The organism is Microbacterium oleivorans NBRC 103075 (genome assembly GCF_001552475.1).
GTDB classification, from domain to species: Bacteria; Actinomycetota; Actinomycetes; order Actinomycetales; family Microbacteriaceae; genus Microbacterium; species Microbacterium oleivorans.
The window spans coordinates 222,731-280,401 of record NZ_BCRG01000003.1; the positions used below are offsets into that span (position 1 = coordinate 222,731).

General features: G+C 70.7%; 45 protein-coding genes and 1 tRNA gene (2 of these 46 running past the window's edge). 25 read left to right on the forward strand and 21 right to left on the reverse strand.

Going from position 1 to position 57,671, the window contains the following annotated elements; translation table 11 throughout:
- On the forward strand, positions 1-256 hold the end of the coding sequence (locus MO1_RS05500) for a M20/M25/M40 family metallo-hydrolase (protein WP_060915431.1). Its footprint begins 1,088 nt before the window's first position; only the last 256 of its 1,344 coding nucleotides appear in the window; its start codon lies off the left edge, out of view; its stop codon occupies positions 254-256.
- 1 nt (position 257) lies between these two features.
- Here the strand turns inward: MO1_RS05500 and hrpA are convergent, their stop codons facing one another.
- The 12 genes from hrpA to MO1_RS05560 form a co-directional block, all read right to left on the reverse strand.
- On the reverse strand, positions 258-4,130 hold the full coding sequence (gene hrpA, locus MO1_RS05505; protein ID WP_060915432.1) for an ATP-dependent RNA helicase HrpA: 3,873 nt from the start codon (positions 4,128-4,130) through the stop codon (positions 258-260).
- A 61-nt stretch (positions 4,131-4,191) separates the two neighbouring features.
- On the reverse strand, positions 4,192-4,938 hold the full coding sequence (locus MO1_RS05510; RefSeq protein ID WP_235186122.1) for an FHA domain-containing protein: 747 nt from the start codon (positions 4,936-4,938) through the stop codon (positions 4,192-4,194).
- Positions 4,938-5,393, reverse strand: coding sequence for a hypothetical protein (locus MO1_RS05515; protein ID WP_036312165.1), 456 nt, complete (start codon positions 5,391-5,393; stop codon positions 4,938-4,940). The genes MO1_RS05510 and MO1_RS05515 overlap by 1 nt, the downstream gene beginning before the upstream one ends.
- On the reverse strand, positions 5,386-6,234 hold the full coding sequence (locus MO1_RS05520) for a PP2C family protein-serine/threonine phosphatase (RefSeq protein WP_036312167.1): 849 nt from the start codon (positions 6,232-6,234) through the stop codon (positions 5,386-5,388). Before MO1_RS05520 ends, MO1_RS05515 begins: the two co-directional genes overlap by 8 nt.
- A complete protein-coding gene (locus MO1_RS05525) occupies positions 6,231-7,511 on the reverse strand; it encodes a DUF5684 domain-containing protein (protein ID WP_060915433.1) in 1,281 nt (426 codons plus the stop codon). Before MO1_RS05525 ends, MO1_RS05520 begins: the two co-directional genes overlap by 4 nt.
- A 48-nt stretch (positions 7,512-7,559) precedes the next feature.
- On the reverse strand, positions 7,560-10,070 hold the full coding sequence (locus MO1_RS05530) for a transglutaminase domain-containing protein (protein ID WP_060915434.1): 2,511 nt from the start codon (positions 10,068-10,070) through the stop codon (positions 7,560-7,562).
- The gene (locus MO1_RS05535; protein ID WP_060915435.1) at positions 10,067-11,425 is read right to left on the reverse strand and encodes a DUF58 domain-containing protein; all 1,359 of its coding nucleotides are present in this window, start codon (positions 11,423-11,425) and stop codon (positions 10,067-10,069) included. The genes MO1_RS05530 and MO1_RS05535 overlap by 4 nt, the downstream gene beginning before the upstream one ends.
- Complete coding sequence (locus tag MO1_RS05540; protein WP_036312176.1) at positions 11,422-12,414, reverse strand: AAA family ATPase; 993 nt, start codon at positions 12,412-12,414, stop codon at positions 11,422-11,424. The genes MO1_RS05535 and MO1_RS05540 overlap by 4 nt, the downstream gene beginning before the upstream one ends.
- A 44-nt stretch (positions 12,415-12,458) precedes the next feature.
- Positions 12,459-18,392: an Ig-like domain-containing protein gene (locus MO1_RS05545; protein ID WP_060915436.1), complete on the reverse strand. Its 5,934-nt coding sequence runs from the start codon at positions 18,390-18,392 to the stop codon at positions 12,459-12,461.
- Positions 18,393-19,550, reverse strand: a complete 1,158-nt coding sequence (locus MO1_RS05550; protein ID WP_060915437.1) for a serine/threonine-protein kinase — start codon at positions 19,548-19,550, stop codon at positions 18,393-18,395.
- Positions 19,547-20,650 carry an FHA domain-containing protein gene (locus tag MO1_RS05555; RefSeq protein ID WP_036312180.1) on the reverse strand — a complete coding sequence of 368 codons (1,104 nt, stop codon included), beginning with the start codon at positions 20,648-20,650 and terminating at the stop codon, positions 19,547-19,549. Before MO1_RS05555 ends, MO1_RS05550 begins: the two co-directional genes overlap by 4 nt.
- A 26-nt stretch (positions 20,651-20,676) precedes the next feature.
- Complete coding sequence (locus tag MO1_RS05560; protein ID WP_060915438.1) at positions 20,677-22,269, reverse strand: dolichyl-phosphate-mannose--protein mannosyltransferase; 1,593 nt, start codon at positions 22,267-22,269, stop codon at positions 20,677-20,679.
- A gap of 23 nt (positions 22,270-22,292) precedes the next feature.
- On the opposite strand from MO1_RS05560, the gene rsmI reads away from it, so the two are divergent.
- Positions 22,293-23,123, forward strand: a complete 831-nt coding sequence (gene rsmI / locus MO1_RS05565) for a 16S rRNA (cytidine(1402)-2'-O)-methyltransferase (RefSeq protein ID WP_060915439.1) — start codon at positions 22,293-22,295, stop codon at positions 23,121-23,123.
- Here the strand turns inward: rsmI and MO1_RS05570 are convergent.
- The 4 genes from MO1_RS05570 to MO1_RS05585 form a co-directional block, all read right to left on the reverse strand.
- A complete protein-coding gene (locus MO1_RS05570) occupies positions 23,113-24,042 on the reverse strand; it encodes a sugar ABC transporter permease (RefSeq protein ID WP_036312186.1) in 930 nt (309 codons plus the stop codon). The two genes, rsmI and MO1_RS05570, sit on opposite strands and share 11 nt — an antisense overlap.
- Positions 24,042-25,649, reverse strand: coding sequence for an ABC transporter permease subunit (locus tag MO1_RS05575; RefSeq protein WP_036312188.1), 1,608 nt, complete (start codon positions 25,647-25,649; stop codon positions 24,042-24,044). The genes MO1_RS05570 and MO1_RS05575 overlap by 1 nt, the downstream gene beginning before the upstream one ends.
- Before the next feature lie 67 nt (positions 25,650-25,716).
- Positions 25,717-26,964: a sugar ABC transporter substrate-binding protein gene (locus tag MO1_RS05580; RefSeq protein WP_060915440.1), complete on the reverse strand. Its 1,248-nt coding sequence runs from the start codon at positions 26,962-26,964 to the stop codon at positions 25,717-25,719.
- 141 nt (positions 26,965-27,105) lie between these two features.
- The gene (locus MO1_RS05585) at positions 27,106-29,127 is read right to left on the reverse strand and encodes a beta-galactosidase (RefSeq protein ID WP_060915441.1); all 2,022 of its coding nucleotides are present in this window, start codon (positions 29,125-29,127) and stop codon (positions 27,106-27,108) included.
- 179 nt (positions 29,128-29,306) lie between these two features.
- Here MO1_RS05585 and MO1_RS05590 point away from each other — a divergent pair, with 179 nt between their 5' ends.
- Genes MO1_RS05590 through MO1_RS05600 form a run of 3 tightly spaced genes read left to right on the forward strand, consistent with a single transcriptional unit; the run spans position 29,307 to position 32,829 of the window.
- Entirely contained in the window at positions 29,307-30,320 is a 1,014-nt protein-coding gene (locus MO1_RS05590) for a LacI family DNA-binding transcriptional regulator (protein ID WP_036312194.1), read from the forward strand.
- A gap of 50 nt (positions 30,321-30,370) precedes the next feature.
- Positions 30,371-31,939 (forward strand): methionine--tRNA ligase, encoded by a 1,569-nt coding sequence (gene metG, locus MO1_RS05595; RefSeq protein WP_060915442.1) that lies wholly within the window; start codon positions 30,371-30,373, stop codon positions 31,937-31,939.
- Complete coding sequence (locus MO1_RS05600; protein ID WP_036312199.1) at positions 31,936-32,829, forward strand: TatD family hydrolase; 894 nt, start codon at positions 31,936-31,938, stop codon at positions 32,827-32,829. Before metG ends, MO1_RS05600 begins: the two co-directional genes overlap by 4 nt.
- On the opposite strand, the gene MO1_RS05605 is transcribed toward MO1_RS05600, so the two are convergent.
- Positions 32,808-33,845 (reverse strand): LacI family DNA-binding transcriptional regulator, encoded by a 1,038-nt coding sequence (locus tag MO1_RS05605; protein ID WP_036312202.1) that lies wholly within the window; start codon positions 33,843-33,845, stop codon positions 32,808-32,810. The two genes, MO1_RS05600 and MO1_RS05605, sit on opposite strands and share 22 nt — an antisense overlap.
- Complete coding sequence (locus MO1_RS05610) at positions 33,842-35,113, reverse strand: glutamyl-tRNA reductase (RefSeq protein ID WP_060915443.1); 1,272 nt, start codon at positions 35,111-35,113, stop codon at positions 33,842-33,844. Before MO1_RS05610 ends, MO1_RS05605 begins: the two co-directional genes overlap by 4 nt.
- A 59-nt stretch (positions 35,114-35,172) precedes the next feature.
- On the opposite strand from MO1_RS05610, the gene hemE reads away from it, so the two are divergent.
- The 11 genes from hemE (at position 35,173) to MO1_RS05665 (ending at position 46,295) form a co-directional block, all read left to right on the forward strand.
- Entirely contained in the window at positions 35,173-36,294 is a 1,122-nt protein-coding gene (gene hemE, locus MO1_RS05615; RefSeq protein ID WP_370670636.1) for a uroporphyrinogen decarboxylase, read from the forward strand.
- Positions 36,279-37,640: a protoporphyrinogen/coproporphyrinogen oxidase gene (locus MO1_RS05620; RefSeq protein ID WP_060915444.1), complete on the forward strand. Its 1,362-nt coding sequence runs from the start codon at positions 36,279-36,281 to the stop codon at positions 37,638-37,640. The genes hemE and MO1_RS05620 overlap by 16 nt, the downstream gene beginning before the upstream one ends.
- The gene (hemQ, locus tag MO1_RS05625; protein ID WP_060915445.1) at positions 37,630-38,313 is read left to right on the forward strand and encodes a hydrogen peroxide-dependent heme synthase; all 684 of its coding nucleotides are present in this window, start codon (positions 37,630-37,632) and stop codon (positions 38,311-38,313) included. The genes MO1_RS05620 and hemQ overlap by 11 nt, the downstream gene beginning before the upstream one ends.
- The gene (locus tag MO1_RS05630) at positions 38,310-39,548 is read left to right on the forward strand and encodes a ferrochelatase (RefSeq protein WP_060915446.1); all 1,239 of its coding nucleotides are present in this window, start codon (positions 38,310-38,312) and stop codon (positions 39,546-39,548) included. The genes hemQ and MO1_RS05630 overlap by 4 nt, the downstream gene beginning before the upstream one ends.
- On the forward strand, positions 39,545-40,459 hold the full coding sequence (gene hemC / locus MO1_RS05635) for a hydroxymethylbilane synthase (protein WP_157526360.1): 915 nt from the start codon (positions 39,545-39,547) through the stop codon (positions 40,457-40,459). Before MO1_RS05630 ends, hemC begins: the two co-directional genes overlap by 4 nt.
- 62 nt (positions 40,460-40,521) lie before the next feature.
- On the forward strand, positions 40,522-41,229 hold the full coding sequence (locus MO1_RS05640; RefSeq protein ID WP_236081002.1) for a uroporphyrinogen-III synthase: 708 nt from the start codon (positions 40,522-40,524) through the stop codon (positions 41,227-41,229).
- Positions 41,226-42,221, forward strand: coding sequence for a porphobilinogen synthase (gene hemB, locus MO1_RS05645; RefSeq protein WP_036312222.1), 996 nt, complete (start codon positions 41,226-41,228; stop codon positions 42,219-42,221). The genes MO1_RS05640 and hemB overlap by 4 nt, the downstream gene beginning before the upstream one ends.
- Entirely contained in the window at positions 42,218-43,522 is a 1,305-nt protein-coding gene (hemL, locus tag MO1_RS05650) for a glutamate-1-semialdehyde 2,1-aminomutase (protein ID WP_036312223.1), read from the forward strand. Before hemB ends, hemL begins: the two co-directional genes overlap by 4 nt.
- A gap of 25 nt (positions 43,523-43,547) precedes the next feature.
- Positions 43,548-44,159 (forward strand): hypothetical protein, encoded by a 612-nt coding sequence (locus MO1_RS05655; protein ID WP_060915448.1) that lies wholly within the window; start codon positions 43,548-43,550, stop codon positions 44,157-44,159.
- A 130-nt stretch (positions 44,160-44,289) separates the two neighbouring features.
- Complete coding sequence (gene rsmA, locus MO1_RS05660; protein ID WP_060915449.1) at positions 44,290-45,129, forward strand: 16S rRNA (adenine(1518)-N(6)/adenine(1519)-N(6))-dimethyltransferase RsmA; 840 nt, start codon at positions 44,290-44,292, stop codon at positions 45,127-45,129.
- A gap of 251 nt (positions 45,130-45,380) precedes the next feature.
- Positions 45,381-46,295: a phosphodiesterase gene (locus tag MO1_RS05665; RefSeq protein WP_060915450.1), complete on the forward strand. Its 915-nt coding sequence runs from the start codon at positions 45,381-45,383 to the stop codon at positions 46,293-46,295.
- Here the strand turns inward: MO1_RS05665 and MO1_RS05670 are convergent.
- Positions 46,255-47,823, reverse strand: a complete 1,569-nt coding sequence (locus MO1_RS05670) for a stealth family protein (RefSeq protein ID WP_060915451.1) — start codon at positions 47,821-47,823, stop codon at positions 46,255-46,257. The genes MO1_RS05665 and MO1_RS05670 overlap by 41 nt on opposite strands.
- Positions 47,824-47,917: 94 nt before the next feature.
- Here MO1_RS05670 and mgrA point away from each other — a divergent pair, with 94 nt between their 5' ends.
- Genes mgrA through MO1_RS05695 form a run of 5 tightly spaced genes read left to right on the forward strand, consistent with a single transcriptional unit; the run spans position 47,918 to position 53,398 of the window.
- A complete protein-coding gene (gene mgrA / locus MO1_RS05675) occupies positions 47,918-48,991 on the forward strand; it encodes an L-glyceraldehyde 3-phosphate reductase (protein ID WP_060915452.1) in 1,074 nt (357 codons plus the stop codon).
- 26 nt (positions 48,992-49,017) lie between these two features.
- Entirely contained in the window at positions 49,018-49,914 is an 897-nt protein-coding gene (locus MO1_RS05680) for a 4-(cytidine 5'-diphospho)-2-C-methyl-D-erythritol kinase (protein ID WP_235186124.1), read from the forward strand.
- A gap of 38 nt (positions 49,915-49,952) precedes the next feature.
- The gene (locus MO1_RS05685) at positions 49,953-51,263 is read left to right on the forward strand and encodes a GNAT family N-acetyltransferase (RefSeq protein WP_060915453.1); all 1,311 of its coding nucleotides are present in this window, start codon (positions 49,953-49,955) and stop codon (positions 51,261-51,263) included.
- Between the two features lie 2 nt (positions 51,264-51,265).
- Positions 51,266-51,565, forward strand: a complete 300-nt coding sequence (locus tag MO1_RS05690; protein WP_060915454.1) for a hypothetical protein — start codon at positions 51,266-51,268, stop codon at positions 51,563-51,565.
- Positions 51,566-51,589: 24 nt separating this feature from the next.
- Complete coding sequence (locus tag MO1_RS05695; RefSeq protein ID WP_060915455.1) at positions 51,590-53,398, forward strand: ABC-F family ATP-binding cassette domain-containing protein; 1,809 nt, start codon at positions 51,590-51,592, stop codon at positions 53,396-53,398.
- On the opposite strand, the gene MO1_RS05700 is transcribed toward MO1_RS05695, so the two are convergent.
- Positions 53,399-54,319, reverse strand: a complete 921-nt coding sequence (locus MO1_RS05700; protein WP_174520550.1) for a pseudouridine synthase — start codon at positions 54,317-54,319, stop codon at positions 53,399-53,401. It lies immediately after the preceding gene.
- 7 nt (positions 54,320-54,326) lie between these two features.
- Complete coding sequence (locus tag MO1_RS05705; RefSeq protein WP_036312241.1) at positions 54,327-54,824, reverse strand: MarR family winged helix-turn-helix transcriptional regulator; 498 nt, start codon at positions 54,822-54,824, stop codon at positions 54,327-54,329.
- Positions 54,825-54,906: 82 nt separating this feature from the next.
- Here MO1_RS05705 and MO1_RS05710 point away from each other — a divergent pair.
- The 4 genes from MO1_RS05710 to MO1_RS05725 all read left to right on the forward strand — a co-directional run.
- Positions 54,907-54,978, forward strand: a tRNA-Gln gene (locus MO1_RS05710).
- 1 nt (position 54,979) lies between these two features.
- On the forward strand, positions 54,980-56,455 hold the full coding sequence (gene glmU, locus MO1_RS05715) for a bifunctional UDP-N-acetylglucosamine diphosphorylase/glucosamine-1-phosphate N-acetyltransferase GlmU (RefSeq protein ID WP_036312480.1): 1,476 nt from the start codon (positions 54,980-54,982) through the stop codon (positions 56,453-56,455).
- Positions 56,427-57,464, forward strand: coding sequence for a ribose-phosphate diphosphokinase (locus tag MO1_RS05720; RefSeq protein WP_060915456.1), 1,038 nt, complete (start codon positions 56,427-56,429; stop codon positions 57,462-57,464). Before glmU ends, MO1_RS05720 begins: the two co-directional genes overlap by 29 nt.
- Positions 57,465-57,612: 148 nt before the next feature.
- Positions 57,613-57,671 carry the beginning of an FMN-binding protein gene (locus tag MO1_RS05725; protein WP_036312246.1) on the forward strand. The gene runs 418 nt beyond the window's last position, so the window shows 59 of its 477 coding nt (coding positions 1-59); it begins with the start codon at positions 57,613-57,615; the stop codon falls past the right edge of the window.

The window sequence follows — 57,671 nt, forward strand, 5'->3', positions numbered from 1 at the left end:
GGGTGCGGCGTGGGAACGGCTCGTGGCGGCGACGCGGTCGGCGCTGGGACCGGACGTCCTCCCGACGCCGTACATCCAGCTCGGAGCGAGTGACAGCCGGTGGTTCACCGAGATCAGCGATCACGTCTACCGCTTCACGCCGTTCCACCTCACCCGGGGCGAGCGCGAGGCCCTCCATTCGCACAACGAGCGGATCCGCGTCGGATCCTGGCTCCGGGGCATCGAGTTCTACCGCGACCTCGTTCGCGCGAGCTGATTCAGCCCGCGAGGGCCTTCGAGATCCGCTGGAGCGAGACCGGCTCCGCCGTGCCGAACCGCTGCGCGAACAGGCTAATGCGGAACTCCTCGAGGAGCCAGCGCGCGTGGACCAGGCGCGCCGGAGCGTCCGCGGCGAGCGGGAGAGTGCCCCCGGCATCCGTGAACAGCGCGGCAGCGCGCTCGTACTCGGTCATCCGCTGCCGGTCTCGGCCGGGGTTGTCGGAGAGGCCGTCGACGCGCTCCTTCGCCCCCTGGAGGTAGCGGGGAAGGTGCGCGAGGCGAGCCGTGCCGGTCCGCGAGAGGAAGCCGGGATGGACGAGCGACGCGAGCTGGCCCTTCACGTCGCCGAGCGCGGCGAGCAGCGTCATGGAGTTCTGCTTCTTCACCGCGCGCTCGACGTCGCGCTGCAGGGTGAGGATCCGGGCGGCGAGAGACACCGTCTGGAACAGCTCGTCGACAACCCGGGCGCTGAACGCGTCGCGAGCGGCCGTGAAGGCCGCCTCGGTGCGGATGACGGCGTCACCCATGACGGCGTCGGCGACCGCGACGCGTGCGTCCTCGATGAGGGCTTTCGCGGACGGGTACGGCGAGGCCGCGAGAGCGAGCTTCTCGGGCGCCGTCAGGTGGTCCATGACGTAGGCGGTGGGGGAGGCGACGGCGAGGAGCAGCAGCCGCCGGGCACCCGCGCGGCTGAGCTCCGCAGCGCGCTCGGGGGTCGCCTCGATCCGAAGGGTGACGGCGTCCTTCGTGTCGGCGAGGGCGGGGTAGCCGCGGACGACGCCGCCGGCGACCTTCGTGTCGACGACCTCGGGCAGATCTCCCACGTCCCACGTCGTGATGCCGGTGCGCTCGAGGGGAGCGCTCGCCGCGGCGACGGTTCGGGCGGCGGATGCCGTCGGCGTCGCCTCGCGCCGCGGCGCCAGTGAGCGGGCCACCGATTCCCGCGCCCGGCCGGCGAGGCGGTCCTGCAACTCGCGGAGGTCGCGGGACGACCCCACGGTGCGTCCCCGTTGGTCGACGGCGCGGAACGAGACGGTGAGGTGGGCCGGGACGCGCTCGAGGTCGAAGTCGCGCTCCGTGACCGGCTGATGCGCGACGCGCTGGATGCGGGCGGCCAGAGCCGCGCGGAGAGTGGATGCCGGGAGCCCGTCGGTGTCTTCCGGACCCGACCCGCGGATCTCGTCCCCGAGGGTCGTCGCCCAGTCGGCGGCGGGCACGACGTGACGACGGATCGCCTTGGGGAGCGCTTTGATGAGACCCGTGACGAGCTCGTCCCGCATCCCCGGCACCTGCCAGTCGAAACCGTCGGGGCGGAGCTGGGCGAGCAGGGCCAGCGGCACGACGACGCTGACGCCGTCGTCAGGGGCGCCGGGCTCGAAACGGTAGGCGAGGGAGAGGACCTGGTCGCCCTGGCGCCAGCGCGCCGGGAAGTCCCGCTCGTCGGTGCGGGCGGACTCGCCGAGGAGGTCGGCCTCGGTCATGTCGAGGAGCTTCGGGGCGGCGGGCTGCGTCTCTCGCCACCACGTCTCGAACGAACGCACGTCGAAGACGTCGTGCGGCACACGGGCGTCGTAGAAGGCGTACACGGCCTCGTCGCCGACGAGGATGTCGCGGCGACGCTCGCGCTCCTCGATGCGCTCGAGGTGACGCCGGAGTTCGCCGTTGCGGCGCTCGAAGGCGGTGAGACGCTTGTCGAGGTGCTGGCTGTTCCACTCGCCCTCGACGAGCGCGTGACGCAGGAACAGCTCACGCGCCAGGTCGCGGTCGCGGCGGGCGAGCTGCACGCGGCGGCGCGGGATGATCTCGACGCCGAAAAGCGTCACCTTCTCGGCCGCGACGGCAGCGCCGGCATCCTTCGACCAGTGCGGGTCGCTCAGACTCCGGTTCGCGAGGTCGCCGGCGAGGTCTTCCGCCCACGCCGGATCGATCGCGGCGACGGTGCGACCGAACAGGCGCGAGGTCTCGACGAGCTCGGCGGCCATGACCGCGTCGGGGGAGGCTTTGCGCAGTCCGGAGCCGGGGAAGACCGCGAACGACGCGCCGCGAGCGCCGCGGTAGTGCGGCAGGGGCTTGCGCGCATTCTTCTTCGCGGGATCGGTCGTGACCGAGCGGGTGTCGAGGATGCCGATGTGCGACAGGAGTCCTGACAGGATGGCGCGGTGCAGCGCATCCGGCTCGGCCGCCCCGGCTGCCTGACGAGGGGCATCCTTCGGCGCCCCCGAGCGTGACAGCGTCGAGAGCTGACGGTGCACGTCGAACCACTCGCGGACGCGGACGTAGTTGAGGTGCTCGCTGCGGCAGAGGCGGCGGAATGCGCTCGAGCCGAGCTCGCGCTGCTGCTCGCGGAGATGGTTCCAGAGGTTCAGCAGGGTGAGGAAGTCGCTCGTCGGGTCGACGAACCGTGCGTGCAGGCGGTCGGCTTCCTCGCGTCGCTCCTCAGGACGTTCGCGGACGTCCTGAATCGACAGGCCCGCCACGATCGCGAGCACGTCGCGCGACACGCCGAGCTTTTCCGCCTCGAGCAGCATCCGCGCGAACCGCGGGTCGATCGGCAGGCGCGCGATGCGACGGCCGAGGCTCGTGAGGCGGAGGGCACCGGTGCGACCGCCCACGGCGCGAAGCTCGGTGAGGAGCTCGACGGCGGCCTTCACCCCGCGGCTGTCGGGCTTCGTGAGGAACGGGAACTCGGTGACGTCGCCGAACCCCAGCGACAGCATCTGCAGGATGACTGATGCCAGCGAGGTGCGGAGGATCTCGGGTTCGGTGAACTCGGGACGCGCCGTGAAGTCGTCCTCGGCGTAGAGCCGGATCGCGATGCCCGCCGACGTACGGCCGGCGCGCCCGGAGCGCTGCTGCGCCGATGCCTGCGAGATCGCCTCGATCGGCAGGCGCTGGATTTTCGACCGCACGCTGTAGCGGGAGATACGCGCCGTGCCCGTGTCGACGACGTACCGGATGCCGGGGACCGTGAGGCTCGTCTCCGCGACGTTCGTGGCCAGGATGATCCGGCGGCGCACTCCCGCCACGTTCGAGGGCTCGAACACGCGGTGCTGCTCAGCGGACGACAGTCGACCGAACAGGGGCAGCACCTCCGTGGGACGGGCGTCCTTCGCGTACAAGCCGCGGACGGCGTCCATCGCATCGCGGATCTCGGCCTCGCCGGGGAGGAAGACGAGCACGTCGCCGTCGGGCTCGCGGTCGAGCTCACGCAGCGCGGCGAGCAGACCGTCGACGTCGTCCTCGGACTCGTCCTCGTGCGCGCGGTAGCGGATCTCGACGGGGTAGGTGCGTCCCGACACCTCGATGACCGGCGCGGGTACGCGCTCGCCGTCGGGCGCCGTGGCGGCGAAGTGGGCGGCGAAGCTCTGCGGGTCGATCGTCGCCGAGGTGATGATCACCTTGAGATCGGGACGCTCGGGGAGGATGCGGGCGAGGTACCCGAGCAGGAAGTCCACGTTGAGAGAGCGCTCGTGAGCCTCGTCGACGATGATCGTGTCGTAGCGGCGGAGGAGCCGGTCGCGGTGAATCTCGTTCAGAAGGATGCCGTCGGTCATCAGCGTGACCTGCGTGGCCTCCGTCACCTCGTCGGTGAAGCGGACCTTGTAGCCGATCGCGCCGCCGAGGGGCACCTGCACCTCGTGCGCGAGTCGCTCGGCGATGGAGCGGGCAGCGATCCGTCGCGGCTGCGTGTGCGCGATGCGGGTGCGCCCCAGTTCGAGGCACATCTTGGGCAGCTGCGTCGTCTTGCCCGAGCCGGTCGCACCGGCGACGATGACGACCTGGTTCTCCGCGATGGCGCGCGAGATCTCCTCCCGAGCGGCGCTGACGGGCAGCTCCGGGGGGTACGAGATGACAGGGGCGGGTGCGGACACAGCCTTCGATGGTATCGCGCGGGCGGATGCCGGCGGTCGCCCGCCCGTCAGATGCTGCGCGTCAGCGGTCGGCGGGCTGCGCGTCATCCAGCAGCGGAAGGTCCGCCGCGGTCACGAGGCGTGACAGCACCGCGTGCTCGACGAGCCGAGCGCGACGGTTCGTCGCGAGCTTGCCCGCCCCGCCGCGGAGGCCCTGCACACCTTCGCGGTCGAACTTGTCGCACACGTTGTCGAGCTTGCGGTTGAAGGTCGTCAGCGGCCAGCCGAGACGCTCCGCGGCCTTCGCCGACGTCGGGATCTGGCTCGATCCCATCATGCCGCCGCGGAGGATCGGCTCGCAGAGCGCGATGAGCAGCAGCCGCTGGGTGGCCGTCAGCGGTACCGCGCCGATCGTCGTGCCACCGTCGGTGCTGTCGCCGTCGAGCGCCGACCCGCGTCCGGTGAACCGGGCGGCGCCGTTTCGGATCGTGAATTCGTACGTGTACGCCCCGGCGGTGAACATGACGACGAGCTCGGGGAAGACGAGCGGCACGCGGGTCCCCGGACCCAGCATCGCCTGGTAAGCGCCGTCGGCGGTGGCGAGAGCGACGGAGATGGAGCGCCCGGTATTGGTGAGCCACCACATGCCCTGGGCCGATTCGATCTCCAGCAACCGTCGGTGCAGGTAGGGGTTCGTGTCGATGACGAGGTCGGCGTCACGGCCGATCGAGTACGTCTCGCCCGGCGTCGGGTGGAACCATTCGCCGCAGAACTCGATGCCGAGCTCCGCCGCGTCGGTCTCCGCTGTCAGTTCGATGCTCTCAGTCATCACAAGCCCCCTTGAATGATCACGATGATGCCCCACACGGCGCCCGCGACGACGAGGACGCCGCCGAGCGTGACGGCGACGATCCCACCGCGACGCGAACGGCCACCCGGTGCATCCGCCGCCGCCGCGTGAGCGCGCGGAGGTGAGACGGGCGTCCGGACGACCGGCGGCGAGGGCTCCGCGTGCCGCGGGCCGTATACGGCGCGGGGGACGCGTGTGCCGGACGCCGACGCGGTGCGCGGTGTGTCCGCTCGACCGTGCGCGATCGCGGGAGCGGCGGCATCCTTCGTGACGCGCCGTTCGGTCACTCGGGTGCCCTCGTCGGTGTGACGTTCGGCCAGGAGGGTCTCGTCGGGCGTCTCGTCGTCGGGAAGACGACGTGCCGCGATGCGGGTGGTGTCGTCGGGTTCGTTCCGCGTCGCTCGGCGGGTGAGATCGTCGACCGGGTCAGTCATGGCGTCTCCGCCGCGACGGCACGGTCTCGACCTCGATCGTGCCGGTGGCCGGTTCGCTCGTGACGAGACCGCCCGTGGTGTCTTCGAGGCGGGGGTGGATGCCGCCGCCCACGACATCGACGACGATCGCCGTCACGTTGTCGCGTCCACCGTGGTGGAGTGCCTGTGCGATGAGCGCTCCCGTCGTCTGCGACGGCGACGCCCCCGACAGCAGGCCCGCACGGATCGCCTCGTCGGTGATCTCTCCCGACAGTCCGTCGGAGCAGATGAGGAGGCGCTCGCCGGTGACGACGGGAAGCAACCAGAAGTCGGCGGGGCTCTGCTCGCCGCCGACCGCGCGCGTGATGACATTGCGCCCCTCGAACGTGGACATGTCCTCGCGGGCGAGACGCCCGGCATCCACCATCTCCTGAGCGATGGAGTGGTCGACGGTGAGCTGTTCGAGGCGCTCGGAAAGCAGGCGGTAGACGCGCGAGTCGCCCACGTTGACGACGATCCAGCGGTTCTCGCCGTTCTGCTGCACGGCCACGACACCGGTGAGGGTCGAGCCTGCGCCCCGCGTCGTGCCGCGGGAGATGGCCCCCACGGCTGCGTGCGCTGCGCGGACCGCCTCGGCGACCTCCTCGGGGGTGACGTCACTGCGACCGACGAATCGCCGGAACGCGTCGATGACCGCGGCGGACGCCAGGTCGCCGGCCTCGTGGCCGCCCATGCCGTCGGCCACGACGAAGACGGGGAAGCTCGCCAGGTGCGAGTCCTCGTTCACGCGACGGCGGAGCCCCGTGTCGGTGAGGGCGCCGCTGATGACGTCGAAGGGGTGGAGCGGTTCGAAAGGCGTCATCGCGCTCCTGGGTCGAGGGTGAGCTCCGCGTCACCGAGGAGGAACCGGCCCGTCAGCGGGGCGGGCGTGCCGACAGCGATCTCGTCATCGCCGTCACCCACGATGACACCGTTGGTCGACGACAGGTCGGTGATCGTCCACCCCTCGTCGGTGCGGCGCAGGAGGGCGTGCGTCTTCGAGACGGTGCGCGTCGCATCGTCGATGGCGATGGGTTGCGCATCGGGTGCGTCGGACGGAGGAACGGGGTTGCGGCCGAGGACGGCCGCATCAGCCGAAAGCGCAACCGTCTGGCCCGTTGGGAGGTGAAGGGACGCCGAGGGGCGGCGGTGCGCCGCGAGCATCGTGTGCTCGTCGACCTCGGGCTCCGGCGCGGGTGCGGAAGCAGCAGGCGCAGGAGCGACCGCGGGGGGAGCAGCGGGAGCTGCGGGAGCTGCCGCGGGAGCGACGGGAGCGACGGGTGCCACCGGCGGCGGCGACCACGCGGCGACGGGCGAGGCCGCGGGAGCCGGAGCGGGGAACGGAGCAGGCGCAGGCGCGGGAGTGGGCGCGGCCGCGGGGCTCGAGAACGGAGCGACGTTGGGGAAGGGCGCGGGGGCTGCGAACGGGGCTGATGACGGCGGGGCGAACGACGTCGTGTCGGCGGGAATCGTCGACGATTCCGGGGCCACCGCCTCGACGGCGAACGGAGTGGGGGGGAGGCCACCGCGGGGGACGCCCTGCCACCGAGCGGAACCCCACCCGATGATCGACGCCCACACCGGGAGCAGGAGCGTCCCGAGGACGATGAACCCGCCGCCGCGCCCGAAGCCACGGTTGAGCGGCCCCATCATCCGCGCGGTCAGGATGATGGCGCCCGCGGCGAAGGCCAGGAAGAGCAGTAGCGGAACGATCGTGGCGGCCAGCAGCGCGGCCGAGGCGTCGCCACCTCCGCCGAAAGCGGCGTTCTGAGCCGACTGCACGAACAGGGCGCCTGTGACCGACGCGACGATGGTGGTCAGGATGCCGCCGCCCACCAGAACGGCAGCCCACCACCCCTTCATCCCCGCCAGCTCGAACAGGGTCCAGAGGTTCAGGACCGGCACCCACGCGCGCCCCGCGGGACGATCCGTCTTCCGGAAAACGGCGGCGAGCGCCATCGCGGTCCACACGTACACCGCGGCGAGCAGGATGAGCTGAACGAAGACGGTGATCAGCGACAACGCCGCGACACCGGCCATCGCTCCCGCCGCATCACCGGTCGAGGTCAGGAGAGCGTTCTCCGTCGTCACGATCTGCATCAGTCGTCGTCCTTCATCATCGGTTCCGTCCGTCCTGCATCGCACACACTATCTGCGCCGGGCACGTCTGCGCGGCAGCAACGACCGCAGCGACAGGCGCGCCCGAAAACGTGCCCACGCGCCCTTCTCGGCGGCGAACCGCGCCCGCTCCGCTGCGACGATCCGCCAGAACTCCTCGTTCTCGGCTGCAGTGGGCGGGGTGACATCGAAGACGGACCTGTCCGCCCAGGTCGCCAGTCGCGTTCCTGCCCCCTCTGTTCCCGTCTCTTCGGTACCTGCACCGGCACCGGCCCCGTCCTCACCGGCGAACAGGCGGGCGAGCTCCTGGCGGGTGAGGTGGACGGGGGCGGGGTAGCCGTGGTCGACGGCCGTGTCGACGTACTCCTCCCACCCGCCGGTGAACCGCTCCGCGACGGAATCGCGCCGCCGCCGTCCGCGCCGGCGGAGAGCCTTCACGCCGAGGATCGTGACGAGGGGTCCGACCAGGACGATCACGGCGAGCAGCGAGATGCCGCCGGCCCGTACCGCCGTCCAGAGGGCCGTGAGGTCGGCCTCCTGATCGGCGGCATCCTCGGTCGGACGATCTCCGTCGGCCGGCGACGCCCCCGCGGGCAGCACCGGTTCGGCCTCGTCGCGGCGGACGTCGGTCGGGTTCTCCGGGTCGCGGCGCTGCTCGAGGTCGGGTGAGGGGAAGCTCTCGTGCTGCGGGGTCACATCGACGGGGACCCAGCGGCCCGCGGCGTCCTGCACCTCGATCCACGCCGCCAGGTCTCCGCCGCGGCACGCGCCCTCGTCGCAGACCGGCAGGTCCTCGTCCGACGCGAGACGGGCACCGACGACGACCCGGGAGTCGAATCCGAGCTGGTCGGCGATGAGCATTCCGGCGACGGCGAACTGCTCGTCGTCGCCGACGGCGGCGACGAGGTCGGTGTCGGTCCCTCCGGGGGCGTCCGCCTCGCGGTCGAGCAGCTGGGTGAACAGCGCGCCGATCCGGTCGGCGGAGTGGCCGGCGCGCGAGGACTGGAACCCGTCCCCGCCGAGCTCGCGCAGCCAGGCCGGCGTTTCGCCCGCCGTCAGCTGCAGCGCATGGCTGAGGTACCCGCGGGAGCGGAGCCGGTCGAGAAGGGTCTCGAGTGCCGCACCCCCGGAGCCCGCCTCCTGCTTCTCGATCCACTCCGAGAGGGACGCAGGGACGACTTCCGCGGGCAGCGACGGTCCGCTCCGGGCGGGGGTGAGGGACGAGACCGACTCGGTGGTCCCCTCCGGGAGTGTGGCGAGTTCGTAGGTGTCTTCCTCGCGCAGGCCGCCGTCGGCCAGCTCGATCGCGGCTCCCGTGGCGGCGTTGTGGAAGAAGCCGTCGGAGAGGTCTGCGGCACGAGCGCCCTCGAACGAGACTGCTCGGAGCGCGCCCACGGTGGGCACCCAGATCCCCGCGCCCGCTCCCATCCGGACCGTGACGACTGCGGCATTCGCGTCGCCGTCTGTGAGGCTGGACGGTACACGGGTGAAAGCCGTCGTCGGATCGGTGGGACCGGAGTCCGGATCGATCGCGCGTACCGTGCGACCGTCGTAGAACGGCAGGGTCGACAGGCGTACCCGGTCGATCCCCGCGGGAGCCGAGACGGTGAAGAGAACCTCGTCGTACCGCTCGTCTGTGAAGGAGGCGCGGTAGGCGGCAAGTGGGCTGGGAGCACGTTCGAGCTCGAGCACCGGGTCGACGACGCTCCGCGCGACGTCGCGCGGCTGACCGGCGAGCGCCCACGGTCCCCAGGCGGCGGCGGCAGCGGTGGCGACGACGACCATCCCCGCCGCGGTGGCCGTGCGGGCGACGGTCCCGCGGCTCCGGCCACCCCGGACGACGCCCGTCGCGGCCGCGGCGGTCGCGAGGGCGCGGCGCCGGTCGTGCGCCGTCCGCCAGATCACCGCGACGAGTGCAGTGGCGATGGCCAACGCCCCCACGAGGGTCTCGGGCTGCAGGGACACGGGGCCGAGACGAAGCGGTGGGGCGAGCGAGCGCGCACCGAAGACGACTCCGAAGGCGGTGGGGACGAGGGCGACGGCGATCGCCGGCATCCACCATCTCGTGCTGCGCCACGCGATCGAGAGCGCAGCCGCGGCGCAGGCGAGCACGAGCAGGAACGCGGGCGCGAGCGTCGCCTGGTAGCTGCCGAGGGGAAGCTCGAGGGTGAGGAGGTCCTTCCACCCGGTCACCGGCGCCGTGGCGACGCTCACCAGGGCGCGGACGGCCGCGTCGGGGGACATGAGTGAGCCGGGGGCGGCGACGGGGACGCCGACGACGAGATAGGCGCCGAGCGCGGCGAGAGCGACCCACCACCCCGACCACCGCCACCGGACGCCCGCCGCGGCGACGATGTGGCCAGCGGTGATCCCCACGCACACCGCGATCACGAACGCCGCACTCCGGTAGATGGGCCACGCGGCGACCGCGCCGACGGCGAGGATGAGATCGACGGCGATCGCCTGACCGACGAAGAAGCCCACCCGGGACGGGGCGGCTCGGCGTCGGCGGGCGTCACGACGAGACGTCGGGGACGTCACGATTTGCCGCCCTTCGCGAGAAGTTGCCGGAGGTCGTCGAGCAGCCCGATCGAGACGACGGTCATCCCGCCGAGGCGTCGGATGCCGGGGGTCGCGGTCGGCGCGCACACGAGGGCGATGACGGCGACCTCGCTGCCGAAGGCGAGCGCCGCGCTCTGCAGCTGCGCGGGTGTCAGCGTCGACCCGCAGACGAGGAAGGCGATGGAGGCATCCGGATGCCGGCCCGAGGCGAGCGTGGCCACGTCACGGAGCGGACTCGGGTTCTCGCCGCGGTCGATGCCGGCGAGGTCGTCGAGGAGGGTGCGGGAGGAGATCGTCGTGAGCGTGCGGAATGTCCGCATCCGGTTCCGCGCGAACTCGGGGATCTCCGCGCCCGCCACGACGTCGACGTCGCGCCCGTCGCGGATCCCACGGACGCCGATGGAGGCCGTGGCGCTGACCGCGAGCTCGAACTCGTCATCGTCGGCGTACTCGTCGCCACCGAGACCGAGCACGAGGATCATGCGGGAGCGGCGAGTCTCCTCGTACTGGCGCACCATCATCGCGCCCGTCTTGGCCGTCGACTTCCAATGGATCTGGCGCGGGGAGTCGCCCGGCACGTAAGGGCGGAGGGCGTGGAACGAGAAGTCGGCGTCGACGATCCGTCGGGACGGGCTCCCCTCGAGATCCCGGATGAGGCCGGTCGCCGTACTCCGAAGCGCTGTCGTCACGGGGTGGACGTAGAGGGTGTGGGTCTCCTGCCAGGTCGCCTCCCGGGTGAGGATGCCGAGGGGGTCTCCGCGGACCGTCCGCGCCGGCCCGATGGTGATGACGCCGCGGCGGAGCGTCGGAATCACGACGGTCTCGGAGATGTCGTGTCCCGGGCGGAGGAGCGGAACGTGGACGTCGACGAGTCCCTCGCCCACGGGGAGGTCCACCCGGCCCGGGAGCGCCGTGCGGCGACCGACGTTCGAGACGACGAGGGCCCCCTCGACGGGCGTGCCGGCGACGACCCGATCGTGGGCGAGTCGCAGGGTGACCTCGTACGCCCGGGCGCCGAAGAGGAACGGCACCGAGAGGGCGAGCAGGAGCAGAGCCGCGCCGCCGGCGACGGCGAACTCCAGCCAGCCGAAGCCGAGTCCGCAGACCAGTCCCGCGAGGGCGACGCCGACGACGACCCATCCCGCGGGCGAGACCGTGTCGGCCACCGCCCGCGCGACTCGGGCGGCGGTGCGACGCAGTCGCCGCCATCCCTGCACCCCGCGAACGGCGAGGTCCGTCGTGGACCGCGTCGAACGCGTCGAGCCGAAGCCCGTGCGGGTGTAGGCCGTCGCCGCAGACGTGCGGGTGAGGCGGGACTCGGTCGGGGAGCTCACACGTTCTCTCGCTGACTGCGGTCGCTGAGACGCTCCTGCTGCGAGGGGGGCACGACGTCCAGGAGCACCTGCCCGATGACCGCCTCGGCGGTGACACCGTCGAACTCGGCCTCCGGGTCGAGGATCAACCTGTGCGCGAGGACGGGCACCGCAAGCGCCTTCACATCGTCGGGCGTGACGTAGGTGCGCCCGTGCGCGAGCGCCCACGTGCGCGCAGCCTTCGTGAGGGCGAGCGCACCGCGGACGCTCACCCCGAGGCGCACTTCGCGGGCCAGGCGCGTCGCCTCGACGAGACGGGCGATGTAGTCGAGCACGAGCGGATGCAGGTAGCCGCCGCGCGCGATGTCAGCGAGGCTGACGACGCCCTGCGGCGTGATGACGGGGTCGACCTCCTTCGCCGCGTCACCGGACCCCTCCAGGATCCGGATCGTGGCGGCGTGGTCCGGGTAGCCGAGCGAGGTCTTCAGCAGGAAGCGGTCGAGCTGGGCTTCGGGGAGTCGGTAGGTGCCGGCCTGTTCAACCGGGTTCTGGGTCGCGACGACGAGGAACGGGACCCCGACATCCCGCGTGATGCCGTCGACCGTGACGTGGCCCTCTTCCATCACTTCGAGCAGCGCCGACTGGGTCTTCGGCGACGCGCGGTTGATCTCATCGGCGAGCACGATGTTCGCGAAGATCGGCCCCTGGTGGAACTCGAACTCTCCACGGCGCTGGTCGTAGACGGTGATGCCGGTGACGTCGCCGGGGAGGAGATCGGGGGTGAACTGGATGCGCGAGCTCGTCCCCTGGACCGATCGCCCCATGGCCCGCGCGAGAGAGGTCTTGCCGGTACCCGGGTAGTCCTCCAGCAGCAGATGACCCTCGGACACCATTGTGGTGAAGGCCAGCTCGATGACGTGGCGCTTGCCGAGCACGACCTGCTCCACGTTGTCGACGAGCGTGGTGAAGGTCTCGGCGAACCAGGCGCTCTGCTCCTGGGTGATCGTCATCGTGTTCCTCTCGGGGGTGCGGGTGCTCCGTGCGTGCGAGACGCTCACGGCGCCGGCGGCGTGGTGTCGGGGGCCTCGGGCTCGGGATCCGGCTCGGGCACGATCTGCTCGCAGTCGACTCCGACCGTCACGGACTGGAGTTCTTTCAGCGCGCCCCGCCAGCTGAGCGTGTAGTCGACGCGCAGCGGACCGAGTTCTCCGTCGGTCACATCCTTGCGGACGCCCGCGACGTCGGCGCCGATTCCGCGCGGGAACCAGTCCCGGACGGCCTCGTCGGACCGGCACGACGGCACGTCGTCGGTGGCGACGTAGACCGGCCAGTCGGCACTGCCGCGTGCCGCCACGATCGGAGTGGGGTCGGAGCATTCGCTGTCGAAACCGAGGAAGGTGTCGCACCACACGGCGCTCCACCGGTCGCCCGGTGCGTTGACGCGGGGGACGAAGGAGTCGGCGGGGGACCCGTTGAGCCGGTATCGCAGACGTGCGCCGTCGAACGGTGGCGCGCCCGGATCGCTGTGACCGCTGGCGGCGTAGGTGAACCCGGAGCCCTGGTCGCCGACGGGGGTGGATGCCACGGAGTAGGTGAGCTCTCCGGGCGCCGCGACGTTGCCGGTCGGGCGCGCGGTGATCTGGTCCGACGTGACCCCGAAGCCTGCTGCGCCGCTGTAGGTGCTCGTGACGCAGACGAACACGGTCTTCTGCAGGAACGCGGCGGCGGGGAAGGTCCGGCGCGACTCCCGGGTGTCGGGCGTGCACGTGGCCGCCGACGTCTCGCTGTAGCCGTAGAGCGTTTCGGTTCCGGAGCTCTCGCCCGTCACCCGCACCGCCACCGTCATCGTGTCCGACGTGGTCGAAGCGGAGAGCTCGACGGCCGGAGCGCCCACGCCGTGCGCGCGGAGATCGATCGATCGGCCCTCCGTGGAGCCACCCGCGATCGGGGGGAGCTCGAACTCGGTGAGCGGCGTCGCGGTCAGCACCGTGGGCTCGTTCGCCCCGACGCGGTATCCCGGGAAGGTCGCGGTACCCCCGCTGACCGGCTGGGTCGCGCTGCCGGCGACACCGCCGGAGAGCCGGACGCTCCCGGTCGTGTCGTCGAGCCCGGTCACGGTGACCGTCGCGACTCCGCCGTCGCGCCCGTTCGGGACAGGGACGAAATCCGCACCGGCGGGACGGGAGGGCGGACGGTACGCCCACGCCTCGGTGCGGACCGCGCCGCGCGAGGTGCCGACGTCGTTGAGCGCGCGCGCTTCGTACACGCGCTGCTCGCCTACCGGGGCGGTGATCGGTGCGCACACACCCGACGCGGGACACGTCGCGATCTCGCGCCCGCCCGTCGTGATCCGGTACCCCTGGACCGTCGGGTACGAACGGGCATCCGACATCACGCGGAGCGACACGGAGCTGTCCGTGTAAGAGGTCCATTCGAGGCGCGTCGGGTTGGCGGGGAGCCCGCGCAGGTCGAGGACGATCGACCCATTGCGGTCGCCGCTGGACTGCCGACCCTGGGCGTCCTCGACGACGAATGTTCCCGCGCAGCGCGCAGCACCTTCCGAGTCAGCGCTCCAGCTGGCGCGTACGGCGCTGTCGCCCGCCGGGGAGAAGCGGACGCCCTCGCAGTTGCCGGCGCTCGCCGCTGCAACGACGCGCAGCGCCGTGCTGGGGAGCGGATTGACCTCGCCCTCCACTCCGACGACGTCGATCGTGCAGGAGGACTGACCGTCGGACTGCGAACACGTCTTCACCGCCGAGCCGCCGCGGGGAAGCGTCGACGGGGAGGGACCCACCGTGAGGACGAGGGACGCCGCCGACGCGTCGGGATGGCTCGGGAGCGATATGGTCACCTCGTCCTCGCGTCCCGGCCGAGCGGCATCCCGCGCGGTCACCGTCACGACGGAGCCCTTCGCGGTCACGTCGAACTGATCGCCGGAGTACGCGACGTCGAAGCGGAGGGCGCCCTCGTCGGCGACGCCCGCCCAGCGGACCATGCGTGTCAGGTCGTAGGTCTGTGTCTGCCCCGGACGGACGCCGAGAGAGGCGCTCCGGAGGGACGGCTGCGGGGTTTCGGCCTCGACCTGGACGGGGAGGGTGAGGATCGTGGGGGCGTCCTGTCCGGCGAGCCGCGCGGCGACGATGCATGCATCGCTCCAAGGTGCGCCGCGCCCCGCCGTATAGCGGATGACGGTGCCCGACACGACGCGGCAGGAGGCATCCTCTCGCGCACCGCCCGCCTTGGTGCCGGTGCCGTCGAGGACGAGCACAGCGCCCGCGGGGAGGACCACGAGGTTGCCGAGGTCCGCCTCCACGGCCTCGCCCTCCTTCACGCGGAGCGGCTCGATGCCGGCGCGGAGGGTGAGGCGGGTCTCCTGCGTCCCCGGGACGCGGAGGAACCCGTACGTCGTCACCTCGGCGCCGTCGTAGCCGGTACCGGTCACTTCGAACGGGATCAGCCGGCTCTGCTCGGGGAGAGCGCCGGCGATCTTCCATCCCGAGACTCGAAGCCCGTCGGGGTCGCCCCACAGGCGGAGCGTGAGTGTCGACGGGTCGCCGCCGTTCCACGCGACCCGGCCGCTCAGCACGTCGACGCCGCTCGGGAACCGGTCGCGGTCCTCGAGGGTCAGGACGGTGTCGGAGACCACGGGGTGGTCGGGCACGGGATCGCGGACGACCTTGACGACGAGGAGGCCGATCGCGGTGTCGCCGTCCTCGTTGGCGACGGCGTACGAGTACGAGAACGTGCCGAGCGCGGTACCCGCCACGACCCTCACCGCGCCGTCGTCGACGGTGATGCGGTCCGCGAGCGCCGCGTACTCGGGACTGTCCTCGGGGGCGTTCGGGGTGACGTCGGTGAGCTCCAGAGGGCTGCCGAACGGGTCGACGTCGTTGTCGGCGGGCCGGACGACGACGGTGCTGTCGACGCCGGCCTGCACCTGCACGTAGTCGCTGAACGTCACCGGGCTCGGGTCGCTCTGTCGGGCGATGACGCCGATGCGCACCTCGCCGGCGCCCGTCCGGCCGCGGGCATCCTTCACCTGATACCCGAAGCGCACCTGACCGGACGTGCCCTCGCTGCTGGAGTAGACGATCGACTGGCCGTCCGCCGAGATCGTCGCCGACCCCTGGGCGGGTTGCGACGTGATGGTGTCGAGCGTGACGTCGTCGCCATCGGGGTCTACGGCGAAACGGTCGAAGCCGATCGTGATGGCCTGACCTGCGACGACGCGTCCGACGAGCGTGCGGGGGACCGGGTCGCGGTTGTCGTCGCCGCTCGTGACGGTCACGCTCACGCGCGCGGTGTCGACCACCTCGGGGAAGCCCAACCGGTAGATCGTGTACGTCAGGGCGTACGTGCCCGCGTCGCGCGGGGCCAGGTAGCGGAGCGTCCGGCCCGAGGCGAACGCGAGCCCGCCGCCCGTCTCGTTCACGATCGAGGACGGATCGATGGCGATGAGCGCTCCCGCGGGGGCGTGATCGTTGTCGAGGACCGGGATGTCGACCTGAGTGCCGCCGCGGACGGTCACCGCGTCGTCGACCGCGATGGGCTGCTCCGCCGAGCCGGCCGGAAGAAGGATGACGGTGAGCTCACCCTCCGCCGTCGGGCCGTCCTGCCCGCCGTCGGTCAGCCGGTAGCGCACGACCCCGAGGCGCCCTGGGGCGCCGTCGTCTGTCGTCCCGCTCACGCGCAGCAGGCTCTGCCCGACGAGGTCGACACTCAGCGACGCGGTCGGGTCGCTGTCGGGTCGGATGTCCTCGAGGAGCAGCACGACCCCGGCGGGGTTCGCGGCGGCCGAGGCGACGTCGATCGTCGCATCCTCGCCGGGGCGGACGAACGCGGTCAGGGGCGGGGTGGTCACGACCGTGTCGGCCGGTTCGCGGACGGTCACGCGCGCGATGGCGGATGCCTCGGCGACCCCGTCGCGCACCGAATACTGCACGACGTACGAGCCGGCCTCCCGTGCCTCGAAGCTCATCCGGAGTGCCGAGGCGTTGGGGGTGACGGTGGCGCGGTCGGCGTCGAGCGCGACGAGGGAGCCGAGGGTGAGTGGTCCCGCCGCTCCCGTGACGTAGGGGGTGAGGTCGACGTCGAGCGGCTCGCCGGCCACGCCCGTCACGGCGAAGGACTCGGCTTGGAGGTCGGGCGCGGGTGTGACCTGCACCGTCACGGCCTGCGTCGTCGTCTTGCCCCGCGCATCGGACACCACGACGGAGATCGGGACGCTGGCAGCCTCGGTCGCACTCGGATCGGGATGCTGGTAGCTGAACTCACCCTCGGGCGAGGTCGTCGCGGTCCCGATCGAGGGGGCGCCGTCGATGCCTGCGAGATAGACGGGGTCACCGTCGGGGTCGACCCAGCCGCGCAGGAGGTCCGCCGACACCGTGCCGCCGGGGGCGACCGAGAGCGTGGGCCACGTGGCGAGGCATCCGGGGACGCCGCACCATACCGGGGCCGAGTTGTCCTCCTCCGGGACGACGCGGACGGTCACGGTCGCGTGCTCCGAGAGGCGGCCGCCGGTAGACGTGCCGTCGGTGACGCGATAGCGGAACGTCGTTGTGCCCGTCGCATCGGGGGCGACGTTCACGGCGATCTGCTGCTCGGCGCCGGTCACGGTCGCGGTTCCGAAGGCGGCATCCACCCCGTCGAAACCGGCGACGTCGATGCTGAGGACGTCCTCGTTCGGGTCGTAGTCGTTGAGGAGGACGGGCAGGAGCGCCACGGAACCGGCACGCACCCCGAACTCGTCGTCGACGGCGACGGGAGGCTTCGGGTCGAGTACCCGTTCGACGACGTCGTCGTCGTTGGGCGCGGCCTCGCTCGTGTCCTCGAGGCGCCACTGCTGCGACGACGGGATGAGCGCGCCGTCGGGAACGCGCCACACCCAGCCCGACCCTCGGTCGTTGAGCGCGAGGCGCGAGCCGTTGCCGACGAAGACCGGATCGACGCCGTCGCCGATGTCCGCGCCCGCGTAGTCCAGCGGGGTCTGTTCAGTCGGTCGGCTACTCGACCAGAGGGCGCCGCCACCGGTGCCGTCACCGAGCCAGGCAGCGTGAACGGTGCCGCCCTCCGCCACGGGCACGGCGGGCGCGCCGAGACCGGGGGAGTCGAGCGGTCGTTCGGCGCCGCCGGAATCGAGGGGAACCCGGGTGATGCCCGCGGGATCGGCGATGACCACACCGTCGCCTCCCGTCGCGGCGCGCTGGAGGAGCGCGCCCGTCACGGGTGTCGTCGGCACGATGTCGTCGCGGCCCTGGATCGCGATGTCGCCCGTCGTGACGTCGTAGAGGACCCACCGACCGGCGACCGCACTGAGCTGCGCGTCTGCCGGTCCGATGGGGGTCTCCTCCCGATCGAGGACGCGACCCGTGGCGGCTTCGGCTCGGACGACCACCTTCTCGACGGCGGAGTAGGCGTAGGCGATGCCGTTCGCATCGACGGCGACGGCCGAAGCCACGAACCGCGGGGCCTCCTCGTCGGCGGCGCGGTCGATCTCGGCGTAGGGATCGATGGGTGAGGCGGCGCCGCCGCTGGAGAGGGTGGCGCCGAAGACCCCGCCACCCTCGGTGCGGTAGACGATCGCGTCGCCGGCCGTGACGATCTCGACGGTTCCCGCCGGAGTGGGAGCCGAGGAGTCCTCTTCCTCACCGGTGAGGTCAGCAGGCTGGGCGAGGTCGACATCGGAGAAGGCCGAGCCGCCTTCGCTGAACACGAACAACCTGTCGGAGGTCTGCGCGACCTGGGTGCCGTTGACGACCTGCTTGACGGTGTCGATCTCGCCGAGATCCAGGTTGACGCGGGCGTAGCCGCTTCCCGCGCCGGTCTGCAGCGCCCACACGGTCGGGTCCTCGACGGGCGTCTGCTGCGCGTCGTACCCCGGCCAGACGACGGCCAGGGTCGCGACGACGGCGATGACCGCGGTCACCGCGCCGGCACCGATCCATGTCGACCGTCGCACCCGTGGTCGCTCCCCGGTCGTGCGCGCCATTCAGTTCGCCCCGCCGAGAAGGAAGAACGTCGTCGCCGCTCCGGCGAGGGCGACCAGGACGCTCGCTCCCGCGATCAGTGCGATGGCGGTGCTGCGCCGCAACCCGGATGCCGGTTGTGCACCCGCGAGGATCGTTCCCTCGTCGGGGCGTCGAAGCGGTGTCGCCCGGCGACGCTCGGGCCGGGCCGACTCGTAGGCGACCGCGGGGCGGACGGGACCGCGCGGACGGTCATCGCCGAAATCGACGGCCGCACCGGCGGCGGCCCACTCGTCGACCGCGACTTCGAGGGGCGTGTGAGGGACGCCCATACGGTGCTGGATCATCTGCAGATCGTGCGCGAACGCGGCAGCGGAGGGGTGGCGGGCGGACGGATCGCGGCTGAGTGCGCGGGCGAGGACGGCATCCAGCTCCGCCGGCACGTCGGGGCGGCCGATGGGGGTGTACACGGCCTTGCGGATGCGGGCCTTGAGCTGATCGCGGGTGTTCTGCCCGCGACCGGGTCGCTCGAAGGGACTGCGGCCGGCGAGGAGGGAGTAGACCGTGGCGCCCAGGCTCCACACTTCGGCCGCGATCGATCCCGAGATCCGTTCGTCGACGATCTCCGGGGCTGACCAGGGCACCGACATCGCGAAGACCTCTTCGGTGTCGGGGCGCGCCTCGACGGCGGTGGCGATGCCGAAGTCCGACAGGACGGGGGATCCGAAGGCGGTGACCAGGATGTTGGAGGGTTTGATGTCGCGGTGCAGGAGCCCGGCCCGGTGGGCGGTCTCAAGGGCTGACCCGATCTTGACCCCGAGTTGCAGCACCTCGGCGACGGGGATCTCCTCGCGCCGGTACCGGTGGGTGAACGACGTCGGACAGTGTTCCATCACGAGATACGGCCGGCCGTCGGCGGAGACCGACGCCTCGTGGATCGTGATGATCGAGGGGTGCGCACTCAGGCGGGCCATGACATCGGCCTCGGCGTTGAACATGCGGAGCACGTTCTCGTCGACGACGTCTTCCAGGAGCACCTTCACGGCCACGGGGCGGCGGGGCAGGTTCTGTTCGAAGAGGAACACGTCGGCGAAGCCACCCGCGCCGAGCGGGCGGACGTAGGTGAACCCCGAGAGGCCGGGCGGAGTGGAGGGGAGCCGGTTGGACACGGGGTCGGTCACCCCGCCGTCGAGGAGTCGAGCGTGTCGAACACCGCGGTCACGCCGTCACCGAGATCGAGCTCCGTGCCGAGCGGCACGCGCGACGCCGCGCCGCCGCGGAGGAGCGCGGCTGCGCCGGACGGCGGACGGACGATCGTGCCGTTGGTCGAGTCGAGGTCGCGGACGACGAGCGTCTCGCCGTCGAGCGTGGCCTCGAGGTGCGTTCCCGAGATCTCCTTGTGCGGTGAGGAGACCTGCTCGATCCGGGCGCCGGGGTGCTTCCCGGCCCGCGGCCCACGGCCGAGGACCACGGGTCGGTCGAGGGGTACGGTGCGCCCCCCGGGGAGGCGCAGGGCGTAGCTCCTCACGGGCGTCGATCGACGCGACCCGAACAGGGTGCGGTCGTCGGGCACGTCGTGACTCTCGTCCTCGCGGAGGAAGTCGGGCAGTTCGAGCTCATCGTCGTCGTCGAACGGACGGGCGAACAGGCTGCGGTCGACGGAGATGGTCTGGAGGACGTCGATCTCCTCGCCCCGGATGGGCGGAGTCGGCGGGGCGGCGGCGACGGTCGACACGATGGTCGGGACGGCGACCGTCACGGGCGCGAGCGTTCCCGGAGGCTCCTCGCCCTCGGCAGCCGGGGTCACCTCGGCATCGGGTTCTCGTCCCGCCGGGAAGGGGCGTCCCCACGACAGTTCGTCGGCCCGCGTGGCTCCGAGTCCGAGGGGGAGCAGATCGCCGCCGGGGCGACCCGTCCCGAGGAGCAGGCGGATGCCGACGGCCCCCGCGAGCGCGGTCTCGATCCATGTCCGCGCGTCGGCGCCCGACACGCGCGTGCGATCGGACGTCTCGACGATGGCCGCGCCGCGGACAGCCACCCGCACCGGCTGCGTCTCATCGTCGGGGAACTCCGCGACAGCGAAGTCGGGAAGGTCGTGGATGCCGCCCGCCACCAGCACGCTGAGGACGTCTTCGAGCACCGCGGTCTCGGTCGCGGCGGCGTTCCACAGGCGCGCGATCACGCCTTCGGCGACACTCGGTCCGAGCAGGATGGCGAACCGATCGCCGGCGATGGCATACCCCGCCTCGGCGGCGAGCGTCGGGGTGGGGTAGCGGAACACGTGCTCAGCCTAGTGAGCGGTGGTGCTCACACCCATCCGGGCAGCCAGTTGTGCGTCCAGTAGAACTCGTAGGGCACGCTGATGGCGGACCACAGGGGGTACCAGAACACCGAGACGGCGACGATCAGCGCGAGGGCGGCGAGGAGGCTGCGACGTGCCGCGAGGCGGCGGAAAGAGTCGCGGCGACCGGCATCCCACAGCATGCGCAGCGCGAACGTCAGTGCAAGCAGCATGAAGGGGAGGATCAGCACGGTATAAAACTGGAAGATCGTCCGGCTGGGGTAGAACAGCCACGGCACGTAGGTCGAGACCACGGCGACGAGGATGATCGCGGCCCGCCAGTCGCGCGTGCGCACACTCTGCACGGCCAGCCACAGCACGGCGAGGACCCCGAGCCACCACAGGAGCGGATTCGGCATCGAGTAGAGGATCTCGATGCAGCCTCGCACGCTCGCGCAGCCGTCGGTGCCGTCGGCGGTGTTCCCCACGTACATCGAGGTCGGGCGGAGCAGGAGGGGCCACTGCCACGCGGGGCTCGCGTACGGGTGAGACGAGGTGATCTCGGCCGTCGCGGTGTAGATCGTCTCGTGATAGTGCCAGAGGTTCTGAAGCGGGAGCGGAACCCATGACCAGAATCCCTGCGCCGGAGTGCCGTCGACGGCGTGTCGGCCGTATCCACCGTCGCTCGTCAACCAGCCGATCCAGGTCGACAGGTAGACGAGGACGGCGCCAGGCACGAGGAGGACGAATGCGGCCGCGCCTTGACGGACGGCATCCGCCGGCCAGAAGAAAACACCGAGTCGTCGACGCGCGAGGGCGTCGCTGACGACGGCGTACAGGCCGAGAGCGGCGAGCACCCAGGCGCCGGACCACTTCACACCGCACGCCGCGCCGCCCGCGATCCCCGCCGCGAACAGCCACGGCCGGCCCCACAGCACCGGCCCCCACCACGGAGCGCGGCCCGCGGCATCCCGCCGCAGCATCGCCTGCGCGAGGCGGTCGAGGTGTCGCCGTCGATCGAGGAGCGCGAACCACACGGCCAGGAGGACGAAGAAGGTGAGCAGGATGTCGAGGATCGCGACACGGCTCATGACGATCGCGAGGCCGTCGACGGCCATGAGGCCCGCCGCGACCGAGCTGAAGACGATCGACCGGCTCAGCTGCCACGCGATGAGATACAGGACGAGGACCGCGAGAGTGCCGGCGAGCGCCACGGCGAAACGCCACCCGAAGGACGAGGTCGGGCCGAACAGGGCCATCCCCGCACCGATGAGGTATTTCCCGAGAGGAGGGTGCACCGCGAAGCTGGGTTCCCGGTCGTAGATGCCCGTCTCGCCCGCGGCGAAGCGCTGGTCGGCGTCATCGGGCCAGGTGGCGGCGTAGCCGAGGTTCCACTGGCTCCAGGCATCCTTCACGTAGTAGGTCTCGTCGAAGACGATCGCGTGCGGATGCCCGACGTTCCAGAACCGTAGGATGCCGGCGAGGACGGTGACGACCAGGGGCGCGATCCAGGACATCGCGGGGGTCGTGGCGATTCGGGTCCGCAACCCGTCGAGGCGGGCGTCGAGACGGGGACGCGGCGAGACCGCGGGCAGCAGCGGTTCCGCGGTCGAGCTCACGGCGACCAGCCTATGCTGGGGCGGTGCTGATCCTCGCCGCGACCCCGATCGGAAATCTGGGCGACGCGACGGGTCGCCTCCGCACCGCACTCGAAGAGGCGACGATCGTCGCCGCCGAGGACACCCGGACCACCCAGCGCCTGCTGCAGGCACTCGGGATCGCGAACCGGCCCCGGCTCATCGCGCTTCACGACCACAACGAGAAGCAGCGGGCCGCCGAGCTCGTCGCGCTCGCCGCGGAGCAGGATGTGCTCCTGCTGAGCGACGCCGGGATGCCGACGGTCAGCGATCCGGGCTATGCCGTGGTCGCGGAGGCCGTCGAGCGCGGTGTCGACGTGACGGCCCTCCCCGGGCCGAGCGCGGTCATCACCGCTCTCGCTCTCGCAGGTCTGCCCACGGATCGGTTCACGTTCGAGGGCTTCGCCCCCCGGAAAGCGGGCGAGCGCCGGACCGTGTTCGGCGCACTGGCTTCGGAAGCGCGGACGATGGTCTTCTTCGAGGCCCCGTCCCGCCTCGCCGACACGCTCACCGCGATGGCCGAGGCGTTCGGCGCCGATCGCCGCGCCGCCGTCTGCCGTGAGCTCACGAAACTGCACGAGGAGGTCGTCCGCGCGCCTCTCGGTGAGCTCGCGACGTGGGCGGAGGAGGGCGTCCGCGGCGAGATCGTCGTCGTCGTCGAGGGGGCGAGCGTCCGCGCGATCAGCGAAGACGATGCCGTCGCGCAGGTGCAGGCCCTCGTGGCGTCGGGAGTGCGCTTGAAGGATGCCGCGGGTGAGGTCTCGCGAGAGACCGGACTGCCCTCGCGAGACCTCTACCGCGCCGCAGTCGCGGCGAAGAGGCCGCTCAGCCCTTGACGGACCCGGCCGTCAGGCCGCCGACGATGTAGCGCTGCAGCGACAGGAACAGCGCCAGTACCGGGATCGAGGCCAGGATCGCTCCGGCGGCGAACAGACCCCAGTTGCTGGCGAGCTGGTTCGAGACCCACTGGAACATGCCGACCGCGAGGGTCCAGTTGTCCTCGGACACGAGGACGATCTTCGCGATGATGTAATCGCCGAACGCCGCGATGAAGGCGAGGAGGCCGACGACGGCGAGGATCGGGGTCACGAGCGGCATGATGAGTCGCCAGAAGATCTGGGCGTGCGTGGCGCCGTCGATCTTCGCCGACTCGTCGATCTCCATCGGGATCGTGTTGAAGAACCCGTACATGAGGAACGTGTTCACGCCCAGTGCGCCACCGAGGTAGACGCAGATGAGCGCGATCTTGGAGTTGAGCCCGAGGATCGGGAACACCTCGCCGAGGGTCAGCAGCATGAGGAAGATCGCGACGAAGGCGAGCGCCTGCGGGAACATCTGGACGATGAGCAGCGCCGTCAGGCTGATGCGACGTCCCGTGAAGCGGAAGCGGGAGAACGCGTATGCGGCCGCCGCACCCATGAGGACGGCTCCGGCCGCCGAGGCCCCGCCCACGATGAGCGTGTTGCCGTACCAGGCCCAGTAGCTCGTACCCGACAGGGCCGTGTAGTTGCCGATGTCGATGACCGAGAACAGAGCGTTCGCCGCCGACAGGGTGCCGCCCGGGTTGAACGACGCCGACAGGATGTACACGAGCGGGAACATCGCGTAGAAGAGGATGCCCGCGGCCACGAGATACTTCCACCCGACCTCGAGCACCCAGCGCTTGCGCTGCGCGGGACGGAGGGCGGCGGTGCGTGTCACGGAAGAACCGGTCGTGATCGTCGCGGTGGTCGCGGCGGTGGAGGGAGCGGACATCACTGGTACTCCTCGAGCTTCTTGGTCTGACGGAACGCGAGGGCCGATACGACGCCCACGACGATGAACACGAGGATCGACAGGGCGCTGGCAAGGCCGTAGTCGGCTGCGCCGCCCGAGACGCCGGAGATGTCGTAGATCGCCGAGATCAGGATGTCGGTGTACCCGAGTGCGTACGGGGCACCGGGGATGGCCGGGCCGCCGTTGTTGAACATGTAGATGATCGTGAAGTTGTTGAAGCTGAACGCGAACGACGAGATCAGCAGCGGCGCGGTGGAGACCAGCACGAGCGGCAGGATGATCGAGCGGAGCTGGCGGAACCGGCCCGCCCCGTCGATCGACGCCGCTTCGAGCGCGTCCTGGGGGAGCGCCTGCAGCGCGCCGGTGCACACGAGGAAGTAGTACGGGTACGTGAGCCAGACGTTGACGAACAGCACCGCTGCGCGGGCGAGCCACGGATCGCCGAGCCAGTCGATGTTCGCACCGCCGAAGAAGAACTCGTTGATGACGCCGAACTCGGCGTTGAACATGCCGCGGAACAGCAGCGCGGACATGAAGGCCGGGAACGCGTACGGGAGGATGAACAGCGTCCGCAGCACTTTGCGACCGCGCACGCGCGGGTCGTTGAAGATGAGGGCGAACACGAGGCCCATCGCGAACGGGATGAGCACGGACAGGACCGCCCAGACGAAGGTCCACCCCGTCACGAGTCCGAGCGGTTCGAGGATCGCGGGGTTCGTGAACAGCTCGACGAAGTTCGAGAAGCCGACGTTCACGACCCAGCCCGTGGGCAGCGTCGTACCGTCGTCGGCGACGAAGTTGCCGGTGGGGCTCGCGGTGTAGACGAGGCCGGTCGCGCTGTCGGTGATGGTCTGCGACTCGGCATCCCACGTCATCGTCGAGAGGTAGGTTGCGCCGCTCGAGCCGTCGCGGGTGCGGATCGATCCGTCGTTGGGGTCGTCAGAGACCGGCACGCGGAGGTCGATGACTGCTTGCTGCGTCGCCTGGTCGCCGATGATCTGGTTGCGGGGGACGACGTTCCATCCCGGGACCTCGGTCGCGGCACCGGATGCCGGGGCCGGCCCGACCACGCTGAGCGGGTCGTCGGCGGAGCCGGCCAGCAGCTGGCCGTCCTCGACGACGGCGAAGCCGAGGTCGCCACCGCGCTCCACGACGGTGAGGGGGAGGGTGGGCGCGCCTTCGACACGACGCTCGCCCTGAGCGAGCGAGGCGGCGACGGCCTGGTCCTGCGAGCCGATGTGGCCGGCGCCGTAGTTCGTGAAGGCGATGTAGCCGGTGTACAGGAAGATGAACACCTGGAACACGAGCAGGAACGACAGTCCCGGCAGCAGGTACTTCATCGGAAGCGCCCGCTTGGTGAAGTAGACGACGTCGGCGGCGAGGAGCAGCGCCAGGGCGACGCCGAACACGATCCAGGACTCCGCCTGGAACGCGGCGATGATGCCCAGCAGGCCCACCGCGTTGATGAGGCCCATGAGGACCAGCTTGACGAGGAATCCCCAGCCGAGGCCCGACCAGCGTCGGGCGTGCGATTCGGCCGGCGGTGATACCTCATCCGGCAGGGTGGGGCTCTGCAGAGCCGTCATGTCGTCTCCCTCTCGAGGAAAGTGGTCTCCGGGGGCGGGGCGTCGCCGCCCCGCCCCCGGAAGCGTGTCAGCCGATGGTCTTCTCGAGGTCGGCGACCATGGTGGTCCATGTCGCCTTGGGGTCCGCGCCCTTGATGATCTGGACCTGAGCGGCGTTCCAGAGGTCCCAGACGGATCCCATCTGGGGGATGTTCGGCATGGGCACGCCGTTCTGCGACGAGGCGACGAATCCGGCGATCACCGGGTCGGAGGAGACCTCCTCGGCGAGGTCGGACCAGGCCGGGATGCGCGGGTCGGCCTCGTAGAGCGCCTTCTGCGCGTCGTAGGTCGCGAGGTACTTCGTGAGGAACTCCTGCGCGACGAGCGCGTTCTTGCTCTCCGCGCTGATGTAGAAGCCCTGCACGCCGACGAACGGTGATGCCGTCTCGTCACCGGCCGAGGGGATCGGGTTGACCTTGATCTTCGCGCCCTGTGCGGTGAGCGCCTCGACGGCCCACGGGCCCTGGATCGTGTAGGCGGCCTTGCCGGAGGCGAACAGCTCGTTGTTGGTGTCGTAGTCGATCGTGGTCGAGATGTCCCCCGAGCCCTTCTCGCCGTTCGCACTGAGCCATTCGGCGAAGGCGTCGCCGGCCCCGCCGCCCATACCGACCTCTGCCGTGTACGACCCCGAGTCGTCCTGGACGAAGACCGGGGCGCCGAACGAGGTCTGGAACCCGTACATCGTGTACGCGTCACCGGTCTGGCCGGCGGTGTTGATGACGACGGGGCGCTCGGCGCCCGCCTTCTTGGCCGCCGCGATCATGTCGTCCCACGTTGCGGGCGCGTCCTCGCCGACCAAGTCGGTGTTCTGTACGAGGGCGATCGTCTCGAGCGAGTACGGCAGCGCGTAGGTCTGGCCGTCGTAGGTGAACGCGTCGGTGGCGACCTTCTCGAAGTTCGCTGCGGACTCGCCGAGGTCGACGGTGGCCACGACACCTGCTTGAACGAGGCTGCCCAGCCAGTCGTGTGCACCGATCGTGATGTCGGGGCCTTCGCCGGTGGGGACCTGGTTGGTGAAGTCGTTGCGGATGTCCTCGAAGTTCTTCTGGACGAGTTCGATCTTCGCGCCCGTCTCGTCCTCGAAGGTCTTCGCTGCGGCCTCGATCGCGGGCTTGCGGTTCTCGTCGGTCCAGACGGTGAGGGTCACGCCGCTCGCGTCGATCGGAGCCTGCGACTCCGCCGGTGCCGGGGTGGTGGTGCCGCTGCCGCCGGCGCAACCGGCCAGCAGCAGGGAGCCGGCCGCCAGTGCGGCGATGCCGATACCCATCTTGCGCATGGATCTTCCTTCCGGATGTGGTCGATCCGACGGGGCCTCTGTCGAGGTCGCGTCGTCACGACCGGTGTGTGATCGCCGCTGCCGGGTGGCCGCGACGGTTCTCTCAGTGCTGTCGACGGTGTCCCGTCGTGGGGTGATCGGTCATCGATCCCCCCGGGGGGCTGTGTGCGCCAGGCGGACGACGGCGACGTCGCCTCCTGCCAGCACCAGCGTGTCCCGGACGTCGGCCTGCGTCAGCAGGTCGGTTCCGGAGGCCGTGAGCGACACCTCACGGGTGTCGTGGTTGATCGCGATGAGATAGTCCGCGTCGGTTCCTCGTCGCACGATCGTCTCCACGCCGGCGGGCGTGGCCGGCACGTCGACACCCGCATCGGCGTAGACCTCGCGCATGATCGCGCGGAGGCCATCGGCATCCGGTCGCGTGCTGATGTACCAGCCGACGCCCTCACCATGGACGTTCCGCGTCACGGCGGGGCGTCCCTCTGCGGGACCGGCGGTGTAGGTCGCGCGGACGTCGGCGGTGGTGACGACGAGATCCTCCTGCCAGACGTCGGCGGCGAAGACCTGGTCGTCGACGCGGATGCCGGTGACGTGTCCTTCCCGCAGCGGCAGGTGCTCCTCGACGCGGACGCCGAGAGCCTCCGCCAGCACGGCGCCGTAGCCGCCCGGGTGGACGGCGTCGTTCTCATCGACCACGGCGGAGAAGAAGGAGACCACGAGCGTGCCGCCCTGGGCGACGTAGGCCGTCAGGTTCGCGGCATCCCGAGCGGTCAGCAGGTACTGCGACGGGACGACCACCAGGCGGTAGCGCGACAGGTCGTGGCCGGGGAGTGCGAAGTCGACCGTGATGTCGTCTCGCCAGAGTCGCTCGTAGAAGGCACGGATGCGCTCGTCGTGGCTGACGTCCTCGGACGGGCGCCACTCGAGGTCCTGCGCCCAGAAGGACTCGAAGTCCCACAGAACGGCCACGTCGGCCTCGACGCGCGATCCCTGCACCTCGGCCAGGCGACCGAGCTTGCCGCCGAGGTCCACGACCTCGCGGAACACGCGTGACTCGGTGCCGGCATGGGGGAGCATCGCGGAGTGGAACTTCTCCGCGCCCGAGCGTCCGGCGCGCCACTGGAAGAAGAGGATGCCGTCGGCCCCTCGGCCGAAGTGGCTGAGGGAGTTGCGGGCCATCTCTCCCGGTCGCTTCGCGACGTTCCGCGGCTGCCAGTTGACGGCCGACGTCGAGTGCTCCATGAGGATCCAGGGCTTCCCGTCCCCGACCGAACGGCTGAGGTCGGCGGCGATCGCGAGTCCGATCTCGCCTTCGACGTCTGCAGCCCACAGGTAGTGGTCGTCGGAGACGATGTCCACCTCATCGGCCCATGCCCAGAGATCGACGCCGTGGTGCTGGTTGGCCATGAAGTTCGTCGTGATCGGCTGCGACGCGTGCGCCCGGATCGCGGCCTTCTCGATGCGGAAGCACTCGCGCAGCATCTCGTCGGTGAACCGTGCCCAGTCGAGCTTCTGCGCGGGGTTGATCGTCGACGGGGCGGTCGCGGGCGCGCCGACGTGGTCCCACTCCTCGTAATGCTGGCCCCAGAAGGCGGTTCCCCACGCGGCGTTGAGACCGGCGATGGAGCCGTACTTGTCCTGCAGCCAACGTCGCCACGCGCGAACGGAGTGAGGGGAGAAGTCCTCGCCGACGGGGACCCCGTACTCGTTGTGGATGTGCCAGAGGACGACGGCCGGGTGGTCGCTGTAGCGTTCGGCCAGGGCGCCGGCGATCCGGTCGATCGCGGTGCGGTACTCGGGCGCCGAGTGCGACACCATGCCGCGAGCTCCGAACCCGAGCGGGACGCCGTCCTTTGTGACTGCACGAGCGTCGGGGTACTGCGCGAAGAACCATGCCGGGGGAGACGCCGTGGGAGTGCCGAGGTCGACGGCGATTCCGTTCGCGTGCAGCAGCGCGATGATGTCGTCGAGCCACGCGAAGTCGAACTCGCCCTCGCGGACCTCGAGGAGCCCCCAGGAGAAGATGCCGATGCTCACCATGGTGACGCCGGCCTCGCGCATGAGTCGCACGTCCTCGTCCCACACCTCGCGGGGCCACTGCTCCGGGTTGTAGTCACCGCCATAGGCGATGCCATCCAGTCGCGGCCAGGCGGGGGTCGTCATGCTGCGGTGCCATCCTCATTGATCGGGCGCGGTCCCGACGCGTCCGCGTCGGCTGTGACCGGTAACAGGTTCGCTCTGACTCTACGCAGGATGCCCCCGTGCGAGCGTGTCCTGTTATCGAACTGTGACCGGTCCCAGGATTGGTCGGATGTCTCCTCGGCGAGGTATAGAGTCGGCGCGTGGTCCTCCCCTCCGAGCGCAGGCGTCCCACCATCCGCGATGTCGCGGAGGTCGCGGGCGTCTCGCACGGCACCGTTTCGCGGGTCATCAACGGCGGTCGGTGGGTGTCCGAGGACTCCCGCATCGCCGTCGAGGCGGCGATCGAGGCCACCGGCTACACGGTGAGCCACGCCGCTCGAGCGTTGGCGACCGGGCGCGCGAACTCCGTTGCGTTCCTGTTGACGGAGCCGCAGCACCTCCTGTTCGCCGATCCGACGTTCGCCCTGCTGCTGCGAGGGGCAACCGAGGCCCTCGCAGCACGCGACATGACTCTCGTGCTCCTCATCGCTGAGCATCCGTCGCAGTACGCGAACATCGAGCGTTACGTTCGCGCCGGCCACGTCGACGGAGTCCTGCTCATCTCCTCGCACGAGTCCAACCCGCTCCTCGCGGCCCTCACCTCGGCCGGTGTCCCCACGGTCTGCTCCGGCGTGCCGCTCGGCGATCGCGCACACGTCCCGACCGTCTCCGTCGACGAAGAGGCATCCGCACGCGAGATGACGCGACACCTCCTCGGCCGCGGCTACGAGCGCATCGCCGTCATCACCGGTCCCGACGACACCCCGGGCGGGCGGTACCGGCTGGTCGGCTTCCGCGAAGAGATGGGCGACGACTTCGACCCCGTTCTCGTCGAGCAGGACGTCTATTCGAGCGAGGCGGGGGATGCCGCGATGACGCGGCTCCTCCAGCGGGCCCCCGACATCGACGCGGTGTTCGCGGCATCCGACGTGATGGCCGTCGGCGCGATCGCTGCGCTGCGCCGAGCGGGTCGGCGGGTACCGGAGGACGTCGCCGTCGCGGGCTTCGACGATTCGGGTCTCGCCGCGACGACGGACCCGCCCCTCACCACCATGCGACAGCCCTGGTCGGAGATCTCGCGACGCATGGTCGAGGTCCTCCTGGAGGTCGTCGCCGGCGGCCCGGGCGAGTCGATCGTGCTCCCGACGACCCTCGTGCCTCGTGAGAGCGCCTGAGCACTCGTCATGAACGGCGGGTCCCGCCCCGCCGCCCGTAGAATCTCCAAGTGACTTCCGGCGGCTCTTTCTACATCACCACCCCCATCTACTACCCGAGCGATCTGCCCCACATCGGGCATGGGTACACGTCGGTGGCGGTCGACGCCCTCGCGCGCTGGCACCGCCAGTCGGGGGACGACACCTGGATGCTGACCGGCACCGACGAGCACGGCCAGAAGATGCTCCGTGCCGCCACCGCGAACGGCGTGACGCCGCAGCAGTGGGTCGACAAGCTCGTCGAGGAGTCCTGGTTCCCGCTTCTGAAGACGCTCGACGTCGCCAACGACGATTTCATCCGCACGACCCAGTCCCGTCACGAAGATCGCGTCAAGACCTTTGTGCAGGCACTCTACGACAGCGGCTATATCTACGCGGGCGAATACGAGGCGCTCTACTGCGTCGGCTGTGAGGAGTTCAAGCCCGAAGCCGAAATCGTTGACGGCACCGGACCGTTCGAGGGTCTGAAGGTCTGCGCCATCCACTCGAAGCCGCTCGAACTGCTGCAGGAGAAGAACTACTTCTTCAAGCTCAGCGAGTTCCAGGATCGGCTGCTCGAGCTGTACAAGACCCAGCCCGACTTCGTCCGTCCCGACTCCGCGCGCAACGAGGTCGTCTCCTTCGTGCGCTCGGGTCTGAAAGACCTCTCGATCTCGCGGTCCGCGTTCGACTGGGGCATCCGCGTGCCGTGGGATGACTCGCACGTCATCTACGTCTGGGTGGACGCGCTTCTCAACTACGCGACGGCCGTCGGATACGGTGACGATCCGGCCGAGTTCGAGCGTCGCTGGCCGGCGTACCACGTGGTCGGCAAGGACATCCTCCGTTTCCACGCCGTCATTTGGCCCGCGATGCTGATGGCGGCCGGACTCGAGGTGCCGAAGGGCATCTTCGCCCACGGGTGGCTGCTCGTCGGCGGTGAGAAGATGTCGAAGTCGAAGCTCACCGGCATCGCTCCCACCGAGATCACCGACGTTTTCGGCTCCGATGCGTATCGGTTCTACTTCCTGTCGGCGATCGCCTTCGGCCAGGACGGTTCGTTCTCGTGGGAGGACCTCTCCGCGCGCTACCAGGCCGAGCTCGCCAACGGTTTCGGCAACCTCGCCTCTCGCACGGTCGCGATGATCGGGCGCTACTTCGACGGCGTCGTGCCGGCCGCCGGCGAGCCCACCGACATCGACCTCCGCGTGCAGCGGACGGTGGCGGATGCCGCGACGGCAGCGGATGCCGCGATGACCGCCTTCCGTCCCGACGAGGCCATCGCCGCGATCTGGCGGATCGTCGACGAGCTGAACGGCTACATCACCGAGAACGAGCCGTGGGCGCTCGCCAAGGATGACGCGAACCGCGAACGGCTCTCGACCGTCCTGTACACGGCGGCGGAGGGCCTCCGCGCCCTCGCTGTCCTCCTTTCGCCGGTCATGCCGAAGTCGACCGCGACGCTCTGGGATGCTCTCGGCGCTCCCGGTGAGCTCACCGCGCAGCCGCTCCGCGAGGCGGGCACGTGGGGTCAGCTCCCCGCCGGGAGCCGGGTCGGCACGCTTGCGCCGCTCTTCCCGCGCGTCGAGCAGACCGCATGACGACCAGCCCCGCCGACCCGAGCGGCTACGTCCGCCAGCGCGAGCAGTCCGCGCGGGATGTCCGCTGGCCGGATGCGCCCGAGCCGTTGCCCGTCGCTGTCTACGACAACCACGCGCACCTCGAGATCGAGGACGGCGACGAGCCGCGCGGTCTCGACGAGCAGCTCGCCCGAGCAGCCGAGGTCGGGGTGATCGGCGTGGTGCAGGCCGGCGGCGACATCGACTCCTCGCGCTGGTCCGCGTGGGCCGCGGCATCCCACCCTGCGGTGCTGGCTGCCGTCGCGATCCACCCGAACGAAGCGCCGGCCTACAAAGCAGCCGGGCGTCTCGACGAGGCGATCGCCGTCATCGACGAGCTCGCCGCGGAGCCCCGCGTGCGGGCGGTGGGGGAGACCGGTCTCGACTTCTTCCGGACGGACGAGGGCGGCATCCCCGCTCAGGTGGAGAGCTTCGAGGCGCACATCGACATCGCGAAGCGCCGCGGCATCGCGATGCAGATCCACGACCGCGACGCGCACGACGCCGTGCTCGAGACCCTCGAGCGTGTCGGCGCCCCGGAGCGCACGGTCTTCCACTGCTTCTCGGGCGACGCCGACATGGCCAGGTACAGCGCCGAGCGCGGCTACTGGCTCAGTTTCGCGGGCAACGTCACGTTCAAGAACGCGCAGAATCTCCGTGATGCTCTGGCGGTGACGCCGCGGGAGCGGATCCTCGTCGAGACCGACGCGCCCTTCCTCACGCCGACGCCGCACCGAGGTCGTCCCAACGCGCCGTACCTGGTGCCGGTCACGGTCCGGTTCATGGCGGCCGAGCTCGGCATCCCCCTCGAGGACCTCTGCGCGCAGCTCGCGGCGAACACGCTCGAGGTCTACGGCGCCTTCAGCGACTGACCTCTGCGCGCGCGGGTCGTCCGCGGCGAGGAGATCGTCAGCGGCGGGCGCGTCGTGGAGCCGGGGATGAGCTCCCACGGCAGGTCGACGACACGGGGGCCGTCGTCGAGGAGCGCTGCGGGCAACGTCTCGAACAGGGCCTCGGCGGCGAGGTCGGGGCGGATGCAGACGTGCGTCACGCCGAGTCGGCGGTTGACGGCGCAGTCGGTCGTGCAGAGGGCGACGAGCTGAACGTCGCGGGGGATGACGAGACGCATCTCCTCGAGCTGCAGGTAGACGTCCGGGCCGTCCTCGGCCCCCGCGAAGATCGCGTCCGCCCCGGCGGCGACGGCGTCGGTGAGCAGGCGCGGGAGCGTCCGCCGGGAGGCGTCGACGGTCTCGATCAGGGGTTCGCGTCCGCGGACCGAGCTCCAGATCTCGTACGCGGCCCGGCCGATCTCGTCGCGGGGCGCGCGGCCCTCCTCCGTGAGGAAGACGATGCGCTGCGCTCCGGAGCGTTCGAGCTCGTCGAGGCCTGCCCGGACCGCGGCGTCGTAACCGGTGCGGATGCTGAGGCCGCGGGAGCCGTCGACGAACTGGTCGTCGGCGACGATCGGGATGCCGCGGGCGATGGCCGCGTGCAGGAGGGGCTGATTCCCCCGCGCGTCGGGCACATAGAGGGCGTCGAGGGTCGTTCCCGAGATGAGGTCGGGGTTGGAGTCGGAGAGGACGGTGACGGTGAAACCGTGCGCCGCGGATGCCCGGACGAGGGAGATGAGCTTGCGCGCCCGCTGCAGCTCGCCGCGCCGGTCGCTCTCGGGGTCGTCGACCATGACGAAGCCGACCGTCATGGTCCGCCCGCTCCGGAGGGCGGCTGCGTGGCGGTTGGGCACGTAGCCGAGTTCGGCGGCGATCGCCTTGATGCGCTCGCGCGTCTCGGGTCGCATGCTGCCGCGGTCGTTGAGCGCCTGGCTGATGGCCGCCGTCGACACGCCTGCGGCGCGCGCGATGTCCTTCAGCGTGACGCTCGGGCTCACGGCTGCTCGCCTCGGTCCGGAGAGACGCCCTCGCCCGCACCCGGCAGCATCGTGCGGATGGCATCCGCCCACTCGCTGCCCGCACCCGCCGAGGCGAGCGTGTGCCCGCGGGCGATGAGCTGGTGGAGGAGGACGCCGGAGAAGTGGCGGAGAGCGGTTTCGACCTCGGGGGAGTCGCCGCGGCGGCGGGCGCGGGTGAGTTCCTCGTCGAGGACGCCGTGGACGAACCCGCGAAGGTCGACGACCGACGGAGCGACCTCGTGCACGCGCCGGGCGGCAGCGTGCCGCTGGGCCGCGGCCTGGACGATCTCGCGCGCCTGACCGACGGTTTCGGCTTCGTCGACGGGGGCGTGGAGGCGGATCGTCTCGAGATCGAGGAGCTCGACGCCGGGCAGGAGCGCAATCTCCGGGTCGACGTTGCGGGGAAGACCGAGGTCGATGACCACCTGCGCCTTCGTGCTGCCGGCCCGTGCGGTCGCGTGTGAGAAGGCATCGAGGGCGAACGTGTCGGTCGTCGCCGTGCAGGTGACGACGATGTCGGCGGCGGCGGCCTCCGCGGCGTAGTCCTCGGCGCTGACGTGCACGAGGTGCTCCCGGTTGGCGAAGCGCTGCCGCCCCGAGCGGGAGTGCACGCGGATATCGGCGGCTCCCACCGCTCGAAGGGCGGCGAGGGCTGCTGCGGCGTAACGACCGGTGCCGACGAGGAGCACGCGGGCGGTCGACCAGTCGACGCGGGAACTCACCAGGTCGACGGCCAACCGCACGAGAGAGCGGCCGGACTCGCCGAGGCGCGTCGTGTTCTTCACGGCGCGGGAGGTTTCGGTCGCGCGCTGGAAGAGGTGCTCGAGCGACGCGGTCGTCAGACCACGACCGCGTGCTGCTTCGAGAGCACGGCGCACTTGACCGGCGATCTCGTCTTCGCCGACGGCGACGGAGTCGAGACCGGAGGCGACCGTGAAGAGGTGGTGGGCGACCTGGTTGCCGTGGGCGAAGTCGACGTTCTCGCGGAGCGAGCGGTAGTCCATGTCGGCGGCTCCCGCGATCGCCTCCATGGCGGCATCCATCGCCGGGACGGGGGAGGCGAGATCGGGGTCCTCGGCGAGGTCGAAGTACGCCTCGAACCGATTGCAGGTGGCGAGGACGACAGCCCCGCGGACCGAATCGTGCACTGCGGAAAGCCGCTCAGCGAGGTCGTCGCCGACCGTCGAGAGCCGCTCGAGAGAATCGAACGGCGTGGAGCGCTGATGCGCGGTCAGGCAGACGAGCACGGTGCGGAGAACCCCCTTGGATCGCGACTAGTATATCGATTAACCGATTCGAGGAGTTCATCATTCCCGGCCTCAGCCACCCTCTCGTCGCAGCGCGCACACGCGAGTCCAGACTCGTCCGTGCTCTCCTGGGCGATCGCCCCGACATCACCCCCGTCTGGTTCATGCGTCAGGCGGGTCGTTCGTTGCCGGAGTACCGCGCGCTCCGCTCGCAGGGCACCATGCTCGAGGCGTGCCTCGATCCCGCTCTCGCGAGCGAGATCACGATGCAGCCGGTCCGCCGCCACGGCGTCGACGCGGCGATCTTCTTCAGCGACATCATCGTGCCGCTGGCCCTCCTGGACATCGACGTCGAGATCGCGGCCGGCCGCGGTCCGGTGTTCTCGCAGCCGCTGCGGACCGCCGCCGACATCGCGCGCACCGTCGCCATCGACCCGGCCCTCGTGACCGAGCGCGGTGAGGCGATTGCGGATGCCGTGGGCCGAACCACCGCGATGCTCGCCGATCAGTCGGAGGAACGCGGTGAACCGCTGCCGCTCATCGGCTTCGCCGGCGCCCCCTTCACTCTCGCGGCCTACCTCGTCGAGGGCGGGCCCTCCAAGGACCACCTCGCTGCGCGGCGCCTCATCCACGAGGACCCCGCCGCCTGGCGCGACCTCACGATGTGGCTCGCCGAGGTCACCGGTCGCTTCCTCGCCCTGCAGATCGAGGCGGGCGCGAGCGCCGGTCAGCTGTTCGATTCGTGGGCGGGCGGGCTGAACCCCGACGACTACCGCGCGTCGGTGCTCCCGGCATCCGTCGCCGCGCTCGACCATGCGCGGTCGCTGCCGCTTCCCGAGGGCGTCGACCGTCTGCCGCTCGTGCACTTCGGCGTGGGTACGGGCGAGATTCTGGCCGACATGGCGACGCCCGACATCGATGCGCTCGGTGTCGACTACCGCGTCCGTCTCGCCGACGCGCGCAGCCGTATCGGCCGTGACCTGACCCTGCAGGGCAACCTCGACCCGGCGATCCTGTTCGCGCCCGAGGAGGTGCGGACCGCCGAGGTCGAGCGGATCCTCGAGGACGGGCTCGCCGCCCGCGCGCACGTCTTCAACCTCGGCCACGGCGTTCCCATGGAGACGGACCCCGACGCGCTCTCGGCGGTGGTCCGCACCGTTCACGAATGGCGTGCACCGTGAGCCACGACGTCGTGATCGTGGGCGGCGGCATCGCCGGTCTCACGATCGCCTGGGAGCTGGCCCGCGCGGGTCGCGACATCGTCCTCGTCGAGGCGTCGGAGTACGCCGGTGGGATGCTGCGCCGCGGCGCGGTCGCCGGCCTCGACGCCGACCTCGGCGCCGAGTCCTTCGCCACGCGGACGACGGGTGTGGCCGACCTCGTCGCCGACGCGCGACTGCCCGTCCAGCTCGTCGAACCCGCGCCCGCCGGGGCGCACGTCGCCTTCCGTCGCCGGTCCGGTCGCGTGGGCCGCGCGCCGCTGCCTCGTCGGGCGCTCGTCGGCATGCCCGCCGACCCGCTCGCTCCCGACGTCGTCCGCATCCTCGGCCGCGGTGGCGCCCGGCGCGCAGCGCAGGAGCGCCTCCTTCCCCTGTCCGCGGGGGAGGAGCCTTCGCTCGCCGAGCTGGCGACGACCCGCTTCGGACCGCGGGTCACCGCCCGCCTCGTCGAGCCGTTGTGCCGGAGCGTCTATTCGCAGAGTGCCGACTCCGTGCGCCTGTCCGCGCTCCATCCCGTGCTCTGGGAGAAGGCTCAGGCGCTCGGTTCGTTGACCGACGCTGTCGCCGCCTTGGCTCCCGCGGTCCGCGCCGGCTCCGCGGTCCGCGGTGTCGAGGGCGGACTGTGGCGTTTGGCGGCCGAACTCGAAGCGGCCGCGCTCCGTGCCGGCGCCGTCATCCGCACCGGCACCCCCGTCCGCGCGGTGACCGGCACGAGCGTCCAGCTCGACGACGAGACGTTGTCGGCCGCCGCTGTCGTCATCGCGACGGGACCGACCGCAGCCGCGCAGCTTCTGTACGTCGAGGTCCCCGCCGCCCCGCCCGTCGGTGTGGTCGTCACCGAGATCGTCGCCGACGGCCTCGACGCCTTCCCGATCGGCTCGGGCGTCATCGCCGCCCCCGACGTCGACAGCGCCGCGAAAGCCCTCACACACGTCGACGCGAAATGGGAGTGGGCGTCCGCCGCCCTCCCCGCCGGCACGCACCTCGTCCGCCTGTCCGCGCACGCAGGGCGTCACGATGAACTGACGGATGCCGTCGGTGTCGCGACCGCCGTCCGCACCCTCACCGGGGTGCGGGTCTCGCCGGCCGACGTCCGTCGCGTCGTCCCCGTCACGTGGCCCGACGCCGTGGCTACCCCGCCCGTCCGTGCGGCGGTCGCAGAGGCTGCGGCGACGCGCGGCATCCGACTCGCGGGAGCCGTCGCGGCAGGGACCGGCCTCGCCTCGGTCGTGCCGCACGCGCGTGCACTCGCCTCTGATCTTCTCTCCCATTCGACCCCCTCCGAAGGAGCACGTCATGTCCGCTGACGAGACTGTCCCCGGCCTCGGCTACACCCTGTTCGCGATCCTGGCGGGTCCCCGGCCGCGCATCGGAACGCCGTCACCGGCAGACCTGGACGCCGTTCGGGATGTCGTCGGCGGGTTCGCCGCCGACGGTGTCACGCTCCGCGGGTTCTACGACGTGACCGGCATGCGTGCCGAGGCCGACCTCATGATCTGGCTTCACGGCGAAGACCCCGCCGCTCTGCAGAAGGCGCTCCGCCAGCTGCGTCGGACCGCGGCGCTCGCGTCCTTCGTCAACGTCTGGAGCGCGATGGGAGTGCACCGCGAGGCGGAGTTCAACAAGCGTCACGTGCCCGGTTACCTCCGCGGCGAGCACGCCCGCGGGTGGCTCTGCCTGTACCCGTTCGTCCGGAGCTACGAGTGGTACCTGCTCCCCGAGGAGGACCGCTCGCGCATGCTCGCCGAGCACGGCCGCAAGGGCGCCGTCTTCCGCGACGTCGTCGCGAACACGGTGTCGACGTTCGGCCTCAGCGACTACGAGTGGCTGCTGCCCCTCGAGAGCGACGACCCCATCAGCCTCGTGGACATGATGCGCGAGCTCCGTGCGACGGATGCCCGTCGCCACGTTCGCGAGGAGGTTCCGTTCTACACGGGACGACGGATCGAGATCGACGAACTGGCGGAGGTGCTGTCGTGAGTGCAGAGAACATCGGATCCGCGAACGCGGAGTTCCGTCCCAAGCCGCCGCGTGCGACGCGCACGGTCGTCGCCGAGGGCGCTGTCATCCCGAACGCGACCGAGGGAGCGAAGGCGGGGGATCCGCATTCCACGATCCCCGTCGCCTATGACGGCATCCTGCTCCTCGGCTTCGGCGGCCCCGAGGGCCAGGACGACGTCATCCCGTTCCTCCGCAACGTCACGTCGGGTCGCGGCATCCCCGATGAGCGACTGGAAGAAGTCGCCCACCACTACCGTCACTTCGGCGGGGTGTCGCCCATCAACGAGCACAACCGCGAGCTGAAGGCGGCACTCGACGCCGAACTCGCGTCGCGGGGACTCGAGTTGCCCGTCTACTGGGGCAACCGCAACTGGATGCCGTACGTCACCGACGCGATCGACGCCGCCCATGCCGACGGCCGCACGAAGCTCCTCGCAATCGCGACGAGCGCGTACAGCTCGTACTCGTCATGCCGCCAGTACCGCGAAGACCTCGCGGACGCCGTCGAGGCCACCGGTCACCAGAGCGACATCCAGATCGACAAGGTGCGGCAGTTCTTCGACCACCCGGGCTTCGTGGCGCCGTTCGTCGACGGCATCCGCGCGGGCATCGCCGAGCTCGCTGAGCGCGGCATCACCGACCTTGCGAACGAGGTCGAGATCCTCTTCTCGACGCACTCGATCCCCACCTCCGATGCCGACCGTTCGGGCCCGCCGGAGCGCGGCTTCGGACCGGGCGGCGCGTACGTCGCACAGCACCTCGCCGTCGGCGAGGAGATCGTGTCGCGTCTGGGCTTCCCCGGCGCGTGGCAACTCGTCTTCCAGAGCCGCTCCGGCCCGCCGCAGGTGCCGTGGCTGGAGCCCGACATCAACGACGCGATGCAGGACCTCCCCGGTCAGGGGCGCAAGGCCGTCCTCATCGTGCCGCTCGGGTTCGTGAGCGACCACATGGAGGTCATGTGGGACCTCGACACCGAGGCCATGGAGACCGCGGAGGAGCTCGGCCTCATCGCCGTCCGCACCGCGACCCCCAGCACGCACCCGACGTATGTCGCCGGCCTCGTCGACCTCGTCGAGGAGCGGCTGAAGGGCACGCCCGCAGCCGACCGCCCCGCCGTGACCGACCTGGGTCCCTGGTACGACGTGTGTCGCCCCGGCTGCTGCGAGAACAAGCGTCTCGGCTTCCAGCCGGCGCTCTCGGGCGTCGCACCGTGACCGTCTTGCGCCTCGGGACCCGGGCGAGCCTGCTGGCGACGACCCAGTCGCAGCACGTGGCGGATGCCGTGGCCGCGGCATCCGGACGGGAGGTCGAACTCGTTCCGATCACGAGCGACGGCGACGTCCTCACCGGTCCCCTCGCGCAGATGGGCGGGACGGGCGTGTTCGCCACGGCGCTCCGGGACGCGTTGCTGCGGAACGAGTGCGACTTCCTCGTGCACTCGATGAAGGATCTGCCGACGGCTCCGTTCGAGGGGATCGTCGTCGGGGCTGTGCCTGTTCGCGCCTCGCAGCGCGACATCCTGCACTCGCGCGACGGGCTGACGCTCGACGAGCTGCCCTCGGGCGCGCGCGTCGGCACCGGGTCGCCTCGCCGCGTCGCGCAGGTGCTCGCGCGTCGACCGGATCTGGTCGTCGAGGGCATCCGCGGCAACGTCGACAGCCGGCTCCGGAAGGTCGCCGACGGGCAGTACGACGCGATCGTGCTCGCTGAAGCGGGACTCCGCCGCATCGGGCGCGACGCGGAGATCACACAGGTGCTCGACTGGCCCACCTCCGCTGCGCAGGGCGCGCTGGCCGTCGAGGTGCGCGACGGGGACGCCGAGGTCGCCGCCGCCGTCCGCCTCATCGAGGACGCCGACACGGCCCTCGCCGCGAACCTCGAGCGGGCCGTCCTCCGACGCCTCGAAGCGGGCTGCGCCGCGCCCGTCGCAATCGACGCCGAGCGTCACGGCGACGTCGTCACCCTGGTGGCGCAGGTCTACGCCGAAGACGGTGGGCGTTCCGTCGGTGCGTCCCGCCAGCTCGACGTGCACGTCGACGTCGATGCCGCTGCGGCCGACGTCGTCGCCGAGCTCCTCGAGGGTGGTGCCGCCGACCTCGCCGACCTCGCCGGGTCGTCGCGATGACCGGCGGCGGCTTGCGCGGCGCCCGAGTCCTCGTGCCCCGCGCCGGGGCCTGGGGTGAACGCGTGCGCGCCGATCTGAACTCCCGCGGCGCCGAGGCGGTCCTCGCGCCACTCATCTCTTCTGCGCCGCCGCGCGACACCGCGGCGCGCGACCGTGCGTTCGCTGCCCTCGCCGACGGTGCGTATGCGTGGCTGTTCGTCACGAGCGCCGCGAGCGTCGAGCAGCTCCGTCAGCACGACGTCGCGATCCCTGCCACCACCCGCATCGCCGCTGTCGGCCGCGCGACCGCCCGAGCTGTCGCCGACGCGGGGTGGGACGTCGACTTCGTCCCGGCCGGAGCGTCGTCGGCGACGGCACTGGCCGCTCAGTGGTGCGCTGACCGTCTGCCCGCCGCGACCGGCCGAGCTCTCGTCGTCCGGAGCGATCTCGCTCAGGCCGTCGTGAGCGACGAGCTCGAGGTCCGCGGGTTCGCCGTCGACGTCTGCATCGCCTACCGCACCGTGGGTGTCGACCTCGATCCCGCTGTCGCCGAGGACCTCGGGTCCGGCGACATCGGCGTCGTGCTCCTCACATCGCTGAGCGTGGGGCGCGAGCTCCGCCGGCAGGTCGGGACCCTCCCGGCATCCACCCTCGTCGCCTCGATCGGTCCCGGCACGACCCGCGACGCCTCCGCCCTCGGTTTCACCGTCGGGCACACCGCCCAGAGCCAGAGCATCGACGCGCTGATCGCCGAGCTCGACGCCCGCGTTCCCCTGGAGAAGTCCTCATGACCTCGTTCCCCACTCGCCGCCTCCGCCGCCTGCGCGGCACGCCCGCGCTCCGTCGCCTGGCCGCCGAGCACCACCTCGTCCCCTCGCAGCTCGTGCTGCCGGTGTTCGTGAAGGAGGGCATCACCTCCTCGCAGCCCATCGCGAGCATGCCGGGGGTGTCGCAGCATCCGCTCGACGCGATCGCCGACGTCGTCGACGAGGCGGCCGCGGCGGGCATCGGCGGGATCATGATCTTCGGCGTGCCCGCGGTCCGCGACGCGGTCGGCAGCGGCGCGACCGACCCCGACGGCATCCTCAACCGTGCGATCGCGGTCGCCGCTCGCGCCGCTGCAGGACGCCTCACAGTCCAGGCGGATCTCTGCCTCGACGAGTTCACCGATCACGGCCACTGCGGTCTGCTCGCCGCTGACGGCTCGGTCGACAACGACGCGACCCTTGAGGTCTACGCCGAGATGGGCGTCGCGCAGGCCCGCGCCGGCGCAGACGTGCTGGGACTGTCCGGAATGATGGACGGCCAGGTCGCCGCGGTCCGCGCGGGGCTGGATGCCGCCGGGTTCGCGCACGTCGCGATCCTCGCCTACTCGGCCAAGTACGCCTCCGCCTTCTACGGCCCCTTCCGCGACGCGGTCGAGTCGACCCTGCAGGGCGATCGCCGGACGTACCAGATGGATCCGGCGAACGCGCGCGAGGGCGTCGAAGAGGCCCTCGTCGACATCGCCGAGGGCGCCGACGTCGTCATGGTGAAGCCCGCCATGCCCTACCTCGACGTGCTCGCCCGCGTCTCGGACCGCTCGAACGTGCCGGTGTGGGCGTATCAGGTGTCGGGGGAGTACGCGATGATCGAGCACGCCGCCGCGGCCGGCCTCATCGACCGGGAGCGCGCAATCGGCGAGAGCCTCCTCGGCATCCGCCGTGCGGGAGCCGACGTCATCCTCACCTATTGGGCCGTCGAGGTCGCGCACTGGCTGCGCGCCGGGAAGGAACTCGCATGAGCCGCAATCAGGAGCTGTTCGACCGTGCCCGTGGAGTGATCCCCGGGGGTGTCGATTCGCCGGTCCGGGCCTACGGGTCCGTCGGCGGGACGCCGCGGTTCATGGTGTCCGCGCAAGGTGCCTATGTGACGGATGCCGATGGCCGCGACTACGTCGACCTCGTCGCCAGCTGGGGCCCCGCCCTTCTCGGACACTCGCACCCCGCCGTGATCGAGGCGGTCGTCGAGGCAGCCCGCCGCGGGCTCTCGTTCGGCGCGCCGACGGCGGCCGAGACCGAGCTCGCCGAGGAGATCCGCTCGCGGGTTCCGGCTGCCGAGAAGATCCGTCTCGTCTCCACCGGCACGGAGGCGACGATGACCGCGATCCGCCTCGCGCGCGCGGCCACCGGGCGCGACCTGCTCGTGAAATTCGCCGGGCACTACCACGGCCACTCCGACGGCCTGCTGGCTCAGGCCGGATCGGGGCTTGCGACGCTCGCCCTGCCCGGGTCGGCCGGTGTGCCCGCCCCGATCGCCGCGCAGACGCTCGTCATCGGGTACAACGACCGCGCCGCCGTCGAGGAGCTGTTCCGCGCCCACGAGGGCAAGATCGCCGCGATCATCACCGAAGCCGCCGGAGCGAACATGGGCGTCGTGCCGCCTGCCCCGGGCTTCACCGCGTTCCTGTCCGACATCGCGCACCGCAACGGTGCACTTCTCATCAGCGATGAGGTCCTCACCGGCTTCCGCTCCTCGCGGTCGGGCTACGCCGGTGTGCTGGATGCCGCCGGCGAACACGTGGTGCCCGATCTCATCGCGTTCGGCAAGGTCATCGGCGGCGGGCTCCCCGTCGCCGCCGTCGCCGGTCGCGCCGAGATCATGGACCTCCTCGCCCCGACCGGCCCCGTCTATCAGGCCGGCACGCTGTCGGGGAACCCGGTCGCCGTGGCCGCGGGTCTCGCGACCCTCACGCATGCCGACGAGGCGGTGTACCGGACGCTCGACTCCGTTGCGCACACCGTCGCAGCGGAGGCATCCGCTGCTCTGACGGATGCCGGGGTGCCGCACGTCGTGCAGTGGGCGGGGACGCTGTTCAGCATCTTCTTCGGCGAGAGTGTCGTCGGTGGCGTGCCCGACTACGCGACCGCGACCTCGCAGGATGCCGACGCGTATGGGCGCTTCTTCCACGCGATGCTCGGGGCCGGCGTCTCCCTGCCGCCATCGGCGTTCGAGGCATGGTTCGTCACGGCGGCCCACGACGATGCGGCGATCGCCCGCATCGTCGACGCGCTGCCCGCGGCGGCGGAGGCGGCGCGCAGCTGAGGAGGCGACGGCTAGGGTGAGCCGCATGCCTCGTCGCCTGCTGCTCGCCCTGCCCGCGGTCGTCCTGGCGATCGCACTCTCGGGGTGCGCGACGGCGGCTGCGGCCACGACCGCCGAGATCACCGAGCGGGTCTCGCACCTCGGTGTCGACCCCGCGCTCGTGGTGACGACGACGATCGAGGGATACGACCTGGCGCCGCAGTCTGTGAACGAGACGGACGAGGGCGGCATGACCGCGACGTGGGCGAAGCCCGGTACCGGCGATATGGTCACCGTGCGCACTGATCCGGTGGAGATGGATGCCGCCGCCTGTGCCGCTCAGCAGCTGTGGGGCGGCGGCGAAGCCACGTGCGTCCGCGACGGGGCGACGTGGCACCGGTCGTCCGGGGTGATCGACGAGTACGCCGTCGTCGGCGACGGCCGCACGGTGCTCGTCGTCGGCGGTGACGGCTTCGGCGCCCCTCGGGAGGACCTGAGAGAGGCCGCCGCGGGCCTGCGGGCTCCGACCGTCGCGGAGGTCGATCGGATGTTCGCCGAGGTGCAGAGACGCTACGATCGCGGCGGCCCCGTCGAACGCGGCGACCTCCCGAAGGACGGGGACGGCGCTCCCATCGACCCGGGTGGCGAGGGCGGCTGAGTCGCCGGCAGTGCATCGGACAGGGCGTGCGTGACCGACCGGCAACACTCGCCACGATCACCCATCCGTCCGACATACGCCCATCGTCCCCGGACCGGCGGCGCGAGGCCCGGCAACTAGGCTGGAGCCCATGCCCGTCACCCTCCTCGGAGCCTCCGAGATCCGCGCTCTCGCTGCCGACCTCGATGTCACTCCGACCAAGAAGCTCGGGCAGAACTTCGTCGTCGACGCGAACACGGTCCGGAAGATCGTCGCGGCCGCGCGTGTGACCGCGGCCGATCGTGTCGTGGAGGTCGGTCCGGGCCTCGGCTCGCTCACCCTGGCGATCCTCGAGACGGGCGCACCCGTCACCGCGGTCGAGATCGATCACCGTCTCGCCGAGAGGCTGCCCACGACGGCTGCCGCGCACGGCGTGCCCGACGGCGTGCTCACCGTCGTCGCTGAAGACGCCCTGCGCGTCACGGCGCTCCCCGGCGACCCCGATGTCCTCGTCGCGAATCTGCCGTACAACGTCAGCGTCCCCGTGCTGCTGCACTTCATGGAGCACTTCCCGTCGATCCAGCGCGGCGTGGTCATGGTCCAGGCCGAGGTCGGCGAACGTCTGGCGGCCCCGTCGGGCTCGAAGATCTACGGCTCCCCGAGCGTCAAGGCCGCGTGGTACGGCGCGTGGCGACTGACCGGCACCGTCTCCCGGCAGGTCTTCTGGCCCGTCCCCAACGTCGACAGTGTGCTCGTCGGATTCCAGCGGGACGGTCAGCCCCGCGGCACCGAAGCGGAACGCCTCCGCACCTTCGCCATCGTCGACGCCGCGTTCCAGCAGCGCCGCAAGATGCTCCGCCAGGCGCTGTCCACCGTGCTCGGCGGCTCGTCGGCTGCCGCGAGCGACATCCTCGAGCGTGCCGGGGTCGCCCCGACCGCCCGCGGTGAAGAGCTCACGATCGAGGACTTCGTTCGCATCGCGCGCGTCTGAGCCCGCGGCATCCCGCCGACACAGCGGGCACGCGGAGCTTCGCATGGGGATGACGCGTCGCAAGGGGCGGATGCCGCGATTCGGCCCTCTGCATCCGTCATCTCCTCGCGAACCCACCGCGACAACTCCGCCTCACGTTGCCGTTTTCAGCGATTTCGTGAGTCGTTCATCACCCGTTCCCGAAACACGCCGGTAACATTTCGGAGCAAGACGGGGGCACCCGAACCCTCGCACTGACGGAAGAAGCAACCATGCGCCGCGCCGAACACCCGGCCGCCGAACGGATCCTGCTCCACCTGAGTGACACGCATCTGCGCGGTCCAGGACCCCGTCTCTTCGACAGCGTCGACGGCGAAGCGTCGTTGACCGCCGCCCTCGATGCCATCGAATCGAGCGGCGTCGCCCCGGACGCCATCGTCTTCACGGGAGACCTCGTGGATCTCGGTGAAGCCGCTGCATACGACGCGATCCGCGCCCTTGTCGAGCCCTTCGCCGAGCGACTCGGCGCGCGGCTGCTCTGGGTCATGGGCAACCACGACGACCGCGGGGCGTTCCGCGAGCACCTGCTCGACCAGACCCCCGCGGATCCGAGCGCACCGTACGACCGAGTCGACGAGCTCGATGGCCTGCGCATCGTGACCCTCGACACGAGCGTCCCCGGCCACCACCACGGCGAGCTCTCGGCTGCCCAGCTGGACTGGCTGAGCAGTGTGCTGGCGACGCCGGCTCCTCTCGGAACCGTCCTCGCGATGCACCACCCGCCGGTGCCGAGTGTGCTGCCGCTGGCGGCGAGCGTCGAACTGCGGGATCAGCGTCGCCTCGCGGACGTCGTCCGCGGCACAGATGTGAGAGGCATCATCGCGGGTCACCTGCACTACTCGACGTTCGCGACGTTCGCGGGCATCCCCGTCTCCGTCGCCTCATCGACCTGCTACGCCCAGGACCTCACGGTTCCCGTGGGCGGTACGCGTCCGCAGGACGGTGCCCAGGCGTACAACCTCGTGCACGTCTACGACGACACGGTCGTGCACTCGGTCGTGCCGATCGACGTGCCGCGTCCGCTCGAGTACATCGATGCGGAAGAAGCTCAGCGACGCCTGCGCAATGCAGGCGTCGCCGGCTCCGTCACGCGTGCAGCTCGATCGGGCGTGCCGGCGCTGCACTGACGGCGGGGTTCTCCCACGGCGCGCGGACCGGGAAGAGACGCTCGAGAAGGCCGGTCACCGCGCGCACGCGCACGGCTTCGGGCACCTCGAGGTCGCCGCCGTCGTTGAGGCAGAACATGTCGACGTCGCCGCGCTCGGCGAGGCGCTCCATGCGTCGGAGCGACGCGGCCTGTGTCGTCTGGAAGTACCGCACCCGCGGCGCGGTCGACGCGATCGCGCGGCCCGTGAACTGCGCGTAGTAGTGGTACAGGCAGTTGGTCACCGAAACGTCGGTCGCGGAGCGGAAGCGGGATGCCGCGGTCCGGCGGATCTCCTCGGGGAACTCCTGCTCCAGCTCGAACATGACGCTCTTACGCAGCGGCGCCGCGCAGTGCTCGAGGTCGCGGACGATCGTCCGGCCGAAGCGCTCCCGGAGAAGCTCGCGGTTGTGGCGCAGCGCGTTGTCGTGCCCGCTCCGCGCTACGCGACGGGGACCGGTGCCGATACGGACCTCGCACTCCACGAACGAGGAGACGCCCGCGGGGGAGAAGAACAGCTCGGGGGACAGCGGCCGGCCGAAGAACATGTCGTCGTTCGAATAGAGGAAGTGCTCCGACAAGCCCTCGATGCGGTGGAGCTGCGCTTCGACGGCGTGCGAATTGTGCGTCGGCAGCACCGAGGTGTCCTCGAAGAACTCCTCGCTCCGGACGATCGTGACCTTCGGGTGATCGAGCAGCCACGCGGGGGCGGGGGAGTCGGTGGCGATGAAGATGCGTCGCACCCACGGCGCGTACATGTGAACGCTTCGGAGGGCGTAGCGCAGCTCGTCGACGTGACGGAAGCGCGCCGGGCCGTCATCGCCGTCGCCCACGACGTACTCGGAGAGTTGTGCGGCGCGCTGGCGCTGGAACTCGGAGGAGGAGCCGTCCACCCAGGAGAAGACCATGTCGATCTCGTGGGTGATCTCGCTCGGGTGCGGGTCGAACATGCCCTGGACGGTCTGCCAGGTGCGGCCGTACCGCTCGACCGTCGCGGGTTCGATGTCCTCCGCGGCGAACGCGCGACGAGTCAGGTCGTTGGCGTGCGGTGCCTCGATGAGCTCCTCTCCGAAGCGCCAGAACTCGACGCGGACGCCGTTGCCGGCGCCGTAGCGGAGCTCACCGGCGACGCGGGGACGGAACACGCGCATCGAGGCGGGGCCGGAGGCACGGAGGCGCAGCTCGCCGAACGGCACGGGGGTGCCGCCCTTCGCCTTCGCGTAGAGCGGCTCGGTCACAGCCTGGTCCGCGAGGGCGGTCAGGGCGCGATCGCGGTGTGCGAGATCGACGACGAGACCCGGCACGGAGCCCGAGTGACGGATGAGCAGATGCGGGATGCCGGCATCCGACAGCGAATCGGCGATCAGTAGCAGGTCGGCGATGCGGGCCTGCTCGGGGGTGGCGTTGTCATGGCGCAGATGCAGCATGCCTCCGATGAGGACGATGTCCTCGCGTTCGAGGAGCGCGGTCCAGGAACCACCCTCGGACGGCAATGCACTCAGTCGCGCCATATGTTCTCCTTCGATGTGCGTCTTCGGTCGAGCAAGAGTAAGTGTCGGTCGTTTCGCCGACGTTTCGGGTGTCCGGCATCGCTAGCCTGGGGTGATGACCGACTATGCCGACCGTTTCCCCTCGTCGCGCAATGGCGACACCCACCGCCCCTATCAGGCGGCGTCCTCCCGCTACGATGCGGGGGCTTTCCGACAGGTCGGCTCGAGCGGCCTGTATCTGCCGGCGATCTCGCTGGGACTCTGGTGGAACTTCGGGGACAACATCCCCTTCGACAACCAGCGTACTCTGCTCCGGCACGCCTTCGACCGGGGCGTCACCCATTTCGACCTGGCCAACAACTACGGCCCGCCGTTCGGCTCGGCGGAGGTCAACTTCGGTCGGATGATGCGGGAGGATTTCGCCCCCTACCGGGATGAGCTCATCCTCTCGTCCAAGGCCGGTTACGACATGTGGCCGGGGCCGTACGGCAACTACGGTTCGCGCAAGTACCTCATCGCGAGTGCTGAGCAGTCGCTGACGCGCATGAGCGTCGACTACGTCGACATCTTCTACTCGCACCGCGCCGATCCCGTGACGCCGATCGAGGAGACCATCGGGGCGCTCGACACCCTCGTCCGGCAGGGCAAGGCGCTCTACGTGGGCATCTCCTCGTACAGCGCAGAGCGCACGGAGGAGGCGGTAGCCGTCGCGAAGAGCCTCGGGACGCCGCTGATCATCCACCAGCCCTCCTACTCGATCCTCAACCGCTGGGTCGAGGACGGCCTCACCGACTCGCTTCGCACGGCGGGCATGGGGGCCATCGCCTTCACGCCGCTCGCTCAGGGCCTGCTCACCGACAAGTACCTGGGCGACGGTCGTGCCGACCGTGCGCAGAGCCGCTTCTCCCTGCCCGACGGGCAGCTGAACCAGAAGGCGCTCGACACCCTGCGGTCGCTGAACGACATCGCGAAGCAGCGCGGGCAGACCCTCGCACAGATGGCCATCCAGTGGGTGCTCCGCGACGAGGTCGTCACCTCGGCGCTCATCGGCGCCTCTCGCCCGGAGCAGCTCGACCAGAACCTGGCCGCCGTCGACGGCGCTCCGTTCGACGACGACGAGCTGGCGCGCATCGATGAGCTGTCGGGGGCGATCGACGTCGACCTGTGGGCCGATTCGGCCAACGCGTGAGTCTGTCCCTCGACACTTCCCGGCGCGTGCACGTGCGCGCGCCGGGAAAGATCAACCTCTTCTTCGAGGTGGGCCCGGTCGGTGACGACGGCTATCACGACGTCGCCTCCGTCTACCAGGCGGTTTCGCTCTTCGAAGACGTCTGGGCGTCTCACGCCGACACGACCTCCCTCTCGGTGAGCGGCGATGTCGACGTCACTGGCGTTCCCCTCGACGAGTCGAATCTCGCCCTCCGTGCAGCGCGGCTGGTGACGGACGCCGTCGGGTGGGAGGGCGGCATCCGTCTCGAGATCCATAAGGGCGTGCCCGTCGCCGGTGGGATGGGCGGCGGCTCGGCGGACGCTGCCGCGGCCCTCGTGGCGGTCAACGAACTCGTCGACGGTGGCCTTTCCGCGTCGGACCTGCACGCGCTCGGCGCGCAGCTGGGCGCGGACGTCCCGTTCGCCCTCCTCGGCGGGACGGCGGTGGGGACGGGTCGCGGCGACGAACTCGCTCCTGCTCTCGGCCGTGGGTCGTTCTCCTGGGTGCTCGTGGCGGACGGCGGCGGCCTGTCGACCCCCGAGGTCTACGGCACCCTCGATCGTCTCCGGGCGGAGATCGACATCGCTCCCGACCGTGCCCTGCCGTCGGTCGATCCCGCGGTCCTCCGGGCCCTCCGGTCGGGGGATGCCGCGGCCCTCGGCGCGGCGATCCGCAACGATCTGCAGCTCGCCGCCATCCACCTCCGCCCCGACCTTGCGACACTCCTCGACGAGGCGGTCTCCGCCGGTGCGCTCGGTGGACTCGTATCGGGTTCGGGGCCGACGACGGCATTCCTGGCCACGGACGACGGACACGCCCGACGGATCGCGGAGCATCTCGCCGCCGCCGGCCACCAGGTCCATGCCGTCACCGGACCCGTGGCCGGTGCCCGCGTCGTGTGAGCTCGCGGAGTGTCGGCCCGTCCCCATAGCCTGGGGGAATGAGCTCTCTCGCTGACCAGTTCCATTCGGCCGCGCTCGACGAGAACCTGACCGCGGCATTCGACGCTCGCGGACTCCGCGCCGCGCGCGTGGGCGACGACGACCGCGACGGTGCGCACCGATGGCAGGATGCCGTCGCCCGCGGGTTCCTCGACGGGGAGCCCACCGAGACGCAGTACACCGAGTCGTTCTCGCGCAGCGGGTATCGCCGCAAGGTGGGGGTCTACGACGCTGCCGGAATGCAGGCGGAGGTTCCCGTCGCGACCTTCGCGTCGTGGGGAACCGAGGTCACTCTCGCGGTCGGCTCGGCGGTGCCGATGTGCGCCGTCAGCGCGGTGACCGTCGCGCCGACGCACCGGCGTCGCGGCATCCTGAGCACTCTCATGCGCGGCGAGCTGCGGACCGCCGCCGCTCTCGGGTTCCCGATCGCGGGTCTCACGGTGAGCGAGTCGGCGATCTACGGCCGGTTCGGTTTCGCCCCGGCGGTCGCCGCCACCTCGTGGGAGATCTCCACCCGCCGCGCGGGGTGGATCGGTCCCGAAGCCCCGGGACGCCTCGACTACATCACGCGCGAGCAGGGACGGGATGCCGCGACGGCACTGCACGAGCGCATCCGGCTGACCACCCCCGGCGAGATCGCGATGCCGGGCGGCCACTGGGATCGCACGTTCGGAACGCGACCGGACGCCGAGAAGGCCGACAAGCTGCGCGTCGTGCAGTACCGCTCGCCGGACGGCGACGTCGAGGGCGTCGCCGTCTACAGCATCGCCGAGGACGACGACGACTGGGCCGCCTCGACGGCGACGGTTTCGCGGGTCGTCGCGGCGACGGATGCCGCCTATGCGGGCCTCTGGCGCTTCCTGCTGTCCCTCGACCTCGTCGGCACAGTCCGGGCCAGTGAGCTCTCGGTCGACGAGCCGCTGTGGTGGATGATCGACAACAAGCGCGCGGCCCGCATCCAGACGAAGGACCACCACTACCTCCGCATCCTGGATGTCCCGGCCGTCCTCGAAGCGAGGTACTACGACGTCGACGATGTGATCGCCCTCGAGGTGTCTGATCCGCTGGGCATCGCGGACGGAACCTTCGTGCTGTCCGCCGGCGAAACCCCGGGTGTCGACGTGGTCGATGACCCGCCCCTCGGTATCCCGCTCATCCGCGTGGGGGTCGCTGAGCTGTCGGCGATGGTGCTCGGCGGCGTCTCGCCGGTCACGCTTGCTCGCGCCGGACGGATCGAGACCGACGACCCGCATCGCGTCGCACGCGTGTTCGCGTCGACGACCACGCCCCAGTTGAGCTTCTGGTACTGACCATGGTGTTTCTCGGGTGGATCGTCCTCGCCGTCGGGGCCGGCTTGCTGGGGCGGTCGCTCTGGGCGACGCTGCGAGACAACCCAGGTCGGACGGTTCCGTACAACCGGAGGCCAGGGGTCGTGCCCCGGGGCTCGATCCTGTGGCGATCGCTCGGCGTCGCGATGTTCGTCTTGTCGGCGGTCCTGCTGAGCGCCGAATACGGTCCCTGGATCGTCGTGCTGCCGCTCGGGGTGGTCCTCGTCGGCTTCGGGGCGATCGTTCTGCACAACCGCCGAGTCGGTCAGGCGGCTGCCGAATGAGTTTCGCCGCGTAGCCTGGAGGGGATGGCACATCTTCTCGGGGCTGAAGCCCTGCACCTGGAATACCCGACCAAAGTCGTCTTCGAGGGCGTCTCGCTCGGCGTCGATGAGGGCGACCGCATCGGCATCGTCGGCCGCAACGGCGACGGCAAGTCGAGCCTCATGGCGATGCTCGCGGGCCGGCGCGAGCCCGATTCGGGGCGCGTCACCGTTCGCGGCGGCGTGACGATCGGCGTGCTCGAGCAGACCGACGTCCTTCCCGACGACCTCACCGTCGGACGCGCCGTGGTCGGTGACGGCCCCGAGCACGAGTGGGCTCGTGACCCGCGGATCCGCGACGTCCTGTCGGGCCTGCTGTCGGACCTCGACTGGGATGCCGCCATCGGCACGCTCTCCGGTGGCCAGCGCCGCCGCGTCGCACTGGCACAGCTTCTCGCCGGAGACTGGGACGTCCTCGCGCTCGACGAACCCACCAACCACCTCGACGTCGAGGGCATCTCCTGGTTGGCCGAACACCTGAAGCGCCGCTGGGCCGCGTCCTCCGGCGCGCTCATGATCGTCACGCACGATCGGTGGTTCCTCGACGAGGTGTGCACGAAGACGTGGGAGGTCCACGACCGGATCGTTGAGCCCTTCGACGGCGGGTACGCCGCCTACATCCTGCAGCGCGTCGAGCGTGACCGGCAGGCCGCCACGATCGAGGCGCGTCGCCAGAACCTCGCTCGCAAGGAACTCGCGTGGCTGCGCCGCGGCGCCCCCGCCCGGACGACCAAACCGAAGTTCCGCATTGACGCCGCGAACGAGCTCATCGCCGACGTCCCCGAGATCCGCGACCGCGTCTCACTGCAGTCACTCGCCGTCGCCCGCCTCGGCAAGGACGTCGTCGACCTCCTCGACGCCGGTGTCGCCTATGACGGCCGCGAGATACTGCGCGACGTCGAGTGGCGGATCGCTCCGGGCGAGCGCACCGGCATCCTCGGCGTCAACGGCGCCGGCAAGTCCACGCTCCTCGGCCTCGTCTCCGGAGCGGTTGAGCCCACGAGCGGTCGGGTCAAGCATGGCAAGACCGTCAAGGTCGCGACCCTCACGCAGCGCATGGACGAGCTCGATCCGCACCTGAACGAGCCGGTGCGCGTCGTCGTGTCGGGACTCCGGACGACGTACACGTTCGGCGCCGGATCCAAGGCGCAGGAGCTCACGCCGGGTCAGCTCCTCGAACGGATGGGCTTCGCCTCGGCTCAGCTCTCCACACCCGTGAAGGATCTCTCGGGAGGGCAGAAGCGGCGCCTGCAGCTGCTGCTGATCCTTCTCGATCAGCCGAACGTCCTCATCCTCGATGAGCCGACGAACGATCTCGACACCGACATGCTCGCCGCGATCGAGGACCTCCTCGACTCGTGGGCAGGCACGCTCATCGTCGTCTCCCACGACCGCTACTTCATGGAGCGTGTCACCGATCAGCAGTACGCCGTCATGGGCGGTGGGCTCCGCCACCTCCCCGGCGGCATCGAGGAGTACCTGCGGCTCCGCGCAGCCCACCCGCAGGCGACGGGGGCGACGGCCCGAGTCGGTCAGACGACGGATGCCGCGGCACCGTCGGCATCCGCTCTCTCCGGAGCCGATCGACGCACGGCGGAGAAGGAGGTCACGAGCCTGGAGCGCCGCATCAAGAAGCTGAGCGACCAGATCGCGACCGCACGGGCGGCGCTCGCAGACCACGACCAGAACGACTACGTCGGTCTCGGCGAGAAGATGCAGCGGATCACGGCGATGGAGGCCGAGGTCTCGGAAGCCGAGGACCGCTGGTTCGAGCTCAGCGAGCAGCTGGCCTGATCAGAGGCGATCGGCCTCGCGGAGCGCGAGTCCGGTCGAGAACTCGCGCGGTCGTCCGCTCAGCGGGTCGACGAAGCGCAGCTCGCGCGCCAGCAGCTGCAGCGGGCGGTCGGGGTCGTCGGGTGCCTCGTCGAGCAGGTCCGGGTAGAACCGGTCGCCCAGGATGCCGAGTCCGATCCCCGCGAGGTGGGAGCGCAGCTGATGCATGCGCCCCGTTCGCGGGTGCAGCCGCAGGTGGGCCGCCTTCGTGCCGATGCGGATCTCCTCGATGCGCGTTTCGGCGTTCGGTTCGCGGTCCTCGTGCACGACGGCGCGGAGGCTCCCTCGGGTGCTCGTCAGGTGCGAACGGACAGTGAGGGGGAGTGCCGGCATTCCGCTGTCAGGGATCGATGTGACGGCTTCGTAGACCTTCTCGACCGCCCTGTCGGCGAAGAGCGTCTGATAGGCCCCACGGGTCGCCGGTCGCACGGAGAACATCACGAGCCCGGCAGTCGCGCGGTCGAGCCGGTGGATCGGCGTCAGGTCGGGGTTGTCGAACTGCCGGCGGAGACGCACGAGCGCGGAGTTCTGGAGGAATCCGCCGCCGGGGGTGGTCGGCAGGAAGTGCGGCTTGTCGACGACGAGCAGATCGTCGTCGAGGTGGCGCACCGAAACATCGAACGGGATGTCGGGCTCGTCCGGCGGCTCGCGGTAGTACCAGATGAAGTCTTCCGCGCCGAGGACGGTCTCCCGCGTCAGCGGCGTGCCGTCGAAGGCGACGACCTCCCCGCGGTCGAAGCGGCCGAGGAGGATCTCCGCGTCCATGTGGGCGAATCGTCCGGTCACGTACTCCGCGACCGTCGACCACGGTCCCGTCCTCGGCACCCGCAGCCGGGTGGGTCCCACCCCGTCGCGGACGGGGAGCGGTGCGCGCATCGCCATCGCGGGCTCAGACGTCGAAACCGAGGCTGAGTTTGCGCAGCAGCGCGGCGAGCCTGTCGCGGTCGGCCTTCGACAACTGGCTGAGGAGTTCCGCCTCGGCATCCACAAGTCGGGTGATGGCCGCATCGACGCGGTTCCGGCCCTCTTCAGTGAGGGTGACCAGGACGCCTCGGCCGTCACCGGGATCGGCGGCGCGCACGACGAGGCGACGCTCGACGAGCCGGTCGATCCGGTTGGTCATCGTGCCGCTGGAAACGAGCGTCTGCTGCAGGAGCTGCTTGGGGCTGAGCGTGTACGGCTCGCCGGCTCGTCGGAGCGCGGAGAGGACATCCCACTCCCAGGGCTCGAGATCGCTCCGGTGAAACGCCTCCCGGCGGGCACGATCCAGATGGCGCGACAGACGGTCGACGCGCGAGAGGACCTCGAGGGGGGAGAAGTCCAGATCGGGCCGCTGCGCGATCCACGCGCTCACGATCCGGTCGACCTCGTCGTGTTCGGGGGCCATCCCTTCATCATCGCAGAGCAAGGGGGAGCGCGACCGCATGGCAGACTTGTCGAGCGGCTGCCGGACCCCCGGATGGCTGCGGTCCGCCGTGGTGTAATGGCAGCACGACAGCCTTTGGAGCTGTGAGGTCTAGGTTCGAATCCTGGCGGCGGAGCATGACTGAGAACGCGCTCGATTCCCGCCTCGCCGTCGTCATCCTCGCTGCCGGCCAGGGCACGCGGATGAAGTCCTCCCTGCCGAAGGTGCTCCATCGCATCGGCGGACGTCCCCTCGTGGGCCATGTGCTCGACACCGCCCGCGACCTCGCTCCCGCGCACGTCGTCGTCGTCGTGCGCCACGAGCGGGATCTGGTCGCCGACGCCGTCCTCGGCGTCGCTCCCGAGGTCGTCGTGGTCGATCAGGACGAGGTTCCCGGTACCGGCCGCGCCGTCGAGGTCGCCCTCGACGCGCTCGGCGACTTCGACGGAGACGTCCTCGTCCTGAGCGGCGACTGCCCCCTTGCCGATGCGGGCACCCTCGGGTCGTTCGTCGCCGAGCACCGGGAAGCCCGCGCCGGAGCGACGCTCATGACGGCCGTCCTCGACGACCCGACCGGGTACGGGCGCATCATCCGTGAGAGCGACGGCAGCGTCGCCCGCATCGTCGAGCAGAAGGATGCCTCTCCCGAAGAGGCGGCCGTCGCCGAGGTGAACGCCGGGATGTACGTCTTCGCCGCCGCCGCCCTCCGCGCGCACCTGCCGCGAGTCGGCACCGACAACGCGCAGCAGGAGAAGTACCTCACCGACATCGTCGCCCTGCTCCGCCAGTCCGACGGTCGGGTCGCGGCATCCGTCGCGAAGGACGTCACCGTCACGTACGGCGTCAACGACCGCGTGCAGCTGTCCGAGGTCGGCCGCCTGCTGAACGCCCGCACCGTTCGTCGCTGGCAGCTCGAGGGCGTCACCGTCCTCGACCCGGCGACGACGTGGATCGACGTGACGGCCACCCTCGCGCCCGACGTGACTGTCCTCCCCAACACCCACATCCTGCGTTCGACGAGCATCGCCGAGGGCGCCACGGTCGGCCCCGACACGAGCCTCGTCGACTGCGAGGTCGGAGCAGGCGCGACCATCACCCGCACCGACGCGACCCTGGCTGTCATCGGCGCGGGTGCGACCGTCGGACCATTCGCGTACGTGCGACCGGGCACCGAGTTGGGTGAGCGCGGCAAGATCGGAACCTTCGTCGAGACGAAGAACTCGACGATCGGCGTGGGCAGCAAGGTGCCGCACCTGTCGTACGTGGGCGATGCGACGATCGGTCGCAACGTCAACCTCGGCGCCGGCGCCATCACCGCCAACTACGACGACATCTCCAAGCACCGCACCGAGATCGCCGACGAGGTGCACGCCGGGTCGCACAACGTGTTCGTCGCGCCCGTTAGGATCGGTGAAGGCGCGAAGACGGGTGCGGGAGCCGTGATCCGCAAGGATGTTCCGGCTGGCGCCCTCGCCCTCAGCATCGCCCCCCAGCGGAACACCGCCGGGTGGGTCGAGAACAATCGACCGGGAACGGGAGCGGCAGAAGCCGCCGCTCGCGCCCGGTCCGCACAGGAAGCTGGCGATGGGTCGCAAGAAGCAGCAGACGGTTGACCTCGACACCGAGCGCGGAATCGCGCCGGGCCTCGTGGCCAAGACCAAGAAGCGTCTCGTCGTCGCGTCGGGTCGCTCGCACGAAGAGCTCTCGGGCGAGGTCGCAGTAGCGCTCGGCACGCAGTTGGTGCCCACGGAGCACCGCACCTTCGCCTCGGGGGAGATCCTCACCCGTTTCGAGGTCTCCATCCGTGGGTGCGACTTCTTCCTCATCCAGAGCTTCGGGCCGCCGGTCAACGAGTGGCTCATGGAGACGCTGATCATGCTGGATGCCGCCAAGCGCGCCTCCGCGAAGCGGATCACCGTCGTCGCTCCCTATTTCCCCTACTCCCGTCAGGACAAGAAGGGTCGCGGACGCGAGCCGATCAGCGCGCGTCTGGTCGCGGACCTCTTCAAGACCGCGGGCGCGGACCGCGTCATGAGCGTCGACCTGCACGCCGCTCAGATCCAGGGCTTCTTCGACGGACCCGTCGACCACCTGTTCGCCAAGCCCGTCCTCCTCGAGTACTTCGAGAAGACGCTGTCGCCTGAGGACCGCACCAAGCTGACGGTCGTCTCGCCGGACACCGGTCGCGTGCGGGTCGCCGACACCTGGTCGGACAGCCTGGGCGCCCCCCTCGCGATCATCCACAAGCGCCGTGATCCGAACGTCGCGAACCAGGTCACGGTCAACGAGATCGTCGGCCAGGTGGACGGACGCGTCTGCCTGCTCGTGGACGACATGATCGACACCGGCGGAACCATCGTCAAGGCCGCCCAGGCGCTCAAGGCGAACGGTGCCGAGCGTGTCATCGTCGCCGCGACGCACGCGATCTTCAGCGACCCCGCCGTGGAGCGCCTGCAGGATCTGTCGATCGATGAGGTCGTCGTCACCGACACCGTGCCGATTCCTGACGAGAAGCGCTTCTCGACCCTCACGATCCTTCCGATTGCGCCGCTTCTGGCGCGGGCGATCCGCGAGGTGTTCGAGGACGGATCCGTCACGAGCATGTTCGACGGCGCCGCCTGACCCGTCGACACGCTCCACGCCCAGCGGTTACCTTCGCGTCCAGGCGATACATAGGGTCCTGCAAGCATCGGCATCTGAGGACTGGGTTTTCTTGGGGGTATCGCCCCGCACTCCCCACCGGGCGGGCACGACACAAGGAGGACCTCACATGATCCGAACCACAGCCGTACCCCGGCCCGTCCGCGTCGGTGCAGCCGCCGCATCCGT

Coding starts and splice junctions, on each gene's coding strand:
- MO1_RS05510 (WP_235186122.1), bottom strand. CDS start 4,938: ATGACTGAGAGCATCGAACTGACAGCGGAGACCGACGCGGCGGAGCTC.
- MO1_RS05515 (WP_036312165.1), bottom strand. CDS start 5,393: ATGACTGACCCGGTCGACGATCTCACCCGCCGAGCGACGCGGAACGAA.
- MO1_RS05520 (WP_036312167.1), bottom strand. CDS start 6,234: ATGACGCCTTTCGAACCGCTCCACCCCTTCGACGTCATCAGCGGCGCC.
- MO1_RS05525 (WP_060915433.1), bottom strand. CDS start 7,511: ATGCAGATCGTGACGACGGAGAACGCTCTCCTGACCTCGACCGGTGAT.
- MO1_RS05540 (WP_036312176.1), bottom strand. CDS start 12,414: ATGACGATCACCCAGGAGCAGAGCGCCTGGTTCGCCGAGACCTTCACC.
- MO1_RS05545 (WP_060915436.1), bottom strand. CDS start 18,392: ATGGCGCGCACGACCGGGGAGCGACCACGGGTGCGACGGTCGACATGG.
- MO1_RS05570 (WP_036312186.1), bottom strand. CDS start 24,042: ATGTCCGCTCCCTCCACCGCCGCGACCACCGCGACGATCACGACCGGT.
- MO1_RS05575 (WP_036312188.1), bottom strand. CDS start 25,649: ATGACGGCTCTGCAGAGCCCCACCCTGCCGGATGAGGTATCACCGCCG.
- MO1_RS05580 (WP_060915440.1), bottom strand. CDS start 26,964: ATGCGCAAGATGGGTATCGGCATCGCCGCACTGGCGGCCGGCTCCCTG.
- MO1_RS05585 (WP_060915441.1), bottom strand. CDS start 29,127: ATGACGACCCCCGCCTGGCCGCGACTGGATGGCATCGCCTATGGCGGT.
- MO1_RS05600 (WP_036312199.1), top strand. CDS start 31,936: ATGACGACCAGCCCCGCCGACCCGAGCGGCTACGTCCGCCAGCGCGAG.
- MO1_RS05620 (WP_060915444.1), top strand. CDS start 36,279: ATGGCGTGCACCGTGAGCCACGACGTCGTGATCGTGGGCGGCGGCATC.
- hemQ (WP_060915445.1), top strand. CDS start 37,630: ATGTCCGCTGACGAGACTGTCCCCGGCCTCGGCTACACCCTGTTCGCG.
- hemB (WP_036312222.1), top strand. CDS start 41,226: ATGACCTCGTTCCCCACTCGCCGCCTCCGCCGCCTGCGCGGCACGCCC.
- hemL (WP_036312223.1), top strand. CDS start 42,218: ATGAGCCGCAATCAGGAGCTGTTCGACCGTGCCCGTGGAGTGATCCCC.
- MO1_RS05655 (WP_060915448.1), top strand. CDS start 43,548: ATGCCTCGTCGCCTGCTGCTCGCCCTGCCCGCGGTCGTCCTGGCGATC.
- rsmA (WP_060915449.1), top strand. CDS start 44,290: ATGCCCGTCACCCTCCTCGGAGCCTCCGAGATCCGCGCTCTCGCTGCC.
- MO1_RS05665 (WP_060915450.1), top strand. CDS start 45,381: ATGCGCCGCGCCGAACACCCGGCCGCCGAACGGATCCTGCTCCACCTG.
- MO1_RS05670 (WP_060915451.1), bottom strand. CDS start 47,823: ATGGCGCGACTGAGTGCATTGCCGTCCGAGGGTGGTTCCTGGACCGCG.
- mgrA (WP_060915452.1), top strand. CDS start 47,918: ATGACCGACTATGCCGACCGTTTCCCCTCGTCGCGCAATGGCGACACC.
- MO1_RS05685 (WP_060915453.1), top strand. CDS start 49,953: ATGAGCTCTCTCGCTGACCAGTTCCATTCGGCCGCGCTCGACGAGAAC.
- MO1_RS05690 (WP_060915454.1), top strand. CDS start 51,266: ATGGTGTTTCTCGGGTGGATCGTCCTCGCCGTCGGGGCCGGCTTGCTG.
- MO1_RS05695 (WP_060915455.1), top strand. CDS start 51,590: ATGGCACATCTTCTCGGGGCTGAAGCCCTGCACCTGGAATACCCGACC.
- MO1_RS05700 (WP_174520550.1), bottom strand. CDS start 54,319: ATGGCGATGCGCGCACCGCTCCCCGTCCGCGACGGGGTGGGACCCACC.
- MO1_RS05705 (WP_036312241.1), bottom strand. CDS start 54,824: ATGGCCCCCGAACACGACGAGGTCGACCGGATCGTGAGCGCGTGGATC.
- glmU (WP_036312480.1), top strand. CDS start 54,980: ATGACTGAGAACGCGCTCGATTCCCGCCTCGCCGTCGTCATCCTCGCT.
- MO1_RS05720 (WP_060915456.1), top strand. CDS start 56,427: ATGGGTCGCAAGAAGCAGCAGACGGTTGACCTCGACACCGAGCGCGGA.